Annotated in this window: 46 protein-coding genes (2 of these 46 only partly in view); 20 read left to right on the top strand and 26 right to left on the bottom strand. The window is 29.8% G+C overall.

Features of this window, described 5'->3' with window-relative positions; all coding sequences use genetic code 11:
* On the top strand, positions 1-644 hold the final stretch of the coding sequence (locus BC748_RS03810; RefSeq protein WP_133532130.1) for a TM0106 family RecB-like putative nuclease. The gene continues 2,713 nt to the left of window position 1, outside the view; the window shows 644 of its 3,357 coding nt (coding positions 2,714-3,357); its start codon lies off the left edge, out of view; it ends in the stop codon at positions 642-644.
* A gap of 169 nt (positions 645-813) precedes the next feature.
* On the opposite strand, the gene BC748_RS03805 is transcribed toward BC748_RS03810, so the two are convergent.
* The 12 genes from BC748_RS03805 to BC748_RS03750 form a co-directional block, all read right to left on the bottom strand.
* A complete protein-coding gene (locus BC748_RS03805; protein ID WP_133532129.1) occupies positions 814-3,243 on the bottom strand; it encodes a hypothetical protein in 2,430 nt (809 codons plus the stop codon).
* A 90-nt stretch (positions 3,244-3,333) separates the two neighbouring features.
* The gene (locus BC748_RS03800) at positions 3,334-4,281 is read right to left on the bottom strand and encodes a YaaW family protein (protein WP_133532128.1); all 948 of its coding nucleotides are present in this window, start codon (positions 4,279-4,281) and stop codon (positions 3,334-3,336) included.
* A 91-nt stretch (positions 4,282-4,372) separates the two neighbouring features.
* The gene (locus BC748_RS03795; RefSeq protein WP_133532127.1) at positions 4,373-6,091 is read right to left on the bottom strand and encodes a protein kinase domain-containing protein; all 1,719 of its coding nucleotides are present in this window, start codon (positions 6,089-6,091) and stop codon (positions 4,373-4,375) included.
* Positions 6,092-6,712, bottom strand: a complete 621-nt coding sequence (locus BC748_RS03790; RefSeq protein ID WP_133532126.1) for a hypothetical protein — start codon at positions 6,710-6,712, stop codon at positions 6,092-6,094.
* Positions 6,713-6,714: 2 nt separating this feature from the next.
* Complete coding sequence (locus BC748_RS03785; RefSeq protein WP_133532125.1) at positions 6,715-8,166, bottom strand: PglZ domain-containing protein; 1,452 nt, start codon at positions 8,164-8,166, stop codon at positions 6,715-6,717.
* Entirely contained in the window at positions 8,159-10,927 is a 2,769-nt protein-coding gene (locus BC748_RS03780; protein WP_133532124.1) for a DEAD/DEAH box helicase, read from the bottom strand. Before BC748_RS03780 ends, BC748_RS03785 begins: the two co-directional genes overlap by 8 nt.
* Before the next feature lie 2 nt (positions 10,928-10,929).
* Positions 10,930-13,521 (bottom strand): DNA methyltransferase, encoded by a 2,592-nt coding sequence (locus BC748_RS03775; protein ID WP_133532123.1) that lies wholly within the window; start codon positions 13,519-13,521, stop codon positions 10,930-10,932.
* Positions 13,522-13,526: 5 nt separating this feature from the next.
* Positions 13,527-13,940: a hypothetical protein gene (locus tag BC748_RS03770; protein WP_133532122.1), complete on the bottom strand. Its 414-nt coding sequence runs from the start codon at positions 13,938-13,940 to the stop codon at positions 13,527-13,529.
* Positions 13,941-13,952: 12 nt separating this feature from the next.
* Positions 13,953-16,625, bottom strand: a complete 2,673-nt coding sequence (locus BC748_RS03765; RefSeq protein ID WP_133532121.1) for a DNA methyltransferase — start codon at positions 16,623-16,625, stop codon at positions 13,953-13,955.
* A gap of 42 nt (positions 16,626-16,667) precedes the next feature.
* Complete coding sequence (locus tag BC748_RS03760) at positions 16,668-20,360, bottom strand: ATP-dependent DNA helicase (protein ID WP_133532120.1); 3,693 nt, start codon at positions 20,358-20,360, stop codon at positions 16,668-16,670.
* Positions 20,361-20,366: 6 nt separating this feature from the next.
* The gene (locus tag BC748_RS03755; protein ID WP_133532119.1) at positions 20,367-24,026 is read right to left on the bottom strand and encodes a DUF6079 family protein; all 3,660 of its coding nucleotides are present in this window, start codon (positions 24,024-24,026) and stop codon (positions 20,367-20,369) included.
* Positions 24,016-24,441: a hypothetical protein gene (locus BC748_RS03750; RefSeq protein ID WP_133532118.1), complete on the bottom strand. Its 426-nt coding sequence runs from the start codon at positions 24,439-24,441 to the stop codon at positions 24,016-24,018. Before BC748_RS03750 ends, BC748_RS03755 begins: the two co-directional genes overlap by 11 nt.
* 642 nt (positions 24,442-25,083) lie before the next feature.
* On the opposite strand from BC748_RS03750, the gene BC748_RS03745 reads away from it, so the two are divergent.
* The 8 genes from BC748_RS03745 (at position 25,084) to BC748_RS14380 (ending at position 34,029) form a co-directional block, all read left to right on the top strand.
* Positions 25,084-25,275 (top strand): hypothetical protein, encoded by a 192-nt coding sequence (locus BC748_RS03745; RefSeq protein ID WP_246013994.1) that lies wholly within the window; start codon positions 25,084-25,086, stop codon positions 25,273-25,275.
* Between the two features lie 106 nt (positions 25,276-25,381).
* Positions 25,382-26,272 (top strand): helix-turn-helix transcriptional regulator, encoded by an 891-nt coding sequence (locus tag BC748_RS03740; RefSeq protein ID WP_133532117.1) that lies wholly within the window; start codon positions 25,382-25,384, stop codon positions 26,270-26,272.
* A gap of 2 nt (positions 26,273-26,274) precedes the next feature.
* A complete protein-coding gene (locus BC748_RS03735; RefSeq protein WP_133532116.1) occupies positions 26,275-26,748 on the top strand; it encodes a 3'-5' exonuclease in 474 nt (157 codons plus the stop codon).
* Positions 26,749-26,760: 12 nt separating this feature from the next.
* Complete coding sequence (locus tag BC748_RS03730; RefSeq protein WP_133532115.1) at positions 26,761-28,461, top strand: DUF262 domain-containing protein; 1,701 nt, start codon at positions 26,761-26,763, stop codon at positions 28,459-28,461.
* The gene (locus BC748_RS03725; RefSeq protein WP_162846401.1) at positions 28,448-30,715 is read left to right on the top strand and encodes a DUF262 domain-containing protein; all 2,268 of its coding nucleotides are present in this window, start codon (positions 28,448-28,450) and stop codon (positions 30,713-30,715) included. The genes BC748_RS03730 and BC748_RS03725 overlap by 14 nt, the downstream gene beginning before the upstream one ends.
* A gap of 63 nt (positions 30,716-30,778) precedes the next feature.
* The gene (locus BC748_RS03720; RefSeq protein ID WP_133532113.1) at positions 30,779-32,440 is read left to right on the top strand and encodes an ATP-binding protein; all 1,662 of its coding nucleotides are present in this window, start codon (positions 30,779-30,781) and stop codon (positions 32,438-32,440) included.
* 369 nt (positions 32,441-32,809) lie between these two features.
* Complete coding sequence (locus BC748_RS03715; protein WP_133532112.1) at positions 32,810-33,379, top strand: hypothetical protein; 570 nt, start codon at positions 32,810-32,812, stop codon at positions 33,377-33,379.
* Between the two features lie 500 nt (positions 33,380-33,879).
* Entirely contained in the window at positions 33,880-34,029 is a 150-nt protein-coding gene (locus BC748_RS14380) for an Arm DNA-binding domain-containing protein (RefSeq protein ID WP_162846409.1), read from the top strand.
* A gap of 382 nt (positions 34,030-34,411) precedes the next feature.
* Here BC748_RS14380 and BC748_RS03705 read toward each other — a convergent pair whose 3' ends face one another.
* From BC748_RS03705 to BC748_RS03685, 5 genes are all read right to left on the bottom strand, one after another.
* Positions 34,412-35,377, bottom strand: a complete 966-nt coding sequence (locus tag BC748_RS03705; protein WP_133532111.1) for a sodium-dependent bicarbonate transport family permease — start codon at positions 35,375-35,377, stop codon at positions 34,412-34,414.
* A gap of 89 nt (positions 35,378-35,466) precedes the next feature.
* Positions 35,467-36,423 (bottom strand): L-threonylcarbamoyladenylate synthase, encoded by a 957-nt coding sequence (locus BC748_RS03700; protein WP_133532110.1) that lies wholly within the window; start codon positions 36,421-36,423, stop codon positions 35,467-35,469.
* An 11-nt stretch (positions 36,424-36,434) separates the two neighbouring features.
* Positions 36,435-37,271 (bottom strand): DUF6671 family protein, encoded by an 837-nt coding sequence (locus BC748_RS03695; protein WP_133532109.1) that lies wholly within the window; start codon positions 37,269-37,271, stop codon positions 36,435-36,437.
* Positions 37,271-37,555: a hypothetical protein gene (locus BC748_RS03690; RefSeq protein ID WP_133532108.1), complete on the bottom strand. Its 285-nt coding sequence runs from the start codon at positions 37,553-37,555 to the stop codon at positions 37,271-37,273. Before BC748_RS03690 ends, BC748_RS03695 begins: the two co-directional genes overlap by 1 nt.
* A 250-nt stretch (positions 37,556-37,805) precedes the next feature.
* Positions 37,806-39,242 (bottom strand): NADP-dependent isocitrate dehydrogenase, encoded by a 1,437-nt coding sequence (locus tag BC748_RS03685; RefSeq protein WP_133532107.1) that lies wholly within the window; start codon positions 39,240-39,242, stop codon positions 37,806-37,808.
* Positions 39,243-39,335: 93 nt separating this feature from the next.
* Between BC748_RS03685 and BC748_RS03680 the strand changes: the two genes are divergently transcribed.
* From BC748_RS03680 to BC748_RS03665, 4 genes are all read left to right on the top strand, one after another.
* The gene (locus BC748_RS03680; protein ID WP_133532106.1) at positions 39,336-40,259 is read left to right on the top strand and encodes a LysR family transcriptional regulator; all 924 of its coding nucleotides are present in this window, start codon (positions 39,336-39,338) and stop codon (positions 40,257-40,259) included.
* A 127-nt stretch (positions 40,260-40,386) separates the two neighbouring features.
* On the top strand, positions 40,387-41,238 hold the full coding sequence (locus tag BC748_RS03675; RefSeq protein ID WP_133532105.1) for a helix-turn-helix domain-containing protein: 852 nt from the start codon (positions 40,387-40,389) through the stop codon (positions 41,236-41,238).
* Positions 41,239-41,307: 69 nt separating this feature from the next.
* Positions 41,308-42,372: a WD40/YVTN/BNR-like repeat-containing protein gene (locus BC748_RS03670; protein ID WP_133532104.1), complete on the top strand. Its 1,065-nt coding sequence runs from the start codon at positions 41,308-41,310 to the stop codon at positions 42,370-42,372.
* A gap of 2 nt (positions 42,373-42,374) precedes the next feature.
* Positions 42,375-42,644 (top strand): hypothetical protein, encoded by a 270-nt coding sequence (locus BC748_RS03665; protein WP_133532103.1) that lies wholly within the window; start codon positions 42,375-42,377, stop codon positions 42,642-42,644.
* 69 nt (positions 42,645-42,713) lie between these two features.
* Here BC748_RS03665 and BC748_RS03660 read toward each other — a convergent pair whose 3' ends face one another.
* From BC748_RS03660 to BC748_RS03635, 6 genes are read right to left on the bottom strand one after another with little or no spacing between them, the layout of a single operon-like run.
* The gene (locus BC748_RS03660; protein ID WP_133532102.1) at positions 42,714-44,000 is read right to left on the bottom strand and encodes a DASH family cryptochrome; all 1,287 of its coding nucleotides are present in this window, start codon (positions 43,998-44,000) and stop codon (positions 42,714-42,716) included.
* Positions 43,997-45,544 carry a cryptochrome/photolyase family protein gene (locus tag BC748_RS03655; protein WP_133532101.1) on the bottom strand — a complete coding sequence of 516 codons (1,548 nt, stop codon included), beginning with the start codon at positions 45,542-45,544 and terminating at the stop codon, positions 43,997-43,999. The genes BC748_RS03660 and BC748_RS03655 overlap by 4 nt, the downstream gene beginning before the upstream one ends.
* A complete protein-coding gene (locus BC748_RS03650; RefSeq protein ID WP_133532100.1) occupies positions 45,541-45,681 on the bottom strand; it encodes a DUF2256 domain-containing protein in 141 nt (46 codons plus the stop codon). The genes BC748_RS03655 and BC748_RS03650 overlap by 4 nt, the downstream gene beginning before the upstream one ends.
* Complete coding sequence (locus BC748_RS03645) at positions 45,668-46,402, bottom strand: YqjF family protein (protein ID WP_133532099.1); 735 nt, start codon at positions 46,400-46,402, stop codon at positions 45,668-45,670. Before BC748_RS03645 ends, BC748_RS03650 begins: the two co-directional genes overlap by 14 nt.
* Complete coding sequence (locus tag BC748_RS03640) at positions 46,399-47,895, bottom strand: cryptochrome/deoxyribodipyrimidine photo-lyase family protein (protein WP_133532098.1); 1,497 nt, start codon at positions 47,893-47,895, stop codon at positions 46,399-46,401. Before BC748_RS03640 ends, BC748_RS03645 begins: the two co-directional genes overlap by 4 nt.
* Positions 47,892-48,572: a flavin reductase family protein gene (locus BC748_RS03635; RefSeq protein ID WP_246013993.1), complete on the bottom strand. Its 681-nt coding sequence runs from the start codon at positions 48,570-48,572 to the stop codon at positions 47,892-47,894. The genes BC748_RS03640 and BC748_RS03635 overlap by 4 nt, the downstream gene beginning before the upstream one ends.
* 429 nt (positions 48,573-49,001) lie before the next feature.
* Here BC748_RS03635 and BC748_RS03630 point away from each other — a divergent pair, with 429 nt between their 5' ends.
* The 7 genes from BC748_RS03630 (at position 49,002) to BC748_RS03605 (ending at position 55,961) form a co-directional block, all read left to right on the top strand.
* Positions 49,002-52,403 (top strand): P-loop NTPase fold protein, encoded by a 3,402-nt coding sequence (locus BC748_RS03630; RefSeq protein WP_133532097.1) that lies wholly within the window; start codon positions 49,002-49,004, stop codon positions 52,401-52,403.
* Positions 52,404-52,561: 158 nt separating this feature from the next.
* Complete coding sequence (locus BC748_RS03625; protein WP_133532096.1) at positions 52,562-52,948, top strand: hypothetical protein; 387 nt, start codon at positions 52,562-52,564, stop codon at positions 52,946-52,948.
* Positions 52,949-52,958: 10 nt separating this feature from the next.
* Complete coding sequence (locus BC748_RS14340; RefSeq protein WP_281275069.1) at positions 52,959-53,090, top strand: hypothetical protein; 132 nt, start codon at positions 52,959-52,961, stop codon at positions 53,088-53,090.
* A 252-nt stretch (positions 53,091-53,342) separates the two neighbouring features.
* Positions 53,343-53,576: a helix-turn-helix domain-containing protein gene (locus BC748_RS03620; protein ID WP_162846400.1), complete on the top strand. Its 234-nt coding sequence runs from the start codon at positions 53,343-53,345 to the stop codon at positions 53,574-53,576.
* Positions 53,577-53,617: 41 nt separating this feature from the next.
* Positions 53,618-54,343: a hypothetical protein gene (locus BC748_RS03615; RefSeq protein ID WP_133532094.1), complete on the top strand. Its 726-nt coding sequence runs from the start codon at positions 53,618-53,620 to the stop codon at positions 54,341-54,343.
* 62 nt (positions 54,344-54,405) lie between these two features.
* Positions 54,406-54,666: a hypothetical protein gene (locus tag BC748_RS03610; protein ID WP_133532093.1), complete on the top strand. Its 261-nt coding sequence runs from the start codon at positions 54,406-54,408 to the stop codon at positions 54,664-54,666.
* A gap of 227 nt (positions 54,667-54,893) precedes the next feature.
* Complete coding sequence (locus BC748_RS03605) at positions 54,894-55,961, top strand: outer membrane protein assembly factor BamB family protein (RefSeq protein ID WP_162846399.1); 1,068 nt, start codon at positions 54,894-54,896, stop codon at positions 55,959-55,961.
* Between the two features lie 477 nt (positions 55,962-56,438).
* Here BC748_RS03605 and BC748_RS03600 read toward each other — a convergent pair whose 3' ends face one another.
* The 3 genes from BC748_RS03600 to BC748_RS03590 all read right to left on the bottom strand — a co-directional run.
* Positions 56,439-56,813, bottom strand: a complete 375-nt coding sequence (locus tag BC748_RS03600; protein WP_133532091.1) for a hypothetical protein — start codon at positions 56,811-56,813, stop codon at positions 56,439-56,441.
* Between the two features lie 18 nt (positions 56,814-56,831).
* Positions 56,832-57,215, bottom strand: coding sequence for a hypothetical protein (locus BC748_RS03595; RefSeq protein ID WP_133532090.1), 384 nt, complete (start codon positions 57,213-57,215; stop codon positions 56,832-56,834).
* A 104-nt stretch (positions 57,216-57,319) separates the two neighbouring features.
* On the bottom strand, positions 57,320-57,671 hold the 3' portion of the coding sequence (locus tag BC748_RS03590; RefSeq protein ID WP_133532089.1) for a hypothetical protein. The gene runs 92 nt beyond the window's last position; 352 of the gene's 444 nt are visible here — the last part of the coding sequence; its start codon lies off the right edge, out of view; the stop codon is at positions 57,320-57,322.

Genomic DNA, 57,671 nt, shown 5'->3' with positions numbered 1-57,671 from the left:
AAACAATTCCAGTAGAAAAAGGAATCTTTTTAGCTAGTACATGGAGAATGCATCCCGATATTTGTTTTTTTGATTCTGAAATGTTTTATGAATCAAGATTACATTCCATTCAAGGATTAGAGAATCATAAAATTGAAGGAAACACACAATTTATTGGTTCTGGGTTATTTTATAAATCTGTTGCCCATGATGGTAATAGCAATATGTCATTAGAAGAAATTAATGCAATTGAAAAAATTGTTCAAGAACTTACAAAGAGTGATGTTTTTTGGTATGATGAAAAAAACGAAAAAAAAGTTTTAGTTGCTAGTGATATAAAAATAATCACACCTTACAACAGTAATGTTTTTGAAATGCAAAAGCGATTACCACATATACAGATAGGTACTGTAGATAAATTCCAAGGACAAGAAGCACCCGTAGTTATTTATAGTATAGCAAGCTCATCGCCTGAAGATGCTCCGCGAGGAATGGAATTTTTATATAGTCCGAATAGGTTGAATGTAGCTGTTTCAAGAGCTAAGGCAATGTTTATTATGGTAGGAAATCCAAGGATATTTGAACCTGATTGTAAATCACCCGAACAAATTAAATTAGCAAACCCATTTTGTAGATTTATTGAGCTTGCTACTTTATTGTCCTAGTATTTTAAATTGAATTAACGAAATGAAGCAAGCAAAGAATTGATGCTAGGAATACCTGGACTAGGAGCGATTTTTGTGCAGCTGAATGAGGTAATGAATTTCTCAATTCTATTTAATTAAAACTTATAAAAATAAATAGAACTAATTTTAGTTTGAGTTTTGATTAATTTCAAGTAATATCAACATATTTTTTATTGTTTGCAATAAAGCTTTCTATTGTTCTATTTAAAGCGTTTTCTGATGGTAAAAGTTCAATATAACAAGTGTCTATTGCTCTAGTCAAAGCCATTAAAACCCAAGTTGCAGCATATTTATTTTTTCTTTCTTCTGGTTCCATAATTTCTGAAAGCAGGAAATTATCGGCATCATCTTCATTTCTTTTGGAATCAAAAAAACCGTTTATATCAAAACACATAGTTGACCATGCCTCTAATCCACGACTTGATTCATAATAAATAGCTCTAATGCTTAAAGAACCTGGAACACTTTGTTTTCTCTTATCGATGTTTCCTGTTGCGTTCCAAAACCTTGCTTCATTTATTATTTTATCTGCAATTGATAATAAATCCCATTCTGATTTGTGTTTTAGATCATCAATTTTAATTACATCAAACTCATTAATATTTATACTTTTAGTATTTGTGTTAGCACTATTAAATATCTGATTTTTTTCTTTAGCATTTTTAAGCAATAATAATGAATCATAAGCACTACAACCTTGTCTAGTTCCGGCAATTAATAGGTCGTTCATAATATTAGCTTTATTAGCTAAATCATTATTAATACCTCTTTGAATTATTATTCTACCATGGTCATCTGTATCTAATGGTTCTATTCCTAAATCAATATTAAAAGATGCAGCAATGTGATTTACTAAAGCAGCAATTACGGGTTTCATTCTGTATGATTTTCGTCTTTTTAGGTATTGATAACTTTCAATTTTAGTACCTTTCGAAATATTCCAATTACATACTTCAGAATATCTAATTAATTGTTCTTTACCTCCACTAGCAATAACTATATTCTTTGCGCCAAATAATGAAAAAAATATGTCCCTTTCATAAGGATGACAATCTTGAGCTTCATCGATATATAAACTTCTTCCTGCTCTAAATCCATTTATACTTTTTCCATATCTCTTTTTTAATTCTTCTAAATTTATATTTTTACTACCGTCTTTAACTAGAATTGAAGTTTTTAAATTCATTGTGTTTTCAAGTAAATCAAATTTATTCTCAATTTGAAATTCTTTAAAAAATAAATCTAAGTTGTCAATGGCTAAAAGTATTTTTTTTAATACCTCATGATAATCAGCCAAAAACATACTAGAATTAATATGCTCTTCTAATTTTATTTTTTTGAATATTTTAAATCGACTAATATGTTTTTTTATTTCTTGTGCTTCCTTAAAGTCTTTAAACATATCAGAATGGTTGATAAAATCAATTGCTTCTCTTTTTGTTCCTTCGTCAAAGGAATTTTCATTTTGAATGAAATTCTTTAAATCGTTTTTATTTATAATTAGATTTTGACATCTAATTTTATCAAACAATAATTCAATTTTATCAAACCTTTTATTCATCAATGCAGTTAAGTAACTTATTCTGCTTTCAGACATTAGTAAAACTACACCAAGTTTTTTAGCAATATTAAACATGAAAGAATGAATAGTATTAGTTGTCGTTGGTTGTTTTTGAACAACTACTTCTTCACTTAGTACATTCTCAAATCCTTTAATTTGCCTTGAAATTTCATAAACTAAAAGATGATTATATGTTAGAAATGTTGCTTTTTTACCCGTCAAACTTTTTTGCAACATCCATTTAAGAAGGTCTGATGATTTTCCTGAACCTGCTCTTCCTCTAACTTCAACTAAAGTATTTCCAATTGAATCAAATGCTTTTTGAGAGGCAGCATCAAAATTATTTTGAATTCTTTCGATTTTTTGTTTTGTTAAGTAACCTAATTTTGAATCTAATGAAGCTTGAGCAAAAATTTGTCTAATAGAAGCTTCATAAGCAGGTTCATAATTCCAATCTGAATATCCTGGGTATCTTAAATAATCATTTAATGCAATACATTCTTTTATTAAATTGAATTTTAAATGTTTTGCTACAATTATATTATGTGAAATTACTTCATCATTATCATTTAAAACCCAAAGAATAGGATGTACTGTTATTTTTTCTCTATTTAAATTACAAGCATCGCTTAGATAATTTGTTAAACCCCATTTTAGTTTTGATGCGTTATCTTTTAGGTCTATATATGAATTTTCAATTTCTAATTCACCTTTATATGCTTTGACATTATATTGTTTATACTCTCTAATTATTGATACCGCTATAATAAGATTTGATATGTAAACAAAATTATCCTCAATTTCAATTTTAGGTCTATGTGCAGGACTTTGAGGTACTTTCAAAAAAATTACAAAATCTAAAGTTGACTGATTTAATACTGAAACTGGAAATTTATTTAATATTAAAACTTCTGCTTTAATACAATCCGAACTTAATTCATTTAATATGGATTCCCTTAATTCATTATAATCAAGAAAAGGATTTGTTCCGTTTATTTTAGTAAAAGATAATTCCATATTGAATAAATTTTTGACGATTAAATGATAGTTTTAAATTACTATTTAATCAATAAATTAGAAATTGAATTACCAATAAAATTCTCAACACTATTGGAAATTATTACTGTTTTCTTTTGAATATTTTTCTCTTAACCAGCTAATATAAATTACAGAAGGAATAATTTTACTGAAATTAACATCATTAATTTTCCACAAAGTAAATAAACCTGCACCTATCCATCCAACTGGACCAATAATTACACTGATGGCAGAAGATAATGCTGTATATGCAGCAAAAGGCAAAGTTAAACCGATCGCGCCTGTTATAAAACTTAATGAACTAGAAGCTAATAAATAAACCCCAAACCCAGAAATTTGAGCAGCAGTTAATGTTGTAAAAACTGTTCCTACTTTATATTTTAAACCACCTTCTATATTGACGATTTCAATTATCTCTTTTTCGAATTTTATTTTTTGTTCTTCCGTCATTCTAGACAATGCTTGTTCCAAAAACTTAATAGCTATTGATTTTTCTATCTGGCTTATTTCTATTGTTTTAGTATCTAATTTTAATTTTACCTTTATTTTATAAAGTATATCATTATAAGATGGATGGTCGTCAAAAAACTCTAATAAATTTTTACTATTGCTAATTAATTCAGGTATTATATTTTCTTTGGAAACCGATTTTAATTTAAGAATTTTAGATAAAGTTTCAATTTCTTCATTATTACACTGACATAGAATTAAATATAAATCACCCCAATCTTTTTTATACTTTTTATATTTTCCCCAAGCTAATTTATATTTTATTACTTTTCTTAACTCATAATAAGAGATTGATGTTGCATATTCTCTTCCTAAAAAATAATATTGCCCTGGGGTTAATGGTTGCAAATCACCATTCTCAAGTGCTAAAAACCAATATCCGAATTTTTTAATTATTTTTAGATACTCAGAAAAAAATAAGGAGTTTGGTAATTTTATATCAAAATTATCTTGTGCCAAGAAAATTTTATGCTTAGCTTTTTCAATTTTAATATCTTCTTTATTCAAATTCATATTTATAATCTAATTAACTTTTAATTGGATTTAATTATCGTAACCTTCAATTTTACAAATAAGTAAATACATTGATTAATCTAATTTATAATAACTTAGTTTTATCTGTTGTTAAGGTAAAATAAATGTCTTTTATTTTTAGTTTGTTGTATCCGATTAAAGGAATTTTATTTGTAACAATTGTATCGTTTATTTCTGTTCCTGTACTTTCTAAATCATACAGCCAAACATTGTCTTTAGTATTGATAATAATACAATGTCTCCTGCTTACTGCAACGCCTCCAGATATTCGAATATCATTTTGGGTGTATTCTTGCCTACCAAACTTTATAATTGGTTCTGATATTGATTTTTCAGTATGATATTCATTATTAGTTTCTAATATTGTTATTGTATTTTCTTTCAAGATGTTGAATTGGAAGTCCATAAATAACAATTTTGATTTAAGTGTTGGCGTTTCTTTATAATTATGGCTTTTTTTACTCTCTGTTATTACTGATAAATTGTAGCCGATGAAATGGTTTTCGCTTTTCTCATATTTTGATTTAGGTGGAATTAGTTCGCCATTAGAATTTAACACAAAAGCAATAAAATAATTGTTTGCAAAACAAGGTAAAGATGGATTGGCTTCCATTATCATTTTGGAAAGCTCCATTGCTGTTTCGTATCTGTCTGTTTCGTAATAACAACGAATTAAAAGATTATAGGCTTCATAATCTGCTGGATTTCTATGAAGATGGTCTGACAATAAACCTATAGCGATTGGATATTTCTTTGCTTCTAAATTCATCCAACCTAAATCTTTTTGAACGTCTAATCTAGGATTGAGTTTGAGTGCTTTTTCATAAAAACTTTTTGCTGTTTCAATCTTTTGAATTCGTAAATTGTATTTACCTAACGCTAGTAATACTGCTACATTGTTGTCGTATTGTTTGTTTGCTAGTTCTAAAAACTTTAAAGCATTTCGCCATTTGTTTGTCTTTAAAGCTTTATCAGCTAATGCAATTAATTCAGCTGCTTTTAGATTGTCTTTGTTGAATATGATAGGAACGGATTTAGCTTTCAATGCTTCTTCCAATTCAATCATAAACTGAAATCTTAGTTCAGGTGTTTTATTAATTGCTTTTAAAATTATTTCTTGTTGCCAATTGGGAAGTTGTTGTATTGGGAAATCTGCTGATTGATGTTTTTCAATAATCTCTTCTCTTGATAAACCGAAAAATGGATTTTGCTTCGATAATAATTCCATTAAAGTAACGCCTAAAGCGTAAATATCAATCCTTGGATCATTTGTACTATCAATATCCCAACTAAAAGCTTCTGGGCTCATATATGCTCTTGTACCTATGTTTTTATTTGCTACTCCAAAATCTGCAATTTTTATTGTACCGTTTTGAGTGAAAACAATATTATCTGGTTTTATGTCGTGATGAATTATACCTTTTTTATGAATTATTCTTAAGCACGAAGCTAATGTTTGTATCCATTCAATTGCCTCTAAAGTAGTAATTGAATTAGTTTCTAATTTATCTCTTAAACTGCCACCTGAACAATATTCCATTACTAAATAAAGTACTTCATCTTCCCAAAAATGATGGTAATAAGTAACAATATTTGGATTTTCGAACTTTGAAATTGTTTCGATTTCATGGATTATATCTTCCTGTTCAGATTTGTTTTTATTTAATAATTGCTTGATTGCCACAAAACGATTTGATACTTTTTCTTTCGCTAAAAACACCTTGCCAAAACCACCACTGCCAAGGTCTTTTTCAAAATAGTATTTGTTATCGTACAGTTGCATTTAGAATGTAATAAAATTAAAATACGGGTCTCTATAATGAAATTCTTCAATATCATTTATTCCATTATTTAATAGAAATGATTGTATGAATATGTTTTTTGAAATATTTAGCGAAACGTTCAGTTTATTTTCAAACTTATATATTCCTGTAGAGGGTCTTTTAAAAAAATTAGCTTCTAAAAACATTGGAACTACACTATAAATTCCATTCTCGGTAGCTCTATTACCGCCATAGACATTTGAGATTGCTTTTTTAATAATCTCTGAATTAATTTCTTCTTGAACGCTAAAGTATTTACCAAAGGTTTTTAAAACAAAAAAAGAAAATGGAAATGCGGAATTTAATAATGCTATCAGAATTAAATTTCTTTCCTCTTTTTTCTTTAAGGCAATTAGAATTTCCTCTTTATTTTGAAGTAAAAAATCCTTTAGTGGGCTTTTAATAATTATTTTGTTTACAATTCTTAATGCTTTTTTTAATCTATTTTCACCATCAAATTCCAAGCGTAATTGTTCAATAACGTATTCATTTGAATAATTACCTGAGAGAAATGTATTCAAAGCTACCTCAAGTACATTAAGTGGGATTCTTTGGTTTATATCTATAGATAATTTGTTCATATCTACTTTTTTATGATTTTTATAAATGGAATTATAACCTCCAGAAAATGACTTCCACCATGTGTAATTACACTGTCTTTCGATGAGAAATTGTAATTATTTTTGAAATATATGGCGTTATCATCTCTAACTACTGACTGCTGAATTTCTGGGTTTGCTTCTAAAAATTCATCTGCCAATATATTGTCTATATATTCAATATGTCTTTGGCTTCTACTACCGGATTTATTAGTTCCTAATTTTTCTCTACTATGTAATCCTCTCCAACCATTAGTTAAAATATTACCATGGTCACTTGTTATATAGACTTCAAAACCGGATTCAATTAATACTTCTATTTTTTTGATAATCTCACTACGTTCAATCCAATTTTGAGTAAGACCTTTTAAATCCGTGTAATCTGTAGAATTGTGCATCTTGTCATCTAGGTCTTTTAAAACAATTGCAAACTTTGTTATTCTTTCTAAATTTGAAGTGTCTATTTTGTCGTGATTGTATCTTATTTCAAACTTATCTAATCCTTTATTTATCCAATAATTTGTCCATAACTTTTCTTCATTTTTAGGATTTTGAATGTATTCTTTATCAGGATAATCTCCTCTAAAGATTGCTTGTCTAGATAATTGGGTGATTGATGGAAGCCATGAGAATGTAAAATCTTCAATAATATTAAAACTCGGAGGATATAATGATTTAATGCTATTATACTGCCAAAAACCCATACCATCAATAACAATGAGTGCTATTTTATTGTTTTTATTATTATGAGTTATGTAGTCTAAAATTTTGGATACAATTTTCGGTTTTTTAATTGCACTTGAATTAAACAGATGCTTAAAGTTTTGCTCTAATTCTTTTTGGAAATGGATGTTAATTATATCTCCAATAGCAATTATTTCTTCTAAATATTTTGTGTTTATAGTCAATAATAAAGCATTGGAGTATTCGTTTATTATTTCTAACCAATCTACTATTTTGCTTTTTAAAAGTTCATTGATTTTACTTTCAAATACTACATTCTTAAAGACAGATTCTTCTTTTGGAAATAAATTAATTATATAATTGTCAGTCTCTGCTTTTGAAAGCGATTTTATACTTGGATTTTTAAAAAGAATGTCAAGGCAATCTAATTCTGCATTAAGGATAGAAGAACTATGATAACCTTTAATAAAATTAGATAAATGAAAAGTCGTTTTGGCTGCATTACGCTTTATATCCTCTAAATAATTTTCATTATCGTCTGATGTAAAAATTAATGTTGTAACTGAACTTTTCAATTCAAATTTAATTCTTTGTTCAATGCCAGTTCCGTTGACGATCGAGATATTATTATCCTCGAAGATTTTTATAATATCTTCACGTAATAAAAATTTATCTGGATTTTCTACCAGAATTATTTTTTTATCAAACGAATTGAAATATGAAACAATATGTTCTATGAAACTATTATTCATTGATTCTGATACTTATTAAGTGTTTTATTCCGGGTAATGTTTTTTTATTTCTTTTAAACTCATTTAACCAAAGTGAATGTTCTTCCTCTAATTTTTTTAATTTAGAAATTCTAATGTTTTCAATTCCTATTTTTTCAATTCTAGATTTCTGAAAATCAAACGATTTTATCTTGTTCTCTTTTTTCATAATCATCTTTTCAGAAACTTCAGCATCTAAATTCTGATAGCTAGATAACAAAACATTTTTTAGACAATCCATATACGTTTCTTCATGAATTTTGTATTGTGATTCAATAAAAGAAAATTCAGTAGTATCGGAAATCAATCTATTCCAAATATCGTTAGCATAAGCGGAATATAATTTCCCATTATCGGCTAAAAAGAATGCTTGATAGGTTGCTTTTTTGTCAAAATAGTTTTGTGCTGATATTTCCCAAACGCTCCAAATACCGGGTGTTTCATTGCCATTTATTGTTTTTACAACAGGAATTCCATTTGAAATATTAAATTCAATTAATTCATTTAATATTTTCTTAATCCAATCATTTTGTAATGTAATGTTTTCTATTCCTGGGTTATTTATAGCAATTTCAGCATCAAAAGTGATGTGTTTGGATTGATTCTGTAACTTTACATTAAACACACCAAAAGCATCTTTTTTTATACTACCATCATTAATAAAAGTATATTGTGTGATTAGATTTTCTAACCATTTTGGTAAAGCACTGTGTTTTATTTCCGCCGCTTTTTTAAATTCAATATCTTCTTCTTTTACTTGAGGAATAATACCTTCTGTACTTTGAAAATCTTTAAGTTTTAGTTTTATTTCATGTAACCATTTGTCTCCAGCAAATTCAAACTTACTAGGATCTAATAAACTTTGTAAATAGAGTTTGTTAATTTTCTTCATATCGATTGCGGAATCTAAAACATCAGATGTTTTGTCTATTCCTAATTGCTCAATAATATTGTTTAATTTTTCCTCTATTACTTCATAAACACGAAGGTCAACGCTATTATTTGTCAACATATTGAATGCCTTAACTTTTAGTTTTTGACCAATTCTATCTACTCTACCAATCCTTTGCTCAATCATCATTGGATTCCACGGCAAATCATAATTGAAAACAATATTACAGAATTGCATATTTAGTGATTCACCCGCTGCATCTGTAGCTACTAGAATTTGAGCATTGTTTTTAAAATCGGTTAATGCTGCTTTTCTTTCGTCTAAATCTTGACCACCATTTATAGTTGTAATTCTATAACCTTTAATTTTAAGATAGTTTGACAACATTTTTTGAGTTGAACGAAACTCAGTGAATATTAGAATCTTTAGGTCTTTATTGTCATAAAGCTTTTGTAATTCTTGATACTTTATCAATAATGCTTCTGCTTTTGCATCTACTTCAGTTGTTAAGCAAACTTTAGCTTGTTCTATTAAATCACAAAGAATACTTTCTTCATCTACAATACCTTCTCCAGCCGAAGCGTAAACACCATCAAAATCTAATGATTCTATATCATTGTCTTCCGATTTATCATAATCTGTAGCATAATTTTCAATTGAATTATCATCGCCGTATCTTAACCTTTCTAATCTGCCTTCCATAGCTGATAAAATGGCAGCTGTGGAACTACTTACTAATCTTTGAAACAATATCATTATTAAACCAGTAGCTGTATTTTTTGTTCTTTTGGCCGTATTAAATCCTTGAATTACATAATTTGTAACTGCATTATATAAAGCAATTTGTTTATGATGTTTTGCGCTATCTAAAAAAACATCGAAACGAACTGTTTCGCGCTCATTAAATAATTTTTTCCCTTCATAATCAACTGCTAATCTCTTTTCTGTTCTAATTACATAGGGTTCTAATTCATTGATATTAGGTAAACCTTCACCCGCAAATGCATCGGGATCTAATAATTGCAGAATTCTTCTGAAATGGTCTGACTTTCCTCTATGTGGAGTTGCTGTTAAAAGCAATACATTATTTACTGTATTACATAATGCCTGTGCTAATTGGTATCTTGAAACTGTTTGTGATGCTCCACCCATTTTATGGGCTTCATCAATAACTACAAGGTCAAAGTTGGCTTGCAAGACACCTTCCATGCGGTATTTGTTGTATTCATCAACTTTTTCATCAGACCAACCATGCCTTTTTTCTAATGGTTTCAAAGCATCAGTAGAAACAATTATTTGATTGTGTTGTTCCCAAAAATTAAATTCATGATCGGCATTGATATTAGAGAATGTTCTGGCCATAGAAGTAATCATTTCTGAATCGTAGATATGAAATACCTCATTGAAATGGTCTTTTAATTCACTTTGCCATTGTAACATTGACGATTTTGGAACAATTATCAAAATACGTTTTATATCTCCTCTTAATTTTAATTCTTTTAAAATTAATCCTGTTTCAATGGTTTTACCCATACCCACTTCGTCAGCTAAAAGAAATCTATTTTGAGATGATTGCATTACTTTTTCAAGGACCAAGATTTGGTGAGGTAGAGGAATTAAGCTGCTCTCGTAAGGTGCTAGAATGTTCTTTTTCGCTACTTCTTCTTTGATTTTAGCAGCTATTGCAATAAAACGAACAAATGGTAGGGACTGAACCGTTTTTTCTTCTTCCAGCTCGTCAAAATTAACTTCAAGAAATGTGTTATCCGCTAAGATTTTAATCCAAGCTAATTTTTGGCCAAAAATTTCTTTGGTTCCAACCACTTCTACTATTTTATTTTTATATAACATACTTAAATTCTTGAGCTTGCAATATCATAAAACTGTAACAACACTTCGTCTTCCATCAATAGATTGTTTGGTATTCTATCTCCAATGTTTACAATTGATTTGAAGTCTTTGTCTTGGTAGCATTGTTTGAAACCCGTCCTTAAAGCTTCAACTCTTACTTCCCTTAATTTTGCTTTTGGTTTTATAGCTTCATTTTTATATGTTTCAAAGAGTTTTAAATGTCTTACTACTTTTATTTTTTCTAATTGTATTTCATTTGTCATATCAGGAACTATCCATTTCCCATTATCTTGTTTAAGAAAATTTTCTTCTAAAATAATTCGCATTTCAGGCAATACATCACCTTTACGGATATTACTAACGACTTCTTTCATCCATAGTGGATGCAACTCAGATTCAGTCTTAGGTGCTTTACCCAATAAATTTCTTAACCAAAAAATACTGTCTTGTTCATTATTAACAAAAAGACTCATTTGAATAAAGTCTGGATTTTCTGCTTTTTTATTATCAAATTCTTGTACTTGCTCATTTGTAAAAAACATACCATCTCTTTCTATGAAACGTTCTCTTAATCCTTGCTGGAAAACACCCGAATCGATTGGAACTGGTAGACTTCGTTGTACGTAGAAAGCAATTAACCTATCAAACAAAATTTTTGGTGTTCTTTCAACTATTCCTAAAGTTGCTTTGTCGATTAAAACATGCACTGGCAAATGTTGTAAATGTTCCTCTATAAAATCCCAAACTCCAATATTTGAATTTTGATTTTCTCTAAATTTTTTATCAAAATTATCTGAAGGCTTATAGCAGGAAATTGCTAAGTCTTGTTTTACAGCAGTTGCAGTTGTGATTGCTTTAAAACTGACTTGTTTTTTGTCCAAATCTGTCACATTTGCAATGACAAAACCTGCATTTTGAAGTGATGTTTGAATAGAATTCCAAACAGCTGCACTTGTATTACTAAACTCTACGGTCATCCATTTCCCAGGTTTCAAGATTCTATGATACTCTTTGAAAGAAGCGTGCATCAATTCTTGATAAGCATAAAGATTTTTATTTTGGAATTTATTAGCAATTGCTTCACTATTCGAATTTGTAATAACTCCTAACCAGGTTTCCATTATAAGATTTAATTCGGAGTACATCAAATTTGCACCAAAAGGAGGATCTGTAAAAATATAATCAATAGAATTATCTTCTATTGGATTATTAGTAGCAGAACCAGTTGAAACTAGCTGTTCCGTTTTTATAAGTTTAAATGCTTTTTTAATATCTCTAAACTTAGCCTTCAAAGAATTAAAAACATTGTTTTCTTGTGGTGTTGAACATATATAATAAGTACCTGATGTTGTACCACCTTTACCGTTTAGTCTAAATCTGTATAAAAGGGAACTGTTTTGTGCAGATGCCGTTATTAGAAATGTAATGTCAAAACCCATTTCTTTTTGTAAGGCATCAAAAACTATTCTAGAACGTCTGAAAATCAATTCTCGAATATTATCTATGCCATGCTTTGAAAGTCTACCAATTTCATCACCACCATAAATGGTGTGCAAATCATTATTATTTACTTTAATATTTTTAATTTGTTCTAATAAAATTAAATCTTCTTCATCTGGAATTTTTTCATATCTCTTACCGCTTAAAGTATAGTTTATTAAAACAGGTTGCAGTTTTAATTTTGTTACTGATTCTTGGGTTTCGTGGTTGAAGACTGTTTCAGACTCCGGCGTAATATTACTTTTTTGATAGCTACTATCGCAATGAGTACATTTAAATTCGTTTAATATTGCATTTGAATTTCTATCTACAGCAGCTTCCCAAAATGTAAATGAATGATTGCAATTAGTACAATTGTATATTTCACTCCATATTACATTATTAATAATACCGTAACTTTTATTATCGAAATGTTTTGTTTTGTATAACCAAGAGAATTCCTTTTCGATTTTGTCAATCGTCTTCTCTAGCTCTTCAATATTTTTCTGAATTAATGAATTATTATAATTGTAGGCAATAAAGCTTGCTACTGGGCTTAAATCATTACAAATTGCATTACGTTTACCCCAAACAACATTATTATTTTCTAATTCTATACTGTGTTTTAATTCAGCATCTGGATTAGCACAAATAGAAGCAGCTACTCCTGTCATACCTGTACCTGCAAAACCATCAAAAATTACATCACCTGGTTGCGTATAATGTAAAATATATCTCATGATTGCAGGATGTGGTACTTTAGTATGATAACTATGCGCCATGTAAACCGGATTGTTTTTACCTTCACTTATGTTAAAAGCATATGGTTCATCAATTATAAAATCACTGCTTCTATTTCCCTGTTCTTCCAATAGTTGTTTTTCCATTTCCCATTCCTTAATGAAATCATTAATCCATGGATTTGGACAGGCTGTATAGAATGGTGGATCAGAAAGATTTAGAATGTCTTCATCACTCCCAATAGGAAATCCATCTAATAATTTTAATTCGGATAATTTTTTTCGAAGTTCCTCTCTGAAATATTTCTTTCTTTCAATTTCAGAGTTAAATTCTTTTCCAAAAATATTTGTTATAGTTTTTAAATCACTCCCCATTTTATTTATAATTTTTTTATAAAACTGCCATAAGTTTCTTGATTCATTATAGTGAATTCTTTTAGATCTTTACTTAAGTCATGAACATGGAAAATTGATAAATCATTATTATGAATGACGAAATATGATGGTACATTCATTGCTTTTGAGAGTGTTGACAATATTTTACGTTCTAATGAGGTACGCTCCCAAATAAATCTTTTGGAATTAATAATGTGATTTTCATCAACACATTTACCCGTAACGGCTAAAAAACCAACGATACCTCTATCTTTTCTATACTCAACCCAATCAATATCTATTGCCAAGTAATCAGCTCCTAAACTTCTATGCCATAAACTGTAATCTGAATTTCGTTCTCCTGTCTTTTCAGTCTTTGTATTATCAACTCTTGGTGCAAATTTGTCCTTATCCATCATTTTTTTCTTTTATTAAACTCTTGAACTTGCTATGTCATAAAACTGCAACAATACTTCGTCTTCCATTAATAGATTGTTTGGAATTCTATCACCAATAATTACAATGGTTTTGAAGTCTTTGTCTTGATAACATTGTTTGAAACCAGCACGTAATGCTTCAACACGAACTTCTTTTAGTTTACTTTTGGGTTTAAGCGCTTCTGATTTATAAGTTTCAAATTGTTTAAGTAAACGTTTAGAACGCATTTTTTCTAAATCAATCTCGCTCTCAGGATTTGGAATATACCATTTACCTGTATTATCTTTCAGAAAGTTTTCTTCTAAGATAGTTCGCATCTCCGGAAGAATATCTCCACTTCGCATATTAGAAGCAACTTCTTTCATCCAAAGTGGATGTATGTCTTGCTCTGTTTTATTTTCTTGCTCTAAAAGATTTCGAAGCCAATAAATACTGTCTTGCTCATTTGCTACAAATATATTTAATTGAACAAAATTTGGAATTTCGGCTTTCTTTTTATCGTATTTATGAATTTGACTATCAGTAAAATACATTCCATCTCTTTCAATAAATCTTTCTCTTAAGCCTTGTTGAAATTTACCAGCATCAATTGGAACAGGTAATCCTTTTTGTAAATAAAATGATATTAATCTATCAAATAAAATTTTAGGACTACGTTCAATAATTCCTGCCGTAGCATTTTCCTTTATTAAATGAATTGGAAGGTGATTTAAATGTTCCTCTACAAAATCCCAAATTGCAATATCTAATTTATTATGTAACTTGAATTTTTCATCAAATTCAGAAGATGGTTTATAGCAAGAAATAACTAAATCTTGTTGAACTGCAGTTGTTGTATTAACTGCCTGAAAAGTACCTTGTTGTTTATCTAAAGCAGAAACATTTGACGTTACAAATCCAGCATTAGATAATGACAACTGTATCCCATTCCAAATTGATGCTTTTGTATTAGAAAAAACGACAGTCATCCATTTACCTGGTTTTAAAACACGGTAATATTCTTTGAAACAGTTTTCAATTAGTTTATTGTACTCGAGCTCCCCTTTCTTTTTAACTTTATCAACAATTGCTTCTGGATTAGTATTTGTAAAAACCTTTTGCCATGATTCAATGAAATAATTAAGATCTGAATAATATATATTTTCACCGAAAGGTGGGTCAGTAAAAATATAATCAATCGAATTATTTTTAATAATTGTATTTGACGCCGAGTTTGTTGATGATAAAATTATACTTCCATTATCCTTGGAATTTGCAAATGCTAATGCAATTCTTTTTAATTTATTTTCATAGGCAACAAAAGGATTTGCTTCTGAAGACATCATTGGGATATAAAAAACACCCGTCATAGGATTGTAGGGAAAAGAAACATTAGGTCTATATCGATTTCTATATGAAAGATTTACAAAATGACTATCTAACCAATATTTTATAAGTTCCTTTTCTTTTTTTTGAGGTATTTTTTCTGCCTTATCCCATAAAAAAGATAAGATATGTTTCATCCTCTCGAAATAAAATTGATGTGTGTGAGTTATATTTGAAGATTTCATCCTACCAACTCTCATCATCTGCATATCGGGAATTTCTTTTGTTGGGATATTGGGTTTCGATAATTCATCAATTTTGATCAGCCTTTTAAAATCATTTTCATCAGGCTTTTTATATATTTTAATTTTATTTCTTTTAAAGCAAATTAATATTAGTTCTCTGGATGGAACTTGTATTACTTTATCAATTATGCTATCATACTTTGAAACATATTGAGGCTTAAGATTTCTTTTATTAATTACTACATCGCAGGAAGGGCATTTAATTATTTTTTTTAAATTCTTCAAGTCGTTTTCAAATGCAATCTCTGAAAAATTTAAATTGTTGCCACATTCTTCACAAGTAGAAATTTCACTCCATATAAAATATTCAACTTCGGCTTCTTTTCTAGTTATAGGATCTAACGTTGTAAACATCCAACTGAATTCTTTTCTAGCTTCTTTTATGAGATTTTTAGCTATCTTATCAAAGTTTAAAATATCTAAACTATTATTGTTGTTGTAACCCAAATTAGTAGCAGCTGGAGATAAATCACTTATTATACAATTTCTTGAACCAAAAAGTCCAATTTTATTATTAGAATTTATAATCTCATTTTTATTATTAACTATGAGCCCCATTGAAAGTAATTCTTTGATATCACCACATTTATTTGCAGCAATACCAGTCATACCGGATCCTGAAAACCCATCATAAACAAAATCACCAGGTTTCGTGTAGTGAAACAAATATCTCATGATTGCCTTGTGAGGTACTTTAGTATGATATGAATGAGCATTATAAATTGGTTCGTTTTTTCCTTCACTTACATCAGTAGCATAAGGCTCAACAACTTCATAACCAGTACTTCTTTTTCCATTTTTCTCTAGTTCGTTCTTTTCAATTTCCCATTCAGCTATAAAATCATTGAGCCAAGGATTTGGGCAAGCCGTATAAAATGGAGGGTCTGAAAGATTAAGGATGTCTTCGTCTTCGCCAATAGGAAAGCCTTCCATTTGCTTTAACTCTGGAAGCTGTTTGCGCAATTCTTCGCGAAAGTATTTTCTGCGTTCTTCTTCAGTATTGAAAGTTTTTCCTAAAACAGTTATAGTTTGGTTTTGGGTTGTATCTTGAAACATAGTATATGTTTAATTTTTAGATTACTATTTAACTTCTAATTATTAGCTTAATTCTTTTATTATCTTATCTATGTCATTGCTGAGAGTTGCGGTTTCATAGGTAGTTAATAAACGATTTGGGAAGTTTTTTTGGTACCATTTTACTTTTTTCTCCCAATGTGCTTTATAATCTGGTAAATCTAACCTTCCTACATGTTCTAGATAATAGGTTTCACCCGCAAACATTACTGTAAAATCTGGTAAATAAAAACTTCCATCGGATGCGAATAGTGGCTTCTCATACCAAAATGGCACTGTTCTTTCAGTAAGCATATTGGCAATAATCACTTCTGATTTAGAACGTACCATATACTCCGAAATTGTTTGATGAATTTTACCTTCTTCATACCAATCACTCATTACCAGTAATTCTTTTGGAATTGGTTTGAACTCAAATAAACTGGCATTAATCTTTGCTAATCTATTTGCTTCAGGTCTTGTTAATTGAAGAAAAGCGCTTATGTCTTGTTCTGCAAAAACAGTCAGTTTTGTTTTGGCACGCGTAACTGCTGTATATATTAATTCTTTTGAAAGTAATGTTTTTTTGTTTTTTGGTAATACTAAAAATACGTGATCAAATTCACTTCCTTGCGATTTGTGTACTGATATGGCATAAGCCAATTCTAAATTATCTATTGGTTTTTCTTGTGGTAAATTATAGGTATATCCTTTAGCTGTTTGATACGTTCCAATATCTTTTCCAAACGGAATATGAGCATTTCTACCTTCGAGGTTTAATACAAATCTTTGAGCACGAAAAGAAGGTGCCAAAAACTTTTGCTGATACCATCGGTTGACCGAATTGTCATAAAATTTTTTTGTATCAAAACCATGAGGTCGTGTAAAACCCAATTCCCCATTATAGATGTTAATTTTTACATTTCCTTCACCAGGTACATAGGCAAAAATAGGATTAGACTTAGGCCTGTTTCTGTATTGAATAACTTTGTCATAAATACTTATCCCATCTAAAAAGTTCTGCTTTTCGAAATTGCGCTTATTAAGTTTACTTTGAAAAAATGTATTTAGTGCATCTGTACCAAATAACTCAGAACGGTAAGGAGAAATAACCTGAAATTTGTTGGCTTTTTTGCCTTTAGTATCTTCTGGGTCTTCAAAAGTCTTTCCTAATAATTCCCAGTAGGCTTCTTCATTGTATTTTAAATCATGTTCAGCTTCTAAATCTCTAACCAAAGTGTTAAACATAAGCTCATTAAGTTCTTTCTCGTTATCCCAGAAATGCACTTCAATGTCTTTTAACTCCTCTGTAAAATCTAATTCTTGAATTTGTTTTAATAACTCTGTTTGCTTTGCCTTGTTTGTGGCTGTTTCTTTTAAATCAAGGTCACTAAAATCGTCTTGAATGAAAATTGATGCAAGATCTAGTATTCCTGTTCCGCGTCCTTCCAATTTATTTTCTCTTTGTCTGAGATTTTCTTTTAATTCTCCTTTGTTTTCCTCTGGAATCCATTTTATTATATCGGCAAACACTTTTCCATATCCGATTGGTGGAAGCTGGTTAGGGTCGCCAACGAAAATGATACGTTGGACTGTTTGCCAATTGATTGCTCTAAAAAGTGTCGCCATTAACGATTGGTCTATCATTGATGATTCATCAATAATAAATATCCGAATATTTTCTTCTAGTTTACCACCTTTACGCTTGTAAGTAAAATTATCATTCATCCAACCTCTCTCTGAAAGGAATGAATGAATAGTTTTGGCCTCTTTTCCTGAACGTTCTCTCAGTCTATCAGCAGCTTTGCCTGTAGGTGCTAATAAAAGAAAGGAAGTACCAATACCGTGTGCTTTTTCAATACCAGAAATAATAGATTTAACTACTGTTGTTTTACCTGTTCCAGCACCACCACAAATCACACTTAATCCTTTATCAAATATTTTTTGGCAAACTTCAGCTTGTGCCTTTACTGCTTCCTGGTATTCATTTGGGTTTAATTCTGCTATTTTAGATTTGCTATCATAAAGGAAGTTTTGCCAATTTTTATCGGTTACTGGACTTTTAAAATTTCCGATTTGTCTTTTAGTTAGGTCACGAATTTTTTCTTCAATTAGCCTTTCATCTTCATATACTGTTTTTAAATACAAAAATAGATTGTTGTCGGCATCATTACGAAGCACAATGGTTTCAATCAAAGTGTTTTTGTATGAACTGAAATTTTTTAACTTAAAATCGAATTGTCTCCAATCACTAAGAAAAGAAAGATATTTATTGATTTTTTGTAAAATTACTTCGGCTGCAGTAAAAGTATGCGGAGCAATTTGTTTTAAATTGTTTACACATAGTGCTCTGAAACGAATATCACTACCTCTAGTAGTTAATGGTTTCAATCCTAAATCAAGAGATGGTAACATACCATGATCAATTTTCGCAAAAGTGATTTGGTCATCTGGACCATTACCCGCATAATTTTCACAAAGTAAATATGGATTTTTTACTAAAGCACTAATATCATATTCAAGACCATTTTGTTGTCTGTCTTCTGAAATAATTTGTGTAATTTGTTTTAATCTATTAGATTCTTCTATTTCAAATCGTGGAAGGACATCTAGAATGAAATTGATTTCCTCTTCATCTTTTGTTGCCAATTCGTCTTTGACATTTCCTAATCTTATTTCATCTATGTTAATACCTTCAATTGGATATCCATTTAAAAGGAAATTTTTAATGTCTTGAAAAGCTTGTTCTTCCCTGTCTGCATTTGTTTCTCTTTTAAAATATTCATTTAGCTCAGGTAAGTCTAAATAATTCAGTACTTGAGGCATACCAGGATATTTACCTCTATTTAGCCATAATTCTGCAACCACTTGGTGCAACCATTTTTTTCTTGCTTCCCAATCTTCAGAAGTATCTTGTAATTCGTTTTGAAGAATGTCAACAATTTCAAGTGCTCTTTCAACAACTTCTAGTGCATCATCATCAGAAACATGGCGCATTGCATATTTAAAATTTCTTGAGTTTTCAGGAAAAAAAGCAATTTTATCTAAGATTTCTGGTTGGTCTTTGTATTTATGATATGGTATTCTAAATCCTTCCTCAGGATAGTTTGAAGTAATTGGTATCTGCCATACAAAAGCCCCTGCATAGCGTTTTCTTTCTTCATCAGTAGCTAAATCATAATCCATATAGGGATGAATCGTTTTTACACGACCAAAACCAACTATTACATATTTTTTGTCATCCTCACCTGAAAGTGGATTGCTATAATTGCTATAGTAAAAAATTAAAGAGGTGTCTTCTTTAACTTCTTTCATAAAAGCTTTTACATTGTTTATTCTATTCTCATAATTAAATGTCCCATCTGCATTTTTATCATCTTCAAAATACATTTCTTCATATGGCCAAATACTTATAGTATTTGGAGGTAATTCATATTTTTTTATTTCATTATTTGTGTACCATTCTGGAGAATTTACTTCTGCCACAGTAGTATCAGTACCAAATGCATTATTACTAAAACAACATGGTGGTATATAGTCATCAGATATTTTACTACAAGAACAACCAGCATATTTTTTTGCTTCCAATTCTTGCAAAGGCTTTTTTTCATACATACCACCAGGATAAGAATATTGACCTGTACAATAGGTATTTGCCTCGGGATCTTGGCATATTTTACCATTCCAACCATCAGCATGCCAAGTTAATCTAGCAGAAATATGTTTTGGTTTAAGCATGCCTTTTTATTTTAGTATAATTCTAATTTTATCTCTCTCTTTTCCTCTACACACTTCGTCAATATAGCTTTTGAATGCGACAATTGCTTCGTCTGGACTTAATGGTTTACTGAATGCCGTTTTTAAACTATCAGAATTTAATTCCACTTTTTCAAGCCCTTTGTGTAATTCCATTATGGCATTTCTAATGGATAAAGCGTTGCTTTTTTCAATCTGAACTTTATCTTTTTTGAAATTTTCTAATAGTGTATTTTTATTTTTGTCTAAGAGAATAATATTCTTTTGAACTATTGGGTCGTCAAGTATTTCCTTAAGCGCTACTACCCAATTATTAAAAATTTCTTTTAATTCCAGTTTTAAATCTTGAATTGAAGATGTTCCTTGATCAATATAATCTAAAGGATTAAAATCATGATATGTTTTTTCCAGAATTGCATCCATATTTACTTTTGAATCTGCTGGTTTTAGTTTGTCAATTTTATTTAACAATTGAGAGTATTGAGCCGATGGTAAAAAATCAGCTTCTTTTAAAATATCATTAATTACTTTTTCATTACTGTCTAAAACTGCTTGTTTCAGTGTATTGTCATTTTCACTAATACGGTATTTTAAATACTGTTCCAAATAATATTTAGCATATTTGGTTTTTAAATCCTGAAGTTCTTTTTTGTAATTAGAAATAATAGCGTCATCCCCAGTACCAATAATATCAGATAACTTTTCAATTGCTAGGTTAATTTTATCTTTTAAATCTTTATCAGCGATAAATTGTAAACTTAAATTTAAGTAAGTTATAACGTCATCAAATGCTTTTAGCTCATCTAATTGTTTTTCTACTTTTTCTACTAATGGTTTTGATTCTAAAATAAGGTTTACTTCGTCTAAAGTGAATTGAAAGTTCTTAATCCTTGATTCAGAATTGTACGTTTTAAGTTTATCACAAAATCCAGAAAATCCAGTGAATTTGATATTCAGATTACGAGCTTCATTTTCAGAAATAATCTCAACTCCTTTGAAAGTATAACCTCCTTGAATTTTACTATTAACGGTAACAGTTTTTTGAGCCCATTCTGAAGCTTTTCTTCCTAATTCTATATAAGTATTATCATCTTTTAAATGCTTGCTTAAATCTTTTCCTAGTAGACCTAGAAACATTGCTTTTAATGCAGCTTCATTAACACCTTTAGGGTGTTTGATGTGTGCAAAACCAAAATAATCTTCAACAGAAATATCTTTTAATTCGTTTAGATTTGTTGAATTTATAGTTTTACCAGAAGAAAGTGTAATTTCAATATCACCTAAAGCCGTAAGACAAGCTAAAACCAAAAATTCTAATTCCGCTTCAATTTTGAAATCTTTTGACACCCATAATTTTGATTCAACATGAATACATTCTAAAATTTCATCACGATTTAAAACCATGCCAGTTCCTTTATCGAGTAGTAATTTAATTATATTTTGGGCATATTCAGAATGACTTATATCTAATCTACCGGGCACCCATAACCCTAATCCTGAAAGAATACCTTCGCCATCTCTATTGGCTTGATCTTGTTTCTCGATTTTTAATAAAGCTTGTTTTATTAAACGATGAAAATTGTCCTTCGTAATTGGAGAGTTTAGTTGACTAAAGTTAGGATAACTAGGGTTTTCTTCTTTGAACCAATTTTCTAAGACGAATGAAGTTACATCAGAGAAGATTTGTTCTTTAGAGGCACCTTTTCCTGGCAAAGTATATCCACTTAATGGTAACTCTTTACCCATATAATCAACCTTAGTAATTTGAATAAATTCATTGTCAAAAAATGTTCTTGCTTTTTTATTAAGCTCTTCTATTTTTTGTCTATATATGGCTTTTTGTGTAGTATCTGAATTTCCTTCTAAAGCAAAAGCTGCTGCATATAATGAAATAGCATTTTTAAAATCATCCGATAAATCATCCATTATAAAATATACTTCATCCCTATCATGATTTCTCTTTTTCTTAGTATCATCAAAAATGGGCATGAAATACATGTAGAAATGTTGCTTTGGTTGAGTTGTTGATTTTTCATTTGGATTACCAAAGAAAATATAGCCATCACGATAGCTTTTATGACTTTTCCATTCAATTGCGTGTTCCCAAATTTTAAAACCTGATCTATAAGTATCATGGTCTAAAGTCATGTTTATCTCAAGGAATTTATAAAAATATTCATCCTTTTGAGAATCATCCATTGAAGCAGCATAATCTTTTATTTTTTGATCAAAATTAACGCCGCCTTCAATTCTTAGATGATACTCTTGATTTTCCGCATTCTTATCAAAATATTGACCAGAAGTAGCCGTAATGATTTGTTTAGCAGTAGAATCCATTATGTCAATAAGAAAATCTCTATCCGTAGCTAGTTTATCAGTTAAACATAAATCATCAACCAAATGTTCAGTATTAGTACCGTTCTGTCTATTTAAATCATGTTGAAGAATTCTAATAGCACAAGCGTTTGTAATTCTTTCAGCAATTTCTTTTTTACCATCACGAGCACCAGTAAAATATGTATCAATCTTATCTTTCACAGTATCAGTAACTTCTTTTACTCTTCTGATATCTGGGATAGCCATCATTGATTGATCATTTTGTATGTCTTTCCAATAATTATCATATGTCAATAAACCAGGATTATCAGTTGGAACCTCAGTTTCTAATATTTCCAAAAATTGATTGGAAAGTGTTTTAAGAATTTCCCTTTGACTTTTACCAATTCTTATTTTTTCAAAATTTTCAAAGTAAGATGGATGCACTGGAAACAGTTCTACATAATCTTGAGTTTTTGCGTGTAAATCTGTAAAATATTTTAAAAACCTTTCAAGATGGTTTTTTATTTTTTGTTTTTGATGTTCGTCTTTTTTAAGTAACCTATTTTTGACAATAAATGCTACATCCTCTTTAGTAATAATGATATCTTTATATCTATCATTTACTTTTTGAAGCATTTTTGCAGCGAACTGGAATTCTGAAGATTGATATATCATTTCTTGAACACCAAACACAAATTTGAATTTTGATGTATCACATGCTTGTCCAAGAGCTTGTAGAACTTGCAAATCACTATTTAATTTATCAGCAGTACTTCTTCCTTTAAGGTAAGCTAGCATCTCATCAATAACTATCATAAATCCTTTATCAGGATATTTTTCTTCAAAATCAGCCATCATTAACTGAATTTTTTCAAAGTAAGATATTGGACCATGACCATCAAAAGAAAAGTCAATACCAATCTTAGAGAGATATTCCTCAATTTTAAAAGAAACGACTTCCCAAAGACTTTCTTTATTCCCTAATTCAAATCGTAAAACCTTGAATTTACCAGCAATTTTAGTAAGTTCTTTTTTTGGTTTTTCATGAGTAATTAGTTCAATTAAATCTTTGTTCTCAGCAATCAAAGAAATTAGTGACATTAAATGCGATTTACCAGTACCATAATTACCAACAATTTGTAACCCAAAAGATTCTTGTTTATTGGTGAAATTTAGATTTTTTTCAATCAATGGAATTAAATTTTCACTAAAGGCCTTTGAAAAAACAAATGTTTTAATCAAAGATTTTTGATATTCGACATCATTAGTTCTACTAAATTTCACAACCTCTGTAATAGGTTCAAAATTTAAAAGTTCTTTATATTTCATATTGTATATTGCTTAAGTTCTTTATGTTAATTTTTATACCATTTGATTTTGTCAAAAAGTATAAATTCTCTTTGTCGGTTTCCCCATCCCATTGTATAAACAGGCAATTTGTTTTTGATAAATTATCAATAAAACTATAGAAGTCAAATTTTAAACTTGGTTCAAAAAGAATCCCTACATTTTTAATTGAAATTGTATCACCAAATTGATGATTTCTATAAATTGAGTGACTAATTAATTCGTCTAAAATTGATTTTGCTTTTAATGTAAATCTATTATCATTAGTTAAAACTTCAATTTGTTTTGCTAACTCAAGACCAATATCAATAGGGTTTAAAATATCAATTGGATTTCTATGAATTACAATTTTATTTCTAGAATTAGATTTCAAATAATCTATTATTTTAATTTCCATACTAATTTTTTATTTTTGAAATAAATTTTTATTTTAATATTTCAATTAATAAATAATGCTTTTCGATATACCTTCCTCAATATTTAACTAGCTAGAAAAAATCTAATTCTAAATACATCTAATTCAAAAGATAGATTTGAAATGTTTATCATAGGCTACTATATAAATAATTTTTTCCTTTCCATATTTCACAATAAAATAGCAGCATTTGTCTGTATGACTAAATTCTTACAGACAAATGCTGTGGCCTATTTTAATTTTAAAGCGTAAATATATAAAAAAGCAATGGAAAGAAAAATGAGGAAAACCGTAAAAGGATGAAAAAAGAAGAAATTTATTGCAAAAAAAATAGATTAACGTTGGTACCCTATTTTTGGAAAAAAGATATTTTATTTTTTTAGTTTGTAAAAAACTGATTTATATGACTTTTTGAGTGCAAACAAAACTAAAGTTTTTATTTTATTGCTCTTAATTGTTCTAATGTTGCCCAAAATTATTGAAAGAAAAAAAATTAAAAATGTTTGTGTTTTTTTTTGGTTACCCACTGAAAATGGAATAGATTGAAGTAATATAATGTATAAAAAAGATTTTAGAACAAATGTCAAAAATATCAAGATAGCTCGTAAAATACGAAAACTCACTATGATTCAAGTACCAGAAAGAGCCGATATTTCTCAGTCAATATTGCATTTAATTGAACATGGAAAAACAAGTATGGCAATGGGAACCTATTTCAATTTCCTGCGTATGTTAGGTAAACAAGATGATTTCTTAAAACTTATGGAAGACCATGTTCTAGAGAGAAAACTCCAATACCTTGAACTACTAAAATAGTAAGCAAGCTGCCCGATGGGTAAAAACATTTTTCAATTCAACAAATCTTTAATAACGACACGTTTTGTCGTTACACATGGTTACATTTGATAAAAATTAATACCACATGGCAAAACGTGAATATATCTTAAGACACTTATTAATTGTAAAAAGATTAAAAACAAAACAATCTACTTTCGAGGAACTACATAACTATCTATTGAAAGAACAAGATATTTCAGGCGATAAATTTGATATTTCACAACGTACCTTCCAGCGTGATATTAAAGATATATATTCTATTTATGGTATTGAAATTAAATACAATAAAAAAGAAGGTTGGTACGAAATTACTGATGAAACTGAAGAAAAACCATTTGAACGCATCATAGAAGCATTTGAAACATTGAATGCTTTAAACTTTTCTAATCATGTTTCTTCTAAATTACTTTTAGAAAAAAGAGCTAAAAAAGGCACCGAACACATGCATGGCTTGTTGTATGCTATTGATAATAACTTGGAAATCATTATCAAACACCAAAGTTATTGGAAAGAATTACCTGAAATTAGAAAGCTACAACCCATTGCAATTAAGGAATCAAGTAATCGATGGTATTTGATTTGTTTTGAAACCGTTAAGAAAGATTTCAGAAACTTCGGTTTAGATCGTATTCAAACACTAGAAATAACAAATTTAAAATTCAAACCAGTTGATTACAATGCAACGACTTATTATCAACATGCATTTGGAATTGAAACTTATGAACCAGCAACTAGAATAGTTTTAAATTTTAATTCTTTTCAGGCACAATACATCAAGTCCTTACCGCTACATCACTCTCAAAATATTATTTTTGAAACTGCCAATAGTTGCAAATTTGAATATTTTATGCATCCTACCAATGATTTTATCATGGAAATAATGAAGTATGGAGAAAATGTAATAATAGAAGAACCAACATCATTACGGGAATCCGTAAAAAACAAAATAGTAACTATGCTAAATTTGTACCAATAATTATGAAAACATTCACCGCAATAGATTTTGAAACGGCCCAAGGCTACCGATGGAGCATTTGCCAAGTAGGATTAATCAGAGTGGAAAACGGCATCATCACAAACGAGTTGGATATTTTAGTGCAACCACCCAATAATTATTACTGGAGTCGCTTTACAGATATTCACGGCATCAGTGCAAGCGATACTAGGCATGCTCCTACTTTTGCGGCAGTTTGGCATCAAATTGAACCTTTTATTACAAATCAAAATGTAATTGCACACAATGGTTTTAGTTTTGACTTTCCAGTATTATCCAATACTTTAGAGTATTATGGTTTATCAACACCTGAATACAACAAGTTTTGTACTTATAAAATGTACAAATCCAACCTAGCTGATTTATGCAAAGAACACAAAATTCCATTAAATCACCACGATGCACTGAGCGATGCTAGGGCTTGTGCAGCGCTATTTCTAATGCATCTTAAAAAATAAAAAAACATTACTATGGGTGAATTATCAGACAACATTTTAAACATTGACAATTACTTTAAAAAAAGGGATTTTGTGATTCCAAATTATCAAAGAGGATACAAATGGGGAGTTCCAAATAGCGATTTTTCAAAAGGGTCTTCGTTAGATTATTTTTCTAAAAGCCTCATTGACGCATTCAATCGGGATGTCAGCCAAAAGTACTTTATCGAGGCGGTCACGGCTGTCGAAAAAAATAATCAAATTATCTTAGTTGATGGACAGCAGCGAACAACAACCTTATATCTATTATTTGTCGCTCTTGGTGAAATTGAATATTTAAAGTCAATTAATTTTAAGCTTGTATATGATGTCCGTAAGGATTCAGATAATTACCTAAACAATCTTCTTTTGGAAAACGCTGAGCAATTAAAAATTGAAGATGAAGACACCCAAGATATTTTCTATTTTAAAATGGCTTTGAAAAAACTAAAGGAAGACTTCAGTGCAATAGATGATAAAGAAAAATTTATACAGTTTTTGAAAAACCAGGTTTGCCTATTATACAATATAATTGAAGAAAACAAAGCAATTACAACTTTCATTTCACTGAACGGATTGAAAGCGGTAATGAAAGACGAGGAATTGATAAAATCTGACTTATTGATTAAATCTTCGCGAAACAAGAAAACACAACAGTATTCTGATGAAGAGTTGATTGGTATAGAATGGAAAATTAATGAAGACCGAAACCGGTTGGCTCATAATTGGGACAAATGGTTATACTGGTGGAATGATGAAGAAGTAAAAAAATATTTTGGCACGGAAAACAGGCATCCGTTATTTTTTCTGCTTGTATCTCATTGGAACTTAAAGTTAGGTGATGATAGTAAGAAATTTGATTTTGACAACTTCAAAACAAAATTCATAGTAGATAACGTTAGTGCAAAAAAAACATTCGAAGAGCTACGGAAGCTGCAAAAGTCCTTTGAAGATTTATATAATAATCCGGTATCATACAATTATTTAGGCATCTCCTTAAAGACAGCAACGGATAAGGAAAAAGCAATAACCTATTTCTTAACCGAAAAAGAAATAGAAAAACAGAAAGAATATGCCATGTATGCCTTAGTAAACGCCACCCATCTTGAAATCAGTAATCGAACTATGGATAAAGACGGTGAAATTGAACTTAGGATAGTTAAGGCAAAACAGTCCATAGATTTAATTAGTAAAAAGTTTGTATACAATAGAGAAGGAAATGAATTCGCATTTAGGTTCTTATTACTTCTAAATGTAATGCAAGACACCATATTAAAAAGGAAATTCAATTTTAATATTTGGAACAATCGTTCATTAGAGCATATCCACCCCAAATCAAAAGCATATCATAAAGATGGAGAAAATTACAGAGATGGAGTTGATACTGATTTAGGTCTTATAGAACCCATTGGCCCTCATTGGCTGAACCGTGATAAAATGGACGAAAATGATTCAGAACATTCTATTGGCAATTTAGTGCTCCTTTATGGAAGTGACAACTCTTCTTTTGGAGCAAAACCATTTGAAGCTAAAAAACAAACTTATTTTGAAACCAATAGCGATTTGAAGTTTGAAAGTAAAAGTTTATTACACACCTTCTCAATATTTGCATCGAGTGAATGGAATGCCGAAAGCATCCTTAAAAACAAAAAAACAATTATTTCTAACATCAAGACGATTTATGGGCTCAATTAAAAACGACGAATATTCTATAAAGGAACTATTTTCTACCGATGATAGAAAAATAGTTATACCTGATTTTCAAAGAGACTATTGCTGGGGTAACAAACAATATGGAGAAAGAAAAGACTCTAACATCGTCGAAGGATTTATCGATACGTTATTGGAAGAGCAGAATAAGGGTAAGATAATTTTGGGAAAAATAGATGTCTATGAAAACCCGATTAATCACATTAACCTCACAGATGGGCAACAGCGGCTTACAACGATTTACTTATTGATCGGAATGTTAGCAAGGATGGCGGGTACTGAAAAATCATTTTTAAAAAAATGCCTAATTTCGGAATTTGAACAAAATGACGATAATGAACCTTATTTACAATATTCTATCAGGGAAAGTAGCGTTTTTTTTCTTAGGGATTTGGTAAATGAGTTTTTTATTAAAGATACTAGTTTGAAGGTAAAGGACATTGAAAAGCAACCGTGGCATTTTAATGAATATTATTTGGATCCGACAATTCAGAGTTTTAAGGAAGCACTAAAAACAATAGAAGATAAATTAATTGGGAAAAGCACAACTGAAATTGATTTATTTTCGAAATTTGTTCTTAATGATTTGAAAATTCAGTATTTTGATGTTGAAGACAGGAAACACGGAGAGGAAAGGTTTGTCATTATCAACACAACTGGAAAAGGCCTGACTACAATGGAAAACATCAAGCCAATTTTATTAGGAACCATTACCAATGACCGCTTTGCAAAAGAATGGGAAGAACGCGAAACTTTCTTTTGGAAAAATAGGATAATCGGGAAAGAATCGACGGCAGACAAAGGGGTTAATGATTTTATGATGTGGTGTTTGCAAATCATTGAAAAACAGGAGGATATTGATTTGGTTAAACTATCAAAACGTATTTTAAAGGATAACGTAAATGATAAGTTATTGTCAGAAATAGATGTTTTGTTTAAAGGATTTCAAAAATTTTTAAAACTCATTGAGAAACCCAAAATTCAAAAGCAACTGCAATTCATAACTAAAGATAATGAGAATGAGAAAGTGCTAAAAAACATAGTCGATATACGTTCCATTTCACAGAATCGGATAAAAGATGTTATTCTACCGCTACTCAGCTTTATTTCAAAAGTAAGCAGTGAGGAAGCGGAGGTTGAACAGTTTTTGAGAAGGATCCGCAAAAATTATTTTGACAATCTATGGCCAGAAAGGAAAGTTAATTATGTTGACTGGCGTCATGTCCTGGAGATTATTGAATTTTCAGAAACAACAGATGAACTTTTGATATATGATACAGAACAAAACAAGCAAAACTTTAAACAGATTGCTAACGTTTCGTTGTCCATTTGGTTCAGTACCGAGGAGTTACTTAAGCTTGGGTTAAAGAAACAAAATAAGGAATTGATTGAGTTTTGGGAAGATGATTTAGGCTTTATGGGTGATTTAAGCTTTTTGTTTCAGGTTTTCTTAAAAAGAAAAGTAGGGATACCGAATAATGCTATAAGTCTAAATAAAGAATTTCCAAACATAAACCTTACAAGTGATGATTTGGAATATCTTCGGTCTTTGGATATAGAAAGGCTGCGTCAATGTTATGATTGCTATATTAAAGTGATACCAAATAGGTATTTTAATATCCTAGGTATTAGATTCAACAGGCAAAACCATTTATGGGTGGGAACATGGTCTCTCGGTAGAGAATATTTCGAATATAGGAGATGGCATAAAAAGCATACTGCTTTGATATATCAAAATTGGTTTTATTTTGTTATGGGGGAATTATTGAACGATAATGTCGAAATGGAATCATTATTAAAAACGTACGTGAGAAATATTTTTTCCCAATCTTCCAAAGTGTTTTTTGAAACTGACCTTAATTTTGAGAACGAAATTGACTTTAATCAATTTAATTCCAATTTAGAAAATAAGTTTAATTCTGTCAATAACAATGGGTTTTATCATTGGAATGGTTACTTATGGTATTGCCTGTTAGCTATACATGAAAGAAAGCAAATAGACTTTGAAATTGTTTTTGATTTATTCGACCGAAAAAAGGATCATTCTATGATTGGCAATCAATTTATATGGACGAAAGGCTATTATGACAAATCAATAAAAACACATGACAATTTTGAAAATACAGGCTGGAATAATTGGAAAAATATTAAGCCAGAAGACGAAATTGGGAAAGAGAGTTTTATTAAAAATCGAGAAGATATAATTAAGTCATTTTTTAATACTGCAATTATAAATTAACATATCAACGACACACCTTGACAGTGTGTCGTTTTAATTTTGTTCCATAGTAAATCATAAAACATGGAAACAAAAAAATTAACCATCCTAAAAGCAATCGAAAAAGTTCATGCAACATCAAAAGATACTAAGCTAAAAATTGATCAGTATGAAGTAGTAAAAGATGAAATAAAAGTAGTTGAGAACTATTTTAAAGTAAATGAAATTCAAGCTATTATACTATCAAGTTTTTTAAGTTTATCATGTATTGATGAAATAGAATTAATTGAGGTTATTAAATATTTTAATCTCGAAAAAATCGAGTTTTTACAATACACTTTAGATATTAACTTGCTAGTTAACAAGAATATTCTATTAAGAAAAGAGCACCATAGAATGGCTGCAGAAGATTATCATACAAATCCAGAACTTCTAAAATTCATCATTAGTAACAATCCGATACCTGAATGTTTAATTGAAATTCCTGCAAAAGAAGATTCTTTTATCGAATTTTTAGGAGATCTTGATAAGCTTAGCAAACAAAAAGACAACAGAGAAATTGAATATCATTTTTTCTTGTATAATTTAAGAAACTTAATTGAAGATTATAGCAAATATAAACTAGTGAATTTTGCTCAAGAGAATTTAAAACTAATTGATTCATTTGTTTTTTTTGATGTTATTATTGATGTCATTGCTGCTGGAGAAAATAATTTCAGATCTAGCTTACAAGGAACTGTAGACGACTTTACCAATAGAAATAGAGATAGCTATCAATATATTTCTGATTTTTTGGAAGGCAAAACAAAGCTTAATCAATTGGATTTAGTTGAAAAAAACAAGACTCAATTTGGAGATAAACATAAAATTCAATTAACTCAGAAAGCACTAAAAATGTTAGAAGAACTTGAAGGTATTAAAATTGGTTTTAAGGAAAATAAAAGTGAGAAGCTATTATATCCAGATAAAATTCAGAAAACCAAACTTTTTTACAATTCCTCTGAACAAGTACAATTAAATACTATATTAAAAAGTATGTCTCACAAAAGTTTTACTAATTTACAAAAAAGGTTAAGTAATTCAAACTTACCAATTGGAATGACCTCATTATTGTATGGTGCTCCTGGAACAGGTAAAACCGAAAGTGTCTATCAAATTGCAAAACAATTCAACAGACCTGTTTTTAAAGTAGAAATATCAGAAACTAAATCGATGTGGTTTGGAGAAAGTCAAAAATTGATCAAAAAAGTATTTACTGATTATTATGAAATCAAAGACAGAGAAAAGATTTGTCCGATATTACTTTTCAATGAAGCAGATGCTATAATTGGAAAACGTAAAGCAGCAGGTTCCTCATCTGTAGCCGATACTGAAAATGCAATTCAAAACATCTTATTAGAAGAACTTGAGGACTTTAATGGAATTCTTTTTGCTACTTCTAATTTAGTAGACAATATAGATGCCGCATTTGAAAGAAGATTTTTATTCAAAATAAAGTTTGAAAAACCAAGTAATGAAAATGCTGCTAAAATATGGAAAAGCAAGATTCCAATTTTATCTAACAAACAAGCAATTAGTTTAGCAACAAATTTTAATTTTTCAGGAGGTGAAATGGAAAATATTTCAAGAAAATGCATAATGGAAGACGCTGTTCTTGGGAGTACTGTTTCGTTTGATCAAATTTATTATTTCTGTGAAAATGAAAAATGGGGTAACAATAATTTAACTAATAAAATTGGCTTTTAATTATTCTGAAAACTTATTGTTATTAAAATCATTCTCAGATTTCTTTTGCTCATAGCTATCATTCTTTGAAGAACAAAATCAAATATTTAAAACTTTACAAAAGAAACATCGTAGAAAGTGTAAAATTGTTATGAGGTACTTATTAAATTCTTCAACCTCAATATTGTTGCACTTATAAAAATCTTTGTGCTTGAGTAATAAGGCTATATTCATTTTATGATTAAGAAATAGTTTTTATTTAATTGACAACTTTTTTTGCATTGATTCAAAGAAATTTAATGACACTTTTTTTATAAAAACATATACTCTTCAATACCGATACCTTTCTTCTAATTTTTATATTTTTGAATAAATTATAAATTACCCCAAATGTCCATAACCAAAAAGAAACTTAAAATCAATGTTTTTGGAGAACTATGGACTTTAAAGAAAGTAGTTTTAACGCCCATCGAAATGGAGTATTATAGTAGCATTGCTTCTAGAATGAATCAACCATTGCATCAAGCGTTATTAGACCCATTCTTTTATCCAAAATTACGATTGGAAAGCACTACTTCATTTCTTGATTTAAGAGGTAATGTGATCTCAGGTGTTACTGAAAATTCATCCAATCAAATCGATCTTTGGTTTGATGGAAAAAAAGAGAAAATATGGGTTGCTAATTTAAAGAATGCTACCCTCTTCCCTATCTACAATATTACCTTTTCAGAAAATTTGAATGTACTTTCAAGTGGAATATATATCGAAACTTTAGAAGTTGGAAAGATTGCCTCTTGCGAAGTAATGTTAGATGATTTTAGCAAAGAGCGTCTAGAATTTAATTTTATAAAGCACAAGGAACTACTTCTACTTGAAAATAGATTTAAATACAATGGAAAAAATTTGAAAAGTAACAAAACGGATAGTAATTTCATTAGAATTCATAGTTTTGAAATTTAATAAAATTTGATATGATTATTTTTTAAAACAATCATATTAACATCAATTATAATTATTTTAAAAAATAATTATAATTACGAAAAAGCTTTCACATCTCAATTTTTTTTTATAATTTTACTAAATTATTTTTTCATTTAAAAAACTAGTTACCCTATAGGTACACCTATCAAAGTTTGCCTCTCGGGAAGTATTGAAAACACTGATAAAAATATAAGGGTTACGGAGCCTCTTTCTCCGCCAGCTTGAAAGCAAATTGATTTAAAACCCTTGTAATCGTATGATATTAAGGGTTTTTTCTTTTTTATCACATATCAAATTATTCATTTATTCGTGAACCTAAAGGGATAAAATCGGTTACCCTAAACAATCCAAATCTTGGGTAACCGATTTTTATCTCAGACTGGTATTCACAAGGCTTTATAACCAGTTTAAAAACTGTACATCTTGTGGATTAGTCATATTGAAGTTAAATTTAATAACAACTAAAAAGGTTACCAACAATAAAGACATCAGTATCAATTCTCTTCTACATCAAGAGAGCAAAAGCCAACAATTTAGGGTTTTATCCAATCTATACTAGAGTTACAGTCAATGCTAAACGTTTTGAGTTTAGCACCAACAAATATATAAATCCTGATAAATGGTCTTAAGAATGCAACAAAGTAAAAGGTTCCTCAGAAGAAGCTAGAAAAATAAATAGCCACCTCGATTCACTAATTGCAAAAAATTCTAGAAATGAAAAGAAATTAATCGCTGGTGATAAAGACATTACTGTCGAGGTTTTTAATAATGTATTGACAGGGAAAACTAAAAAGCATCACAAAAGGCTGATTCCTTAATGTTTAACACGACAATTTTCTACAAAAAAACTACAAAATGAAGACTATTTCAAGCAAAAGCTTTTCCATTAAAGCAATAGGAAACAACTCAATTAGTAAATAAAAAATGATACCACTACTTTCGCTACTGCCACATTGCATTCGGCAACAAATAATTTAATTAATTTTAATTTTAATTTCTAATTTTCTTTCTTTACGTCAAAACTATTGCCAAATAAATTGGAAAACCTAAAGTTATATTTAATGGAAAAGTAACCGCTAAAGCCATAGGCAGGAACAAACCAGGATTTGCCTTCGGTGCGACAATCTTCATTGCAGCAGGTACCGCAATATAAGAAGCACTCGCTGCTAAAATGGCAAAAATAAATCGGTTTCCGATGTCTGGTGTTATGAATTGGCTTAGATATGCTATCATGGAACCATTGATTAATGGAATTATTAGGGCAAATCCTGTGGCAAACCATCCACTTTTGAGGAAATCGTTTAATTTTTTGCCACTTACTAATCCCATATCCAATAAAAAAATTGCTAGAAATCCTTTGAAGATATCTGTAGTAAATGGTTTGATTCCCATTGCTTGTTGATCACTTGCTAAGAAACCAATTAATAGGCTTCCTAAAATAAGTAGTACGCTTCCATTAGTAAGTGAATGTCTGACTACAGATGAAAGACTTGTCTGTTTACTTCTATCTTTAGTTTTGTTGTATAAACGCATCAAAATTACCCCTACAATGATAGCTGGTGCCTCCATTAGTGCCATTACTGCAACCATGTGACCACCAAAATTAATTTTTTGGATTTCTAAAAAACTTATTGCTGTTACAAAAGTAACAGCACTTACAGAACCATATGAAGCGGCTATTGCCCCAGCATTATCAATGCTAAACTTTCTTTTTAAAATAAAAAAACAATAGAATGGAATGCATAAAGCTATTACTATTCCGAAGATAATAGACCATACAATATCAAGTGTGAAATGGCTGTGTGCTAACTCTTGACCACCTTTGAAACCTATTGAAAATAAAAGATAGAGTGAAATAAATTTAGAACTGTTGGAAGGAATTTCCAAATCACTTTTAAGCCTTGCTGCAATAATTCCTAAGAGAAAAAATAACAGTGCAGGATTTGTAAGATTGTCAAGAAGAAGATTGAAATTCATTTAATTCGTTTTTTTTTCTGAATTTAATTGAGTTGTTTTTTATACTAATTGAATGGTGTTGTATTGAAATCATAGTTAAAAAAACTAAACTACTCTTTTTTGGATGCTCTTTTTAGCCGGTCATTTATTGCTCTACCAAGTTGGTTATTAGGAAATTCTTCAGCAATAATCAAGTCTAAATGCAATCTATCTAAACGATGCATGGCTGCATATAAATTAGTAGCAGCTTCGTTTATATTAGAATTGTTAGAAAGTATTTCTTGGTGTGCTAAATTTGGACTACTATATTTTGAAGTGAATGTCAACAATCCAATTTTTTTATTTTTATAATGATCTATGGCATCAGTAACATTTGATACAAGTAGGGTTGGTGTACTAGGTGCATAATGTTTTAACATCATTCCTGGTGCATTGGGTTTCTGTTCTTCAAAATTATTGATGTGAATTGCTCCTATCTCACTTTCAATGTCTTCAACAGCAATTGAACCTAATCGATAGAGAACAGGTATCTCATTTTCAAAACCAATGATGGTTGACTCTATTCCATTAGTACAATCGCCTCCATCTAAAATCATTGGAATTGTATTTTCAAAATAATTAGCAACATGTTGGGCAGTCGTGGGGCTAATTGATCCAAAAGGGTTTGCACTTGGTGCTGCAATTGGGAATTTTATCAATTGCAAAAGCTTTAAAGTATCGGGATGATTTGGCATTCTAATCGCAACAGTATCTTTGCCACTTGTAATTGAATTTGAAACAGTATCTTTTTTTGGTAGTACTAGCGTAAGTGGTCCAGGCCAAAATTTATCAATCAATATTTTTGCTTTTTCTGGAATATGGGTTACTAAATCGAAGACCGCATCCTTTGTTCCTATGTGAACAATTAGTGGATTATTTTGTGGTCGCCCTTTTGTTTCGAATATTTTTTTGATGGCGATTTCACTGTATATGTTAGCGGCTAAACCATATACGGTTTCTGTAGGTATAGCAATTATATCATTTTTTTCTAAAAAATAAGCGGCTTGATATATATCTTTTGATATCATTTTAAAAAGAGTTAAGGATTACAAAAATCACAATAGGCTGGATCTTCTTTTGTTTTATTATGAGGATATAAAGCTTCTTTTGTAAAGTCACATTTTTTACAGGTGTACAAAAAACTTAAGGTTGACTTAGTTGGATTATTGCACCAGCTACAAGGCAATCCTGATACAGCATTAGTAACTACAAATCCCGGGAATTCACATTTTGGGCATTTAGATAGTACAGCATCAAGGAGTTTTTTTGCAGTTTTTTCTATAACTTCCATCCTACTCGGATTGAAATTAGCTCTCATATCGGTTTCTACATAAACCGTTCCGTATTCGTTTATGAAATTTTCAAAGTTCATTTTCAAATCATTCCAGTCAGTTATTCCTTTTACTACTCTAGAATAATTGTTTTCTGAAGGTTTCATAATCAAGGCATGAGAAGGAAATTTAGCTCGGTTTGCAAATTCTATCAACTCGGTTTGACTAGTAATTTTTGATGCATTAAAATTAGTTTCCAAGCTTAGCTCACGAACAACTATTTCTAGTTTATTTTTACTGTCGATAAGCATCATTAACTCATCATCTGCAGAAGCAAAAAAAACCGATGGATGAGCGCCAAACGACCCTTCGCTTGAAATAACCAAATCAAATTGATTCTTTTCCATAGCGAGAATACATTTTTTACGAAGAGTTGTTAGCGCATCATCTTTTCTCTGAACTTCACCTGAAAAAGTTCCCAAGGTATCCGTATCAAATAAATCGGTTACAAAACATTTAACACCAAGTTCTTGCTCAAATATTGGAGCAATTACTTTTTCTTTATCGTGTTTTGTGGCAATAAGCAGTTTTCTGTTCAAAAACATTATTCAGCATATTCAATAAAAACAGTACTTTTAATTACTAGATTCACCCCTTTAGCTTTTGCAATATTGATAAATTCTCGAAGTTCCTCTTGAGTTGTTTGCAGTTGTTCAATACGGTCCTTGGAGTGTTGACTATCTCGTTCAAAGCGAATGTGCTGACTAAAATCGTCTAGCTTATGATAACTTATTTTACTTTTAATTAAATCAGATAGAACATTGTTTGCTTCTATTGGAGAGAAGGTACTATCAATAAGTTTAAACTCTTTTTTTTCTTCTGTTTTCATAATTTTAAATTCATTTTTTTAAGTTGTGATACTAGTAATAAGGTTGAAATACCTAAAAGACATATAAATTGTAATTCTTGTGAAAAAAACAGTGTTATCAGTAAACTGACTATTGACAACGATAACAACAGGATTAAAATGACAAAGTCTTGTTTTGTGGTTCTCTTATTTCTCATTTCAATAAATTGAGTTAAAAATCGGTGATACATAGTATAGGTCGAATTAGTGAGGTTTTTTAAAATTTTAATTTTTATTGACCTTGGCCGAGTGAAAAAGCCATTTTTCCATCAAATTGATACAAATTTTCAACTTTTATAGTGTCAATTTTATTTTGAATACATTGTTGAAGCAAAATGATAATTTCTTCTTTATTGATAACTTTTCCTTCTTCAGTTTTAAAACGACATCTCCAATGATCTGTGCAAAAAGTTTGAGAAAATCCTTCAGGCCAAACCTTTATACCACGATTGGTTATCATATTTAATTTTAAGTTTGGGGTGCCAATTTTACTCAACATTGAAGCTAGTTCATTTGCATCGGTTCCATTCCAATGAACAAATACATCATGACCAATAAGTTCCTTTTTGGCTTGAGGTCTCTTTTTATATTTTGGCAAATTCAATGCTTGACCATTTTCATAATTCACTGCAGGCAAAGTGGTTGGTTTTTGTTCTAAATTGGCTATTACAGCAGCAGCAAACTCTTTTGTTCCAACAAGAAGTTTACTTTGTTTTTCATCATAAATATCATAAGTATGGATTCCATCTTCCAAGGTTTTTAACCAAGCATTTTGCACTTTAGTTGCTATGGTATTTTGCCCAAGATGGTTAAGCATCATCACAGCACCTTGTAATAATCCGGATGGATTTGCCATGTTTTGTCCAGCTCTCCTTGGAGCAGAACCATGAATGGCTTCAAACATTGCACATTCTTCACCAATATTAGCTGAACCAGCAAGTCCAACCGAACCTGCTATTTGTGCAGCAATATCAGATATAACATCACCATATAAATTCAATGTAACAATAACATCAAAAGCTTCGGGAGTATCACTCATTTTGGCTGCTCCAATATCAATTATCCAATGTTCATTTTCAATTTCTGGATATTCAATAGCAATTTCATCAAAAACTTGATGGAATAGTCCATCAGTTTGTTTCATGATATTATCTTTCGTGAAGCAGGTAACTTTTTTTCTTCCATACACTTTAGCATATTCAAAAGCATATCGAACTATTTTTTCACAGCCTGGACGACTTATAATTTTTAAACATTGAACAACTTCATCTGTTTGTTGATGCTCAATACCTGCATATAAATCTTCTTCATTTTCTCTAATGATAACAATATCCATTTTTGGATGCTTTGTGGCAACGAATGGATATAAGCTCAAACAAGGTCTAACATTAGAGTACAATCCTAAAAACTTTCTAGTTGTTACATTTAAACTTTTATAACCGCCACCTTGTGGAGTTGTAATGGGTGCTTTTAAGAATACCTTATTTTTTATTATAGTTTCCCAACTCTCTTTTGCAATACCAGAAGTATTTCCTGAGAGATAAACTTTTTCTCCAACTTCTATTTCGTCATATTCAAGCTTTGCTCCAGCGGCTTTGATTATTTCAAGAGTTGCATCCATGATTTCTGGACCAATTCCGTCTCCTTTTGCTATAGTAATTCGTTGCATAATTATATTGTTAAATTATTTACACGACAAAGTTATAAGCAGAATTTCATATATTTTTATTTATATTTGTTATGAAATACATAAACATATTTTATGAACTATACCTTACATCAATTACAAGTATTTTTAAAAATCACTCAAACTAAAAGCATTACAAAGGCAGCAGAAGAACTGCATCTAACCCAACCAGCAGTTTCAATTCAGCTAAAAAATTTACAAGACCAATTTGAAATTCCTTTAACTGAAGTTGTTGGCAGGCAATTATATGTGACCGATTTCGGAAAAGAAATTGCTATAGCGGCACAAAATATAATTGATGAAGTGTACAATATAAATTTTAAAACATTAGCCTTTAAAGGTGTACTCACTGGAAAGCTTAAAATATCGGTTGTCTCAACTGGAAAATACGTTATGCCCTATTTTTTATCAAACTTTACAAATAAAAATAAAGGGATAGAATTAGAAATGGATGTAACTAATAAACTGAAAGTGATAAAATCATTAAAAAGTAACGAAGTTGATTTTGCATTAGTTTCTACACTACCTTCTGGTATAGATATAAATTCAGAAATACTTTTGTCAAATAAACTATTTTTAGTTGCCAATACAGAAAATAAAGCATTGAATAGTAAAAAAACGAACGAATACATTACCAATAGTCCTTTAATTTATCGTGAAGAAGGATCTGCGACACGCATTGCAATGGAAAAATACATTGAAAAACAAGGTATACAAGCTAAAATGAAATTACAACTAACATCCAATGAAGCTGTAAAACAAGCAGTAATTGCTGGCTTGGGACTTTCAATCATGCCTTTGATAGGTTTGAAAAATGAATTGGAAAATAAAACTATCAAAATAATTCCTGTCAAAAATTTACCAATAGTAACCAATTGGACATTGATTTGGTTAAAAGGGAAAAAGCTAAGTCCGACGGCAGCTGCTTTTTTAGATTTTATTCAACAAGAAAAAGCTAATATTTACGAAAAACATTTTTCTTGGATTAATTCATATTAATGATATATTTTTTAGTAAAAAAAACATCATCAAAATACAATTGACATTTCTTAAATATCTGACTTTTAAATAGACTTTAATTGTAACAATCTAAAGCAGAATTATACATACTAGATAAAACTTTTTTATGTTATCAAACAAAGTTCTTTTTTCTGATAAATTAGGAAATGAAATTCGTTTTTCTAGCGTAACTCATACAGAACAAGAAGTTAAATTTCAAAACTTTTCTGTGAAGTATGTTGTTTCTGGAATTGAGAATTATAACTTAAATAATAGAAAGCTAATAACAAAAAAAGGAGAGTATGTAGTAGGAAACAAAACTACAGAGGCTAACGTTATAATTGACAGTAAGACAACTGTTAATGGAATTTGTATTGATGTTTCGAAAGAAATAATAACCGAAGTTTTAGATTTTAAATTTCCTAATCCTACTCCATTGTATAATTTTTTGTTCAATGAAGATATTCTAATACAAAAGTATAATGTTCTAAATACTTGTCTTGGTGACTTATTGAGCAAATTAGGTAATGACTTTTATGATATAAAAGATAATTACAAATCAATCAATACTGATTTTTTTTATTCTATTGCAGAATGCATAGTAGAAGATCAAAACTACACTCATCAAAATTTTAAGAGAATAAAATCAGCAAAACAAGAAACTAGTAAGCATTTGTTTAATCTGACTAATGAAGCAAAAAATTATATTGATGATAATTTTTTAGAAAAAATAAATATTGATAAAATGGCAAAAGAAGCTAAACTATCTGAATATCATTTTATACGACTTTTTAAAACAATATTTGGAACTACACCATACAAATACCTTACTCAAAAAAGACTTAACTATAGTTTAGAACTGCTCAAAAATCAAATTTCAGTATCGGACATAACACACATTATTGGTTACACTGACACTCCTGCTTTTAGTAATGCATTCAAACAAAAATTTGGCGTTTCTCCAAACAATTTTAAATAAAAAGCAATTTTCTACAACTCGCCATTTTAAGATTGAATTAATTTTGATTTTAATTTAAAAACAAATGACATGGCAAAGCAAATTCTTAAAATTCTATTTATTTATTTTTTATTTATTTCCAATTCATTAAGTCAAGATCTTACATGGAAAAAACTAACAACTGAAACATATCCTGGAAAGCAAGATGACATCACTTTTATTGATGAAAATACAGGATGGTATGTTAATGGTTATGGCAAGATATTCCACACGAAAGATGGTGGTGCAACTTGGGAAAAACAATTAGAACAAAAAGGTTCATTTTTTAGAACAATTGCTTTTATTGACAAAGACAATGGATTTGTGGGCACGGTTGGTACTGATTATTTTCCAAATGTTACGGATACCATTCCACTCTATCGTACAAAAGATGGCGGGAAAAACTGGACTCCTGTTTCATACAAAGGTAATTATGTAAAAGGCTTGTGTGCAATTGATATTGTAAAAGAACAATATATCAATCATGGAAAAATTGATTATAAAAACCATCTTTTTGCTGTTGGTCGTGTTGGAAGTCCCGCAAATATTATGATTTCACATGATGGTGGAGAAACTTGGATTTCTAAAAGTATGAATGAAGATTGTAAAATGCTTTTTGACATTAAAATGTTGGATAAGAATACTGGATATGTTTGTGCCGCAACTAGCGATGACATCTCTCAATCTAATGCATTGTTGCTCAAAACAACTGATGGTGGTTCAAGTTGGAAAAAAGTATATCAATCGAATAGACCATTTGAAACTACTTGGAAAATAGCTTTTCCTACTAAAGAAGTTGGTTATGCTACAATTCAATCGTATAATCCCGATCCAAATGTAAAACAACAACGAATCGTAAAAACCACTGATGGAGGAAATACTTGGACTGAATTAAATTTAGTTGAAGATGCCTCAGCAAGAGAATTTGGTATTGGTTTCATTGATGCTAATCACGGTTTTGTCGGTACAATGAATAGTGGTTTTGAAACCAAAGATGGTGGAGTTTCATGGCAAAAAATTGATCTAGGAAGAGCATGCAACAAAATCAGAATTTACAAAAATGAAATAGGCAAAGTATATGGTTATTCAATAGGCGTTGATGTATTTAAATTATAATCATGGAAAGTTCTAAAAATAATTTCTCCACACCTTTTAATAAAGTGATTTATACTTTATTTATTGCTTTAGGAATTTATCAAGCTTTTGCAAACAACTCTTATATAGATGCTGCTGTATCATTGGGAATTGGATTGGCTTTTGACCCTTTCAACACAGAACAAACTTGGATTGAAAGACCAAAATGGCAAAAAATATGGTTACTTTTTCATCTTGCTTTAGTTGCATTACTTTTTGGACTAGCTGTTGGAATTGGTGATCAACATGGCTAGAGTAAATGATAAATAGGTTTACTTTTTTTAAAAGAAAACCGATTAGTTTCCTAATCGGTTTTTGTAATTTCACAACCACAACTTTCGATAAACTTTATTTTTATCATAATCACTGGCTTGCTTTTCAATATTGAAATAGCGATTGCCTCTTGGATCATTTCCTACTCCAGCTAGATAAGCCCAATTACCCCAATTGCTGCAAACATCATAATCAATAAGTTGTTGTTCAAAATAACTCGCACCATAACGCCAATCTAATTTCAAATCATTGCATAAATAACTCGCGACGTTTTGACGACCTCGATTGCTCATAAAACCTGTTTGTTTTAGCTCTATCATATTGGCATCGACAAAATCAACTCCCGTTTGTCCGTTAATCCAATCGTTGAGAATACTTTGCACCACAGGTTTGAGGTGAAGTTCTTTGTCTTGGATGCCATATTTTTGAAACAGTTTGTTTTGGTACTTTTTCATCATAAATCTAAAATAATCACGCCATAAAAGTTCGAAAACCAACCAATAAGTGGATTCGTTTTCAACATGAAGCGTTTCGTACTTTTTTAGCTCTTGATAGATATATCGAGGTGAAATGCAACCCATTGCCAACCACGCGGAGAACTTCGAGGAGTAGTCTGCTCCTACTAATCCGTTTCTAGTTTCCTTGTATTTTGCGATAGCATGTGTTTCAAAAAAATAGTGATTTAGTCTTTTTATGGCTTCTGTTTCGCCTCCTTTAAATTGAATGGCTGATCGTTTATCCATTTTTACCTCTTCCAAATCCAGAGAGGTTAAGGTTGGTAAGTCAAATGGCATTAGTTCTGGTGAAACAATTGCTGTAGGCGAATCAAAAGCAGTTCTGATTTTAGAGTCTTTCTCTGTTTTCTTTCTAAAACTTGTAAAAACATCGGGAATGTCTTTTATTGAAAATGGTAAATCTTCTGCGTGATACAATGTGCTTGTGCTAAACGTAACCAATTCACATTGTAGCTTCCACAACTCCGATTGAACTAATGCTTCTGTTTGTTTTTCTTCATAAGCTACTTCACGCTTGGCATAGACTTTAGAGGCTTTGTATTGTTTGACAATTTTTGGTATTTCTTCTTCTGGTTTGCCTTGTACTACAATTAATCCAGAGCCAAGAGCTTGCAACTGATTGTTTAAGTCTTGTAATGATTCCAAAAGAAACTTGGCTCTGAAGCTGCCTGTTTTTTTAAACCCGAAAGAATTGGTTTCAAAATGCGAATCGTCCAAACAATAAACAGGAACGATACTATCATTTTGGGCAATGGCTTTAACCAAGGTTTCGTTATCATGTAATCGCAAATCGGTTTTAAACCAAACTACTGCTGTTTTCATAAGTTGTTAATGTTTTTTAAATAATAATCCGCTTGTTGTAATAAAGCTTCTTTGTCTTCTGGTTTCATGCGTTGCCAAACTTTATACATCATGCCAATTCGAGGATTTTTAGCCAATTTATCTTCGTGTTTGTCATAAAAATTCCAATACAAACTATTGAAAGGACAAGCCTTATCGCCTACTTTCTTTGCTTTGTTATAATAGCAACTTCCACAATAATTACTCATTTTATCAATATAGGAAGCCGAACTCACATAAGGTTTTGTTCCTACTATTCCACCATCAGCAAACTGGCTCATTCCTCGTGTGTTAGTAATCTCAACCCAATCTAATGCATCAATATAAATTCCCAAATACCAAGCATCAACCTCGTCTGGATGAGTTCCTGCCAAAAGTGCAAAACTTCCTGTAATCATCAATCGCTGGATGTGATGCGCATAAGCATAATGCAACGATTGCTTGATACTGTCTTTTAGACAATTCATTTTAGTATTTCCAGTCCAAAACCAATCCGGTAATTTTTCTTGATGATTAAAATAATTCAACGAATTGTATTCCGGCATTTTCAACCAATAAATGCCACGCATGTATTCTCGCCAACCGATTATTTGACGCACAAAACCTTCTAGTTGATTGTATTCTATCGTTTCAGGATGTTTTTCCCATTCTTTGATAGCACGATGAACAACTTCGCTAGGTGAAATCATTTTGATATTCATAGAAAATGAAAGCCTAGAATGGTATAACGACCATTCATTAGGTGTCATTGCGTCTTGATAAGTACCAAATAAAGGCAAACATTCCGTTACAAAGAAATCCAATAATTCCAATGTCTGTTCTCTATTTATTGGCCAAAGAAACTGCTTCGCCTCTATCGTTCCTATAGTTTTACAATCCGTTTTAAAAATCATTTCAACGATATCTGAAACATCATTATTGAAAACCATTGGTGCAGTTGGTTTGTGGTCTTTAGGTAGTTTTTTTCTATTGTCAGCATCATAATTCCATTGACCTGTCGTTGGATTGGTTCCATCCATAAGGATATCGTGTTTTTTTCTCATAGCACGATAAAAACTTTCCATCAAATACATCTTCTTCCCTTCAAAAAAAGTACCCAGTTCATTTCTTGTAGTAAAGAAATGTTCCGTATCATAAACTTTAGTCGGTATTGTAATTTGAGTAGCAAACGTTTCTAAAATTTTATCCAATCGATATTCATCTGGCTGTTGGTATTCGAAGTGAGTGAAATTACCATTTGAAAGTAAAACTTCTAAGTTAGCACCAAACGATTGTTTGTTGTCTTTATGGTTTAACTCCAGATAGATAACATTATGATTATTAATACGTAATGTTTCTGCAAAAAATCGCATAGCAGCAAAAAAACCAACTACTTTTTGAATATGATGTATGGCATAATCCGTTTCGGTTCTGACTTCCATCATGATGTAAGTTACGTTTTCTTGAACGGTTTCGAACCACGTGTGATTGCTATTCAATTGATCACCCAGAATTAATCTTGCTATTTTGGTCTTATTAACTGTCATTTCTTTTCTTTTCTGCATTTATCACTACAATACTTTACTTCATCCCAAACTTTCTCCCATTTCTTGCGCCAAGAGAAAGGTCTTTGACAAACAATACAAACTTTGCTCGGTAAATGTTGTTTCTTAACTCCTTTCATGCGCTGTTTTTATTCGGTTTCTTTTCCATTCTATTTTTACTGAAGAACCTTTTGCAACAAATACTGCTGATGGTTTTGTACTATCAAGCACAGAAAAATCCTCACCATACATCGCTTTAAAATCACAATTAATTTTATAATCTTCAACGGTATAAAGTTCCCAACTTGGATGTTTCAATCGATATTCTTCCGTGGTTTTTTCATTCACTTTTGTATATCCCAAATAATGCTCATAGATGAACTCCTCAAACGAGTTAGGCTGCATGGCTTTAGCTTGTGTGTCGGTTTTAACATAAATGCTATTCCACTTTTTATTTCGCAACCATTCAAAGGTTAGTTGCTGTTGCTGCTTTTTAATTCTGTATTCGTGACGCGTTGGCACCACAGTGTAATGCTCATTATATAATTTGTTTGCCACCCAAGCCACAATCCGATAAGGTATCGTTTCATTGATAAAAACCACACCTCGTTTTACGGTTGTTCCTTCAACTCTTTTGACATAAAAACGTAAATTTATCTCTTCAAATGTTCCCAATTTGGGTATCGGAACATTAAATAATTTGGTATTCTTAAACATAAATCCCACCAAACTTACATACGCTTTGCCTTGAAATAAATCCAACGTTACACCTTTTGGCAAATAAGGTTCTAGAAGTTCTGGAGCAATGGCATAATTCGCCATGATGATATTCTCCCAATCCGCTTTTAAAAATGTACTCATTGTTTTGTTTTTTTACTTCGTAATCGTTTGTTTGGATTGGTAACGTGTTTATTTAATATGCGCTTTCCTTCGGCTTTGGCATCATCGGTTTTTCTTTGTCCCCAAATGATATCGCTCGCCTGTTTCCTTGTAGCTTCAATATCTACAATAGGAAACGGATAATCCTTTCCTATTTCGCAACCATAAAGTTGTTGGTCTATCAAGCTCAACTTCCACGGTTCGTGAAGCAAATGAACTGGTATGTTTTTTAACTCGGGCAACCATCGTTTGATAAAAATACCTTCAGTATCATGTTCTTCTGAGTTTTTGATGGGATTGTAAATTCGAACTGTATTTATTCCTGTAACGCCTGACTGCATTTGCAACTGCGGATAGTGAATTCCTGGTTCATAATCAAGAAACTGTCGTGCCAGAAAATGCAATTCGCGCCAATCTTGCCAAAGGTTAAACACAAAAAACGAAACCACCATAGCACGCATTCTAAAGTTGATGTAACCTGTTTCAACCAAACATCGCATGCAAGCATCAACAATCGGCACACCTGTTTTTCCTTCTTGCCATGCTTTGATGTAAGCTTCGTTTTTTGGCTTTTGAATAGCGTCAAAAGCACGATTGATATTTTCAAACTCCATACTGCATTCACTTTCAAATTTTTGGATGAAATGACAATGCCAATGCAATCGAGAAATAAAATTAGCCAATGCTCGCTTATTTACCGATTCTTTATAATGTTGCATAGTATATTGATACACCATTCGCATACTGATGTTGCCATAAGTAAGATATGGAGACAAACGACTGCATCCTTTTCTGCTTAAATTTGGTTTTGAAATGTGCTTACTGTAGTTGACATATCGTTCTTTGATGAAACTATCCATGTAGCGCCAAGCCCAATATTCGCCACCTTGTTGGAAATTAGTATTACGAGTTGTGATTGTTGAAGGTAATGCTTCTCCTCTATTCTTTTCATAAAAATCACTAGGCAATGCAACATAATTTCCTTTTGTTACCTCAATAGACAATGGAACGCTAGTCATTCGCTCGTTCCATTTTACATCCCATTTTGCCCGTGATTTCAATCGTCTTATCACGCCGTTGGTTTGATATTCATTCCATTTGATATTATGAGCTGAAAAAAACTGTTGCATAGCAATATCCCTATCAAAAGTTATTTTATTACCCGTTTCTTCATGAGAAAACACCGTTTGAATAGTGTATATTTCGCTTAGTGCTTTAAAAACAGCTTTCGCTTCTTGATGGAAAATATAAATTTCTGCATTGGCTTTGCTGAATTGTTGTTGCAAACCTTGTAGCGATTCGTATATAAACCGCCAATGCCTGTCATCAGAATCATCAAACGCCATTATGGAAGGTTCAAAACAATAAAGCAACAACACCGGAACATCTTCTTGGAAAGAATAATACAAGGGTTCGTGATCTGTAGTCCGCAAATCTCGTTTAAACCAAACAATATTTATAGCTGGTTTGCTCAACGTATTGGGATTGATGTTACTTCTTTATCGGGTTTTGCATAACTCAATCGATCTAACCGAACAGTTTTATGGTAGCTGTCCAAACCAGAACAAGTGATGGTATTTGCTTTCTCAATGTCAACAAAACCGTCAACACTGTAGCAACTTTCGGGAATGTGAATTTGTACAATCTCACCAATAATCATCGTGGTGTTATTGATGGTGATATCGAACTTTTCTTTGAAAGTAATACCCAACTGAATAACGCTTTCCTTAACAAATGGCGCTAAGAAACCCTCTTTAAACTCAGGCGTTAAACCAACGGCTTCAAACTCCGAAATATCAGCATCATAGCGCGCAGAAGTTTGATGCGCTTTTGTGTATATCGTTTCAGTAATATGATTTATAGTATAAAAACCAGTTTCTAGTATATTGCGCATAGTATCACGCTCTGGCGGACTTGGACGAAATACTAAGGCTATTAATGGTGGATTGGCACCAAGGTGAAAAACAGAACTAAAAATAGCAACGTTGTTATTCCCTTTAGCGCTTTGCGTTCCTAGTAACGCCACACTCTTAAAACCTCCTAAACTGTTGATGAGATGCACTCGCACTTCCTTGCTCATTGCTTTTAGGTCTTCAGCGTGCAAAAAAATATTATTCATTGATAATAGGATTTCTAAAATTAATGCTAACATTTTTTTGTTTAACAAAAGCATATTAACATTAAACAAAAATACATACTATTTTTATTTTAATGGTTGGTATTTAGAAAAAATTGTGAAATAATTGGTTTTGAGAATTGGATATTGGTGTGTAGTTTAAATTTGGTGAATAATAAAATCTTAAATGGCTTAACTCTTTATTTTATAATTAAGTTAGTAATGTTTGGTTTTTTTATTAATTATTTTATTGAAATTACGGAAAACCGTAAAATGGAATGGTTATTTTGTTTTAGGTTTGTCAAAATTACGTATAAATACGTAGATGTAGAGTTTTGAAAGACTTTATATTTGGTGATTGAAGATGATGAGCAAGTTGGGAGATTCAAGAAGCTCGTAGGCAAATTATTGATTTACTATCAATGCTAGAAATTTGAAAATTTAATTTAAAAAACAAACAATTAAATGCAAAATAAATACAACTACAAAATACTGAGAGAAGAGGTTGAAGTCAATGATTTTTTTGAAGACAAAACACACGAAAATATTTCAAATTCTCTAATTAAACTAATTAAAAATGAGGATAGAGGAATTACAATAGGATTGGCTGGACAATGGGGTTCTGGAAAATCCACCATAATCAATTTATTAAGAAAAAATTGTGGTTTTGTTTTTTTCTATTTTGATGCATGGGCTCACGAGGGTGATCCTTTAAGAAGAATTTTTTTAGAGAGCCTAATTAATTGCTTTAAGGAAGTTCCTGAAACTAATGAATTAAAAATTAGAGAATTAGAAGTTAAAAGGAAAGAAATTTCTAAAGAAGAAAGAGTTAAAACAACTGTAATAAAAAGAAGCACAACGAAATTAGGCTTATATCTTGCAATAACTACATTACTCTTAACTATTGGTGTGGCTTTAATATCAGCTGTAAATTATGAAAATCTTACATTTGAATTCACAGGTAAATACAACATTGCATTTTGGATTGGATTATTATTTTCACTATCACCTTTCTTTGTTTTATTATGTAATTTTATACATCTGAAGAGAAATAAAAAAGTAGTTTCTAATTTAAAATATTGGTCTTTTTTACAAAATAATAGTACCGAAACTATAACAGAAAAAGTCTCTAATGATGAAGAGAGAACTTCAATAGAATTTGAAAAATACTTTCAACAAATTATTGACATATTTGAAACAAATAAAAAAATAGTAATAGTTCTTGATAATTTAGACAGAATAGACGCAAATGATTCACTCAAAATTTGGTCAACTCTACAAACATTCATACAACATAAAAATCCAACTTCTAGAAATTACAAATCATTTGAAAAAATTTTTACAATAATTCCATATGATGAAGAAAGTTTAGAAAAAATTTGGGAAAACTATAAAGGAGATGAAAAAGAAGAGTCAATAGAACATAATAAAGTTGATAAAGAGTTTGCAAAATCTTTTTTTGATAAAAGTTTCCAAGTCAGAATAGATGTACCTATGCCTATTTTATCTAATTGGATTGAATTTTTAAATAAATTAGTTAAAGAAAACTTTGGTAATTGGAATGATGAAGATAAAAAAGTAATCATTGAGGTTATTCAAATTACTAGAAAAAATATTCTAGATAATCCAAAACCAAGAGAGATAAAAAATTATCTCAATCAAATAGGTTTTTTAAGAAATCACTTTAAAGATGAAATCTCAACAAAAAGTATAGCCTATTACGTTTACAAAAGATATTTAGAAAATAAATCAAATAAAGAAATTGCTGAAGAATTAGTTCCTGGAATTTCATCCAAAAAAAATACAACTCTTGAAAACAATTTTTTATCCAATGATAATATCATTGAACTAGCTGCTATAACTTATGGTGTTCCAAAATTAAAAGGTCAAGAAATTTTATTAACCCCTGAAATAATTAAAGGATTATCTGAAGTTGATGGTGTAAAACTAAAACAACAAAAAGATGAATTTGGAGAAGTATTTTGGTCATTACTTATAAATATAATTTCTAAAACAAATGATTTCTTAACCATTTTTAAATATTCGTCATCAATTTATAATGCTTTTGGTGAAAAGTTAAATGAAAAAATAAAATCAAGTTATATTAAAACTCTTATCAAACACCTAAATTCTGAAAAAAATGTGAATTTTGAAATCGATAATGAATTGTTTAATGCAAGTATTGTAACTGCTGCAAAACATTTAAACAATTATGATAAAAGGGATGATATAAAAGCATTGTGGCAATTATACATTTTTGCATATAATTATCACATTAATACCAAAGAAAACAAATATGAAAATGTAGCAAATATAACTGATAAAGTATTTAAAAACTTAAATGAGATACAAGAATTCACAAAAATTGATTTTGACCAAATCCAATTAGATCTTGATATTGAAATGTGGAAAGCAATTTGTGTAAAAGCCTGTGAGCTCGAAATTTTTGGTTACATAATTCCTAATCAAAAAATTATTGAACAAACATCAGTTTGGATAAATGAAGGTTCTAAAATTGAAGACCATATTTATGATATGGCTAAATATTATCTTAATTCAAAACTTAAAAATTTAGATATTATCTTAAATTATTTATTAAAGCATTTTAAGTACAATCAAGGTCATTTTATCTCACCAATTTTTGACATAAAATCATTTAATCTTTTTTACGATTACTTTATGAATTATCGAGAATATGATTATTCTCAATTTTTTAATTCATATGAATTTTATGGAGTTCTTTTTAGAAATAATAGAGCTGAAAATAGTGTTATAAATAAATTATCAATATTGTGTGGAATTCATTTTAAAGAAAATGTTTCGAAAATTGTTGTACCCAACGCAAATGGAAATTCTCAAACTATGCTTTCAGAGATAAAAACTTTTTGGTCACAAACTAATTCAAACTATGCTGATGAAGTTATACAAGTTTTTAAAGATTATAAATGTCTCAATTTGATATGGGACATTGCAATTAACGGTAATAACAAACTAATCCCCTCAATCATCAATCAATTGATAATCAGCGATGATTATGATATTTTTAAAATTGATAATTCTTTTGAGAAAATTATATCAATTAATAATTTTGAAATTGATACAGAAGAATTTGAAATTAAATTTGAAGAAATAATAAAAATATTCATTCAGTATTCTAAATTAGAAAAAGAACTTTTAGAAATGGAAAATATTGATATAATTAATAATGAATATGTTATTTATAAGATTGTAATTTTATCTAAAAATAAAAATCTCTTGAAAAAAATCGAAAACTTATCGAAAGATATATCAAAAGATGAATTTCTTGAATCCTTAAAAGTAGATGACTATTTATTAAAATTGATGCTAGAATTAAAAAGCAAAAATCCTAAATTCATTTTAAATTATTCATATTATGAGGCAATGCATGAGTTTAATTATGGAGCAATGGTAAAAGATAACCCTAAATATTTATTACATAATTGGCAAAGAGAGAATTGGGATAATTTAATTAATTTAATGAGTGAAACATTAATAAATCAAATGTGTTCATTAAATTCTCAAAATATTTTTAACGACAAAGATAAATTAAGTAATGACTATTATCATCTCAACAACAATTACTTAGACAAAACTTACTTAATATTAAAAATTGTAGAAAATATTACAGATTTCAAAATCTATATCGAAGAATCATTTAATGAACCTATAGATTTTGATAAAATTTCTTTTGTAAATTTCATATTAAACATTGATTCTGAAAGAAAAATAAAGTTAGTAGATTTTAAGGAAGTCATTTCGGAGCCTATAAAAAAATCATTAGAAAATTTAGATGGTGAAAATAAACTTATTGTCATAAGATTGGCTGAGAGATTAGGAATAAAATAATTGTCTCTTGAATTTCTTACACGTGAACATTTTTTTTGTTATAAAGATATTATCAAAAAATAATAAATTGTTCAAAATTAAATCTTTATGTTAATAATTAAGAGTTGTCAAATTACTTATGATAAATATCTTTGTATTTTAAACTTGATTTTATAAAAATGCAAAAAATAATAAATTTTAAAGAAGGTAAATTCTTGATAGGCATTTGTGAAAACTTTGAAGACTTTTCAGTTTATGAAAATGGAACTCATCAACCGATAACAGTCTATTTTATACCTAATATTACCATGAACGAACAAATATGTTCAACATACACAAGTAAAAAAATGGAAATTATAATTCAAGAAGTAAAATCTATAATTTCTAAAAATAAAATATTTTATAATAATCTTGAAATAACAATTAGCAATAAATTTTCGGGATATTCACACTTCAGACATCATTTATATCATGATTTACTGGTTGTTTCTGAAAGTTCATTGAATATATATTGCAAACTTAAAAAAAGTATTCTAAAAGAAACTAAATCATTAATTAACCATTAAAAATATTATTATGGCACTTAAACCAGGACCAAAAAGAATTGCGGATTCAACAGGAAAACCAGACAAACGTCAACGAGATAACAAAGGAACTCCAGGAAATACACCTTCGTTAAAACCTTCAAAATCATCACCAAAAAAATAATACCAAACCGCCTACCAGCGGTTTTTTTTATATTCTCAAAAGAAGAAAACGGTTGCACCACTCAAAGTGTTTTATTTCTTCTAATAATAATATTCATTACCAAAATCTTCTATATAATACCTATACCGTATAAACTTATATATAAAATAGTTTCCTATTAAAAAAAATAGTTTTATTCTTGCAAACCCCCAACGCTATAATACTATTAACCTGTAAGTAAGCCCCGTTTTACTTATATTGATGATACAAAATATGGAAATTTGGGTTCAGAAAACTATTCGAACAATTAGACTTGAGAAAAACTACACTCAAGAATATATCGCTACAAAACTCAACATATCACAAAGCTATTACGGCAGAATTGAAAATGGAAAAGCAGATCTAAACATAGATACGCTTTACAAAATATTAACAATCCTAGATACCGATTATATTGATTTTTTCATGCAAGTAAAGAGCAATGAAAAAAATCGTTCTAAATACTAAAAATTAATTAATTATTTTTTTTAACACTAAATTATCGCATTATGGCATCAATTTCCGAAGTAGGTCACGCAAAAAACATTGCAAACCTAAATGTATTAAACACCAACATTATAGCAGTGGGTACAAGCTACAATCCAAGTAACGCTAAACTACTTTTAACAAATCTGCAAAGCATTTACAATACGGCTTTAGCACAACAAGAAAGTGTAAATAAATTGGTAGCACCCTACTCTATTGCAGTAGATGAAAGAGAAATAATTTTCAAACCTCTTAATCGTCAGTTAACAAAACTTCGCAAAGCATACAAAGCAACCGAAGGAGTTACACAGGTTCAACTAGAAGATTTTATGACAATCGTTCGCAAATTAAAAGGTCTTCGTAAAGATACTTCCAAAGCATCAACACTACCTAACGAAGAACAAAGCCAACATTCCATTTCTCAATTGAGTTACGATCAGCGAACTAATAACATGGATTTATTAATCTCACTCCTCGAAAATACACCAAATTATAACCCAAACGAAAACGAATATAAAGTAACAACATATCAAGACCTAAAAGCAAAAATGCTCGTAAAAACACAAGCAGTAGCCGAAACATTTGTGCCGCTAAATAATGCTCGTAGCCTCAGAAACAATACACTCTATAATTCAGAAGATAACCTTGTGGATTTAGCAAACAAAGCCAAAGATTACTTATTCACAATCCTAGATGCAAATTCAGCACAATATAAAGCAATAGCGAAAATAAAATTTAAAAAAAATTAATTAACTAGACTGCCCCAAAAGAAAACAAGGCTTGTTCCAAATCGAACAAGCCTTTGGTTTAAATGAACAAGACACCCGCCAAAGTGAACAAGGCATCCGCCAAAGTAAACAAGACACCCGCCAAACTAAACAAGGCATCCGCCAAAGTAAACAAGACATCCGCCAAAGTGAACAAGGCATCCGCCAAACTAAACAAGGCATCCGCCAAAATGAACAAGGCATCCGCCAAACTAAACAAGGCATCCGCCAAAGTGAACAAGACATCCGCCAAAGTGAACAAGACATCCGCCAAACTAAACAAGACATCCGCACCAATAAAATAAGCACCTAACAAAACCCTACTGAAAAGAAAACATAAAAACGTATGCCAACACCAGTTTTCATCGCCCGAGGCGCAGCCGAACGGAACTAATGGTAAGGCAAGGACAAGTCAGGAAAGTACTCTGGTGCAATAAAATTTAAGTTATATTTGTGTAGTCAGTGCTGAGTAAGTCACCACGGAATGAAAGCTGGGATTCGTCAGCAGATATTTTTGGAAAATCGCATCAAAATGAAAATCACAAAATATATTACATTTTTTTTATTTACATTTCTTGTGTCTTGCAAAGAGACAAATAATATCCAAACCGTAAATAATCAATTTGTCAAATTACTTTGGAGAAATGAAAAATTTGATTGGATGCCTTCGTCTTTAATCTCTCATGATAATCAATTATATTTTGCAGATTTAAAGAATAACTTTTATTCTGTAAATATAGAGAACGCAAAGATTGGGTTAAACTTCAAAACCGATTATAATCCTATCTACAAACCATTAATATTTAAACAAAACATATTTTTAACAGAATATGGAACTGAGTTAAATTGTTTTAATAAAAACGGAAAATTAACTTGGAAAATCAATGGTGAAGTAAATTTAAGGAATGATTTATCTGGATATAACAATTCAATTTATGGCTCAGTACAAGGAAATGGATTTAGTAAAATAAATATAGCAAATGGAAATGTTATTTGGTTTTTACCAAAAGATTCTAACATTACTGAAACAAATAAACCGACATTTTATAAAGAAATAATTCATCTTGGTTTTTCAGAACTTACTGCTAAACTCCTGGCAATTAATAATAAAAACGGGAAAACTATTTGGGAAAATAAATATCAAAATTTTGAACGCATAAAACAATATAAAACTGAAAATGGACTCTTAGTTTTGCTTGATAAAGATTTTAAAACCGGTAAAATTTTAATGTTGAATTTTGAAAACGGAAATGAAATTTGGTCTAAATCCTTAAATTGTGACTTACAATATGAACCATGCATAATAAATAAAAATATCATTTTGAATACTTATGACAACAAAATCATTTCTTTCAATGTTGAAAATGGAAAAACAAATTGGATATTAAACTTAAATAAAGACCAAGCACAAACTAAAATTATTAATTATAATGAGAATATTTATTTTGGAACTATGAATAGAAATTTATATTCTGTAAATAGAAATAAAGGAAAGATTAATTTTATTCAACCTTTTAATTATGGAATTGCAACACCGATTGTTGAAAAAAACAGAATATATTTCCCAACTGGTGGGAATGAAATTTGGGTACTAAAATAAAAACATCTGCTAACAGGCGTTTAGCAAGATTGTGAATTTTGTTGTAAATTCTAGTTTGGATCTCGCAAGAAATATTATATTTAATAGGGAATACTCGGTTCTGAAGTTTGCCACTTCACAAATCTCCTAAACTTCAGAGACAAAAACCCAAAACCGCCTCTCATCACTCATGAGTATAAAACTTCATTTTATAATTCGAGCTATTATTTCATTAACTAGTTAAATGATTTGAAATATAAGATGATCTAGTGACTTTATCGAAATTTTTTTTCTCTATAATTTTTTAACTAATTCCCATCTCTTCAAATTAATATATAAAGTACTAAAATTAAGGCAAAAAAAAACTACAGTATTGCTACTGTAGTTAAAAACACATTTATAGTTCGCCCCAAACTATGTTTAAATACCAAATCAAACTATATTAAACAAACAATGCATTTTTATAAAAAGCTATTTATAATCATTTTTTACTTAAATCTATGCTACTTTTATTTTAGGTTCCAATTTGAACAATAATCCTTTAATAAAATTTAGAATATTCTTGTCACTTTCATTTTGATTGATAAAGTAAGTAGCTGGTCTAAAAAGTATTTCTTTAGTTTTTTTAGCAAAAACAAGGTATTTGGTGTCCATTGTATTTGTTACTTTCTTTTCCACTATACCAGATTGATATTTAGTATCTATCAACATAACTACATCTACATTAACTATTCTAGTCAAGTTTATATATTCTTCCAAACTACCTACTTCAAATAATACTGAAACAGGCATAACCCATTTAATTAATTCATCAATCCTTTTTTTTTGAAAAAAAGGATCGGCTACTACTACAATTACATATTCTTTTTCCATAATCCAATAATATTATAATTAACTAACATTTTTGTGTTCAACCCTATCTTCATAATAGTTATGTAGAATGATTTTTTTTATTTTATTAATCAACTCTGATTTAAGAATCGTTGTATCTAGATACTTTATTGACTCATTTTGCTTTAAAACAAAATCTAAATTTTTATTATTAGTACTAACAAAAATTAAATCTACTCTTGACATCAGCATAAGTACAACTGCCAGATCATTTGGATGATTTACAACTACAAATGCGACTGAGTTTCTTGATAATTTTGAGGCTTCATGTATTGCAATTGAATAATCAACAAAAGAATAAATTTTGTAATCATATTTAAAATAATGCTTTAGAAGCCTATAAATTTCTTTTGTATTATCATAAATAAACATTTTATTCTCCATAATTTTTGAAAATTAAAGTCAAGACGATTTGGATTGTTACTCTAATAAGCAAAATTAAATCTATAGACTACATTTTATATTTCAATTATTGACGCCAAATACTGTTAATTGATATTATTTTTCAATGTCTTGTGTAAAGTCCTTAAAATCTGTTTTGAATGGACTACTTTATCCTTTTCAACATTTAATTTTATTACATTTAGACTATGGTCATTTGTAATTATATAAAACATATAATTATTTTTTCTTATCAAAACAGAAACAACAAAAAGTATTATAGTTAGGGAAATTGTTAACCATAAATTGAGTTCAAAAAAATTTACAACGAAATAATTAATCAATAATACTAAAGCTCCTAAACAAAAAAAATAATTCAAATAAAGCGATCTGTATTTTTTTAAAAAGACTTTCTTTATACTACTTAATTCAACCGAATGTGTTTTATCTCTATCAAAA

This window comes from Flavobacterium dankookense, assembly GCF_004362665.1.
Taxonomy (GTDB): domain Bacteria; phylum Bacteroidota; class Bacteroidia; order Flavobacteriales; family Flavobacteriaceae; genus Flavobacterium; species Flavobacterium dankookense.
This window is presented reverse-complemented; position numbering and strand designations above follow the sequence as displayed.

Bases quoted from the DNA above. Each gene is read 5' to 3' on its own strand.
- BC748_RS03690 (WP_133532108.1), bottom strand. From the start codon at position 37,555: ATGAAAACAGAAGAAAAAAAAGAGTTTAAACTTATTGATAGTACCTTC.
- BC748_RS03665 (WP_133532103.1), top strand. From the start codon at position 42,375: ATGGAAAGTTCTAAAAATAATTTCTCCACACCTTTTAATAAAGTGATT.
- BC748_RS03635 (WP_246013993.1), bottom strand. From the start codon at position 48,572: ATGTTAGCATTAATTTTAGAAATCCTATTATCAATGAATAATATTTTT.
- BC748_RS03610 (WP_133532093.1), top strand. From the start codon at position 54,406: ATGAACAAGACACCCGCCAAAGTGAACAAGGCATCCGCCAAAGTAAAC.
- BC748_RS03805 (WP_133532129.1), bottom strand. From the start codon at position 3,243: ATGGAATTATCTTTTACTAAAATAAACGGAACAAATCCTTTTCTTGAT.
- BC748_RS03795 (WP_133532127.1), bottom strand. From the start codon at position 6,091: ATGCAACTGTACGATAACAAATACTATTTTGAAAAAGACCTTGGCAGT.
- BC748_RS03695 (WP_133532109.1), bottom strand. From the start codon at position 37,271: ATGTTTTTGAACAGAAAACTGCTTATTGCCACAAAACACGATAAAGAA.
- BC748_RS03705 (WP_133532111.1), bottom strand. From the start codon at position 35,377: ATGAATTTCAATCTTCTTCTTGACAATCTTACAAATCCTGCACTGTTA.
- BC748_RS03720 (WP_133532113.1), top strand. From the start codon at position 30,779: ATGGAAACAAAAAAATTAACCATCCTAAAAGCAATCGAAAAAGTTCAT.
- BC748_RS03740 (WP_133532117.1), top strand. From the start codon at position 25,382: ATGGCAAAACGTGAATATATCTTAAGACACTTATTAATTGTAAAAAGA.
- BC748_RS03620 (WP_162846400.1), top strand. From the start codon at position 53,343: ATGGAAATTTGGGTTCAGAAAACTATTCGAACAATTAGACTTGAGAAA.
- BC748_RS03615 (WP_133532094.1), top strand. From the start codon at position 53,618: ATGGCATCAATTTCCGAAGTAGGTCACGCAAAAAACATTGCAAACCTA.
- BC748_RS03675 (WP_133532105.1), top strand. From the start codon at position 40,387: ATGTTATCAAACAAAGTTCTTTTTTCTGATAAATTAGGAAATGAAATT.
- BC748_RS03700 (WP_133532110.1), bottom strand. From the start codon at position 36,423: ATGATATCAAAAGATATATATCAAGCCGCTTATTTTTTAGAAAAAAAT.
- BC748_RS03660 (WP_133532102.1), bottom strand. From the start codon at position 44,000: ATGAAAACAGCAGTAGTTTGGTTTAAAACCGATTTGCGATTACATGAT.
- BC748_RS03730 (WP_133532115.1), top strand. From the start codon at position 26,761: ATGGGTGAATTATCAGACAACATTTTAAACATTGACAATTACTTTAAA.
- BC748_RS03650 (WP_133532100.1), bottom strand. From the start codon at position 45,681: ATGAAAGGAGTTAAGAAACAACATTTACCGAGCAAAGTTTGTATTGTT.
- BC748_RS03760 (WP_133532120.1), bottom strand. From the start codon at position 20,360: ATGCTTAAACCAAAACATATTTCTGCTAGATTAACTTGGCATGCTGAT.
- BC748_RS03780 (WP_133532124.1), bottom strand. From the start codon at position 10,927: ATGTTATATAAAAATAAAATAGTAGAAGTGGTTGGAACCAAAGAAATT.
- BC748_RS03685 (WP_133532107.1), bottom strand. From the start codon at position 39,242: ATGCAACGAATTACTATAGCAAAAGGAGACGGAATTGGTCCAGAAATC.
- BC748_RS03715 (WP_133532112.1), top strand. From the start codon at position 32,810: ATGTCCATAACCAAAAAGAAACTTAAAATCAATGTTTTTGGAGAACTA.
- BC748_RS03595 (WP_133532090.1), bottom strand. From the start codon at position 57,215: ATGGAGAATAAAATGTTTATTTATGATAATACAAAAGAAATTTATAGG.
- BC748_RS03755 (WP_133532119.1), bottom strand. From the start codon at position 24,026: ATGAAATATAAAGAACTTTTAAATTTTGAACCTATTACAGAGGTTGTG.
- BC748_RS03735 (WP_133532116.1), top strand. From the start codon at position 26,275: ATGAAAACATTCACCGCAATAGATTTTGAAACGGCCCAAGGCTACCGA.
- BC748_RS03725 (WP_162846401.1), top strand. From the start codon at position 28,448: ATGGGCTCAATTAAAAACGACGAATATTCTATAAAGGAACTATTTTCT.
- BC748_RS03630 (WP_133532097.1), top strand. From the start codon at position 49,002: ATGCAAAATAAATACAACTACAAAATACTGAGAGAAGAGGTTGAAGTC.
- BC748_RS03775 (WP_133532123.1), bottom strand. From the start codon at position 13,521: ATGGGGAGTGATTTAAAAACTATAACAAATATTTTTGGAAAAGAATTT.
- BC748_RS03600 (WP_133532091.1), bottom strand. From the start codon at position 56,813: ATGGAAAAAGAATATGTAATTGTAGTAGTAGCCGATCCTTTTTTTCAA.
- BC748_RS03790 (WP_133532126.1), bottom strand. From the start codon at position 6,712: ATGAACAAATTATCTATAGATATAAACCAAAGAATCCCACTTAATGTA.
- BC748_RS03765 (WP_133532121.1), bottom strand. From the start codon at position 16,625: ATGTTTCAAGATACAACCCAAAACCAAACTATAACTGTTTTAGGAAAA.
- BC748_RS03605 (WP_162846399.1), top strand. From the start codon at position 54,894: ATGAAAATCACAAAATATATTACATTTTTTTTATTTACATTTCTTGTG.
- BC748_RS03745 (WP_246013994.1), top strand. From the start codon at position 25,084: ATGATTCAAGTACCAGAAAGAGCCGATATTTCTCAGTCAATATTGCAT.
- BC748_RS14340 (WP_281275069.1), top strand. From the start codon at position 52,959: ATGGCACTTAAACCAGGACCAAAAAGAATTGCGGATTCAACAGGAAAA.
- BC748_RS03770 (WP_133532122.1), bottom strand. From the start codon at position 13,940: ATGATGGATAAGGACAAATTTGCACCAAGAGTTGATAATACAAAGACT.
- BC748_RS03680 (WP_133532106.1), top strand. From the start codon at position 39,336: ATGAACTATACCTTACATCAATTACAAGTATTTTTAAAAATCACTCAA.
- BC748_RS03655 (WP_133532101.1), bottom strand. From the start codon at position 45,544: ATGACAGTTAATAAGACCAAAATAGCAAGATTAATTCTGGGTGATCAA.
- BC748_RS03625 (WP_133532096.1), top strand. From the start codon at position 52,562: ATGCAAAAAATAATAAATTTTAAAGAAGGTAAATTCTTGATAGGCATT.
- BC748_RS03750 (WP_133532118.1), bottom strand. From the start codon at position 24,441: ATGGAAATTAAAATAATAGATTATTTGAAATCTAATTCTAGAAATAAA.
- BC748_RS03645 (WP_133532099.1), bottom strand. From the start codon at position 46,402: ATGAGTACATTTTTAAAAGCGGATTGGGAGAATATCATCATGGCGAAT.
- BC748_RS03785 (WP_133532125.1), bottom strand. From the start codon at position 8,166: ATGAATAATAGTTTCATAGAACATATTGTTTCATATTTCAATTCGTTT.
- BC748_RS03670 (WP_133532104.1), top strand. From the start codon at position 41,308: ATGGCAAAGCAAATTCTTAAAATTCTATTTATTTATTTTTTATTTATT.